The 56,212-nt window shown below is 55.8% G+C and carries 58 protein-coding genes and 1 other RNA gene (2 of these 59 running past the window's edge); 36 read left to right on the top strand and 23 right to left on the bottom strand.

Going from position 1 to position 56,212, the window contains the following annotated elements; genetic code table 11:
- Together GOV87_RS09205 and coaD are read left to right on the top strand one after the other, a co-directional pair.
- Window positions 1-150, top strand: partial view of a CBS domain-containing protein gene (locus GOV87_RS09205; protein WP_171121331.1) — the end only. Its footprint begins 288 nt before the window's first position; only the last 150 of its 438 coding nucleotides appear in the window; its start codon lies off the left edge, out of view; it ends in the stop codon at window positions 148-150.
- 84 nt (window positions 151-234) lie between these two features.
- Window positions 235-726, top strand: a complete 492-nt coding sequence (gene coaD, locus GOV87_RS09200; protein ID WP_171125207.1) for a pantetheine-phosphate adenylyltransferase — start codon at window positions 235-237, stop codon at window positions 724-726.
- Here the strand turns inward: coaD and gap (GOV87_RS09195) are convergent.
- The 3 genes from gap (GOV87_RS09195) to gap (GOV87_RS09185) all read right to left on the bottom strand — a co-directional run bounded on the left by gap (GOV87_RS09195) (window position 718) and on the right by gap (GOV87_RS09185) (window position 3,021).
- Window positions 718-1,722 carry a type I glyceraldehyde-3-phosphate dehydrogenase gene (gene gap, locus GOV87_RS09195; protein WP_171211554.1) on the bottom strand — a complete coding sequence of 335 codons (1,005 nt, stop codon included), beginning with the start codon at window positions 1,720-1,722 and terminating at the stop codon, window positions 718-720. The two genes, coaD and gap (GOV87_RS09195), sit on opposite strands and share 9 nt — an antisense overlap.
- Window positions 1,723-1,804: 82 nt before the next feature.
- Window positions 1,805-1,948, bottom strand: a complete 144-nt coding sequence (locus tag GOV87_RS09190; protein WP_171125203.1) for a hypothetical protein — start codon at window positions 1,946-1,948, stop codon at window positions 1,805-1,807.
- 71 nt (window positions 1,949-2,019) lie between these two features.
- Window positions 2,020-3,021: a type I glyceraldehyde-3-phosphate dehydrogenase gene (gene gap, locus GOV87_RS09185; RefSeq protein WP_171211553.1), complete on the bottom strand. Its 1,002-nt coding sequence runs from the start codon at window positions 3,019-3,021 to the stop codon at window positions 2,020-2,022.
- Window positions 3,022-3,203: 182 nt separating this feature from the next.
- Between gap (GOV87_RS09185) and GOV87_RS09180 the strand changes: the two genes are divergently transcribed.
- Both GOV87_RS09180 and GOV87_RS09175 read left to right on the top strand, forming a co-directional pair.
- A complete protein-coding gene (locus tag GOV87_RS09180) occupies window positions 3,204-4,175 on the top strand; it encodes a DUF808 domain-containing protein (RefSeq protein ID WP_171125199.1) in 972 nt (323 codons plus the stop codon).
- Window positions 4,176-4,260: 85 nt separating this feature from the next.
- Window positions 4,261-5,061, top strand: coding sequence for a thioesterase family protein (locus GOV87_RS09175; protein WP_171211552.1), 801 nt, complete (start codon window positions 4,261-4,263; stop codon window positions 5,059-5,061).
- Window positions 5,062-5,111: 50 nt separating this feature from the next.
- Here the strand turns inward: GOV87_RS09175 and tkt are convergent, their stop codons facing one another.
- Window positions 5,112-7,133 carry a transketolase gene (tkt, locus tag GOV87_RS09170; RefSeq protein ID WP_171211551.1) on the bottom strand — a complete coding sequence of 674 codons (2,022 nt, stop codon included), beginning with the start codon at window positions 7,131-7,133 and terminating at the stop codon, window positions 5,112-5,114.
- A gap of 234 nt (window positions 7,134-7,367) precedes the next feature.
- Here tkt and GOV87_RS09165 point away from each other — a divergent pair, with 234 nt between their 5' ends.
- From GOV87_RS09165 to GOV87_RS09155, 3 genes are read left to right on the top strand one after another with little or no spacing between them, the layout of a single operon-like run.
- The gene (locus GOV87_RS09165) at window positions 7,368-8,165 is read left to right on the top strand and encodes a hypothetical protein (RefSeq protein WP_171211550.1); all 798 of its coding nucleotides are present in this window, start codon (window positions 7,368-7,370) and stop codon (window positions 8,163-8,165) included.
- Complete coding sequence (locus tag GOV87_RS09160; protein ID WP_171121340.1) at window positions 8,165-8,560, top strand: cell division protein ZapA; 396 nt, start codon at window positions 8,165-8,167, stop codon at window positions 8,558-8,560. Before GOV87_RS09165 ends, GOV87_RS09160 begins: the two co-directional genes overlap by 1 nt.
- 3 nt (window positions 8,561-8,563) lie before the next feature.
- Window positions 8,564-8,908, top strand: coding sequence for an MliC family protein (locus tag GOV87_RS09155; protein WP_171211549.1), 345 nt, complete (start codon window positions 8,564-8,566; stop codon window positions 8,906-8,908).
- Here GOV87_RS09155 and grxD read toward each other — a convergent pair whose 3' ends face one another.
- The 5 genes from grxD to GOV87_RS09130 form a co-directional block, all read right to left on the bottom strand.
- Window positions 8,909-9,271, bottom strand: a complete 363-nt coding sequence (gene grxD / locus GOV87_RS09150) for a Grx4 family monothiol glutaredoxin (protein ID WP_171121342.1) — start codon at window positions 9,269-9,271, stop codon at window positions 8,909-8,911.
- A gap of 172 nt (window positions 9,272-9,443) precedes the next feature.
- Window positions 9,444-9,680: a BolA/IbaG family iron-sulfur metabolism protein gene (locus GOV87_RS09145; RefSeq protein WP_171121343.1), complete on the bottom strand. Its 237-nt coding sequence runs from the start codon at window positions 9,678-9,680 to the stop codon at window positions 9,444-9,446.
- A 135-nt stretch (window positions 9,681-9,815) separates the two neighbouring features.
- Window positions 9,816-11,975: a phosphoribosylformylglycinamidine synthase subunit PurL gene (gene purL / locus GOV87_RS09140; RefSeq protein WP_171211548.1), complete on the bottom strand. Its 2,160-nt coding sequence runs from the start codon at window positions 11,973-11,975 to the stop codon at window positions 9,816-9,818.
- A 154-nt stretch (window positions 11,976-12,129) separates the two neighbouring features.
- Window positions 12,130-14,379, bottom strand: a complete 2,250-nt coding sequence (locus GOV87_RS09135) for a mechanosensitive ion channel family protein (RefSeq protein WP_171211547.1) — start codon at window positions 14,377-14,379, stop codon at window positions 12,130-12,132.
- A gap of 278 nt (window positions 14,380-14,657) precedes the next feature.
- On the bottom strand, window positions 14,658-15,563 hold the full coding sequence (locus GOV87_RS09130; RefSeq protein WP_171121346.1) for a LysR family transcriptional regulator: 906 nt from the start codon (window positions 15,561-15,563) through the stop codon (window positions 14,658-14,660).
- 169 nt (window positions 15,564-15,732) lie between these two features.
- Here GOV87_RS09130 and GOV87_RS09125 point away from each other — a divergent pair, with 169 nt between their 5' ends.
- The 10 genes from GOV87_RS09125 to GOV87_RS09080 all read left to right on the top strand — a co-directional run bounded on the left by GOV87_RS09125 (window position 15,733) and on the right by GOV87_RS09080 (window position 27,151).
- Window positions 15,733-19,152, top strand: a complete 3,420-nt coding sequence (locus tag GOV87_RS09125; RefSeq protein WP_171211546.1) for an indolepyruvate ferredoxin oxidoreductase family protein — start codon at window positions 15,733-15,735, stop codon at window positions 19,150-19,152.
- Between the two features lie 80 nt (window positions 19,153-19,232).
- On the top strand, window positions 19,233-20,111 hold the full coding sequence (locus tag GOV87_RS09120) for a lysophospholipid acyltransferase family protein (RefSeq protein ID WP_171121348.1): 879 nt from the start codon (window positions 19,233-19,235) through the stop codon (window positions 20,109-20,111).
- A gap of 8 nt (window positions 20,112-20,119) precedes the next feature.
- A complete protein-coding gene (locus tag GOV87_RS09115) occupies window positions 20,120-20,929 on the top strand; it encodes a glutamate racemase (RefSeq protein WP_171121349.1) in 810 nt (269 codons plus the stop codon).
- A gap of 94 nt (window positions 20,930-21,023) precedes the next feature.
- Entirely contained in the window at window positions 21,024-22,052 is a 1,029-nt protein-coding gene (gene argC / locus GOV87_RS09110) for an N-acetyl-gamma-glutamyl-phosphate reductase (RefSeq protein ID WP_171211545.1), read from the top strand.
- Between the two features lie 7 nt (window positions 22,053-22,059).
- Complete coding sequence (gene ccmE, locus GOV87_RS09105; RefSeq protein ID WP_171121351.1) at window positions 22,060-22,506, top strand: cytochrome c maturation protein CcmE; 447 nt, start codon at window positions 22,060-22,062, stop codon at window positions 22,504-22,506.
- A 120-nt stretch (window positions 22,507-22,626) separates the two neighbouring features.
- A complete protein-coding gene (locus tag GOV87_RS09100) occupies window positions 22,627-23,238 on the top strand; it encodes a holin-associated N-acetylmuramidase (RefSeq protein ID WP_171211544.1) in 612 nt (203 codons plus the stop codon).
- Window positions 23,229-23,807, top strand: a complete 579-nt coding sequence (locus GOV87_RS09095; protein WP_171211543.1) for a holin family protein — start codon at window positions 23,229-23,231, stop codon at window positions 23,805-23,807. Before GOV87_RS09100 ends, GOV87_RS09095 begins: the two co-directional genes overlap by 10 nt.
- Window positions 23,808-23,883: 76 nt before the next feature.
- Window positions 23,884-25,848 carry a heme lyase CcmF/NrfE family subunit gene (locus tag GOV87_RS09090; protein ID WP_171121354.1) on the top strand — a complete coding sequence of 655 codons (1,965 nt, stop codon included), beginning with the start codon at window positions 23,884-23,886 and terminating at the stop codon, window positions 25,846-25,848.
- A complete protein-coding gene (locus GOV87_RS09085) occupies window positions 25,845-26,300 on the top strand; it encodes a cytochrome c-type biogenesis protein (RefSeq protein WP_171211542.1) in 456 nt (151 codons plus the stop codon). Before GOV87_RS09090 ends, GOV87_RS09085 begins: the two co-directional genes overlap by 4 nt.
- Before the next feature lie 74 nt (window positions 26,301-26,374).
- Window positions 26,375-27,151 (top strand): enoyl-CoA hydratase-related protein, encoded by a 777-nt coding sequence (locus GOV87_RS09080; protein ID WP_171211541.1) that lies wholly within the window; start codon window positions 26,375-26,377, stop codon window positions 27,149-27,151.
- A 3-nt stretch (window positions 27,152-27,154) separates the two neighbouring features.
- Here the strand turns inward: GOV87_RS09080 and bmt are convergent, their stop codons facing one another.
- Together bmt and GOV87_RS09070 are read right to left on the bottom strand one after the other, a co-directional pair.
- Entirely contained in the window at window positions 27,155-28,168 is a 1,014-nt protein-coding gene (bmt, locus tag GOV87_RS09075) for a betaine--homocysteine S-methyltransferase (RefSeq protein ID WP_171211540.1), read from the bottom strand.
- Between the two features lie 123 nt (window positions 28,169-28,291).
- Window positions 28,292-28,609: a DUF1476 domain-containing protein gene (locus GOV87_RS09070; RefSeq protein ID WP_171121358.1), complete on the bottom strand. Its 318-nt coding sequence runs from the start codon at window positions 28,607-28,609 to the stop codon at window positions 28,292-28,294.
- Window positions 28,610-28,796: 187 nt separating this feature from the next.
- Here GOV87_RS09070 and purC point away from each other — a divergent pair, with 187 nt between their 5' ends.
- From purC to GOV87_RS09040, 6 genes are all read left to right on the top strand, one after another.
- Entirely contained in the window at window positions 28,797-29,552 is a 756-nt protein-coding gene (gene purC / locus GOV87_RS09065; protein ID WP_171121706.1) for a phosphoribosylaminoimidazolesuccinocarboxamide synthase, read from the top strand.
- A 173-nt stretch (window positions 29,553-29,725) separates the two neighbouring features.
- On the top strand, window positions 29,726-29,956 hold the full coding sequence (purS, locus tag GOV87_RS09060; protein WP_170683997.1) for a phosphoribosylformylglycinamidine synthase subunit PurS: 231 nt from the start codon (window positions 29,726-29,728) through the stop codon (window positions 29,954-29,956).
- 237 nt (window positions 29,957-30,193) lie between these two features.
- Window positions 30,194-30,862 carry a phosphoribosylformylglycinamidine synthase subunit PurQ gene (purQ, locus tag GOV87_RS09055; protein ID WP_171211539.1) on the top strand — a complete coding sequence of 223 codons (669 nt, stop codon included), beginning with the start codon at window positions 30,194-30,196 and terminating at the stop codon, window positions 30,860-30,862.
- Window positions 30,863-30,898: 36 nt separating this feature from the next.
- Complete coding sequence (locus GOV87_RS09050; protein ID WP_171211538.1) at window positions 30,899-32,677, top strand: ATP-binding protein; 1,779 nt, start codon at window positions 30,899-30,901, stop codon at window positions 32,675-32,677.
- A 12-nt stretch (window positions 32,678-32,689) separates the two neighbouring features.
- Entirely contained in the window at window positions 32,690-34,024 is a 1,335-nt protein-coding gene (locus GOV87_RS09045) for a sigma-54 dependent transcriptional regulator (protein WP_171125158.1), read from the top strand.
- Between the two features lie 512 nt (window positions 34,025-34,536).
- A complete protein-coding gene (locus tag GOV87_RS09040; protein ID WP_171211537.1) occupies window positions 34,537-37,293 on the top strand; it encodes an Rne/Rng family ribonuclease in 2,757 nt (918 codons plus the stop codon).
- Window positions 37,294-37,349: 56 nt separating this feature from the next.
- Here the strand turns inward: GOV87_RS09040 and GOV87_RS09035 are convergent, their stop codons facing one another.
- Window positions 37,350-37,583 (bottom strand): sulfurtransferase TusA family protein, encoded by a 234-nt coding sequence (locus tag GOV87_RS09035; protein WP_171125154.1) that lies wholly within the window; start codon window positions 37,581-37,583, stop codon window positions 37,350-37,352.
- Between the two features lie 105 nt (window positions 37,584-37,688).
- Here GOV87_RS09035 and GOV87_RS09030 point away from each other — a divergent pair, with 105 nt between their 5' ends.
- The 4 genes from GOV87_RS09030 (at window position 37,689) to GOV87_RS09015 (ending at window position 42,019) form a co-directional block, all read left to right on the top strand.
- On the top strand, window positions 37,689-38,441 hold the full coding sequence (locus GOV87_RS09030) for a cytochrome c biogenesis CcdA family protein (RefSeq protein WP_171211536.1): 753 nt from the start codon (window positions 37,689-37,691) through the stop codon (window positions 38,439-38,441).
- Window positions 38,442-38,504: 63 nt separating this feature from the next.
- Entirely contained in the window at window positions 38,505-39,719 is a 1,215-nt protein-coding gene (locus tag GOV87_RS09025; protein ID WP_171211535.1) for a hypothetical protein, read from the top strand.
- On the top strand, window positions 39,716-41,065 hold the full coding sequence (locus GOV87_RS09020) for a cytochrome P450 (protein WP_171211534.1): 1,350 nt from the start codon (window positions 39,716-39,718) through the stop codon (window positions 41,063-41,065). Before GOV87_RS09025 ends, GOV87_RS09020 begins: the two co-directional genes overlap by 4 nt.
- Window positions 41,066-41,137: 72 nt before the next feature.
- Complete coding sequence (locus tag GOV87_RS09015; RefSeq protein WP_171211533.1) at window positions 41,138-42,019, top strand: fructose bisphosphate aldolase; 882 nt, start codon at window positions 41,138-41,140, stop codon at window positions 42,017-42,019.
- A gap of 6 nt (window positions 42,020-42,025) precedes the next feature.
- Here the strand turns inward: GOV87_RS09015 and GOV87_RS09010 are convergent, their stop codons facing one another.
- From GOV87_RS09010 to fumC, 4 genes are all read right to left on the bottom strand, one after another.
- Window positions 42,026-42,631 carry a DNA-3-methyladenine glycosylase I gene (locus tag GOV87_RS09010; protein ID WP_171211532.1) on the bottom strand — a complete coding sequence of 202 codons (606 nt, stop codon included), beginning with the start codon at window positions 42,629-42,631 and terminating at the stop codon, window positions 42,026-42,028.
- A 67-nt stretch (window positions 42,632-42,698) separates the two neighbouring features.
- The gene (locus tag GOV87_RS09005; RefSeq protein ID WP_171121370.1) at window positions 42,699-42,914 is read right to left on the bottom strand and encodes a ribbon-helix-helix domain-containing protein; all 216 of its coding nucleotides are present in this window, start codon (window positions 42,912-42,914) and stop codon (window positions 42,699-42,701) included.
- The gene (locus GOV87_RS09000) at window positions 42,911-43,087 is read right to left on the bottom strand and encodes a DUF4169 family protein (RefSeq protein WP_171211531.1); all 177 of its coding nucleotides are present in this window, start codon (window positions 43,085-43,087) and stop codon (window positions 42,911-42,913) included. Before GOV87_RS09000 ends, GOV87_RS09005 begins: the two co-directional genes overlap by 4 nt.
- Window positions 43,087-44,481: a class II fumarate hydratase gene (fumC, locus tag GOV87_RS08995; RefSeq protein WP_171211530.1), complete on the bottom strand. Its 1,395-nt coding sequence runs from the start codon at window positions 44,479-44,481 to the stop codon at window positions 43,087-43,089. The genes GOV87_RS09000 and fumC overlap by 1 nt, the downstream gene beginning before the upstream one ends.
- 234 nt (window positions 44,482-44,715) lie before the next feature.
- Here fumC and GOV87_RS08990 point away from each other — a divergent pair, with 234 nt between their 5' ends.
- Complete coding sequence (locus tag GOV87_RS08990) at window positions 44,716-45,252, top strand: hypothetical protein (protein ID WP_254447346.1); 537 nt, start codon at window positions 44,716-44,718, stop codon at window positions 45,250-45,252.
- Between the two features lie 17 nt (window positions 45,253-45,269).
- Here the strand turns inward: GOV87_RS08990 and GOV87_RS08985 are convergent, their stop codons facing one another.
- From GOV87_RS08985 to GOV87_RS08955, 7 genes are all read right to left on the bottom strand, one after another.
- The gene (locus GOV87_RS08985; RefSeq protein ID WP_171211529.1) at window positions 45,270-45,728 is read right to left on the bottom strand and encodes an SspB family protein; all 459 of its coding nucleotides are present in this window, start codon (window positions 45,726-45,728) and stop codon (window positions 45,270-45,272) included.
- 76 nt (window positions 45,729-45,804) lie between these two features.
- Complete coding sequence (gene chrA / locus GOV87_RS08980) at window positions 45,805-47,058, bottom strand: chromate efflux transporter (protein WP_171211528.1); 1,254 nt, start codon at window positions 47,056-47,058, stop codon at window positions 45,805-45,807.
- Complete coding sequence (locus GOV87_RS08975) at window positions 47,055-47,870, bottom strand: sulfurtransferase/chromate resistance protein (protein ID WP_171211527.1); 816 nt, start codon at window positions 47,868-47,870, stop codon at window positions 47,055-47,057. The genes chrA and GOV87_RS08975 overlap by 4 nt, the downstream gene beginning before the upstream one ends.
- A 129-nt stretch (window positions 47,871-47,999) precedes the next feature.
- A complete protein-coding gene (locus GOV87_RS08970; RefSeq protein ID WP_171211526.1) occupies window positions 48,000-48,431 on the bottom strand; it encodes an ester cyclase in 432 nt (143 codons plus the stop codon).
- A 94-nt stretch (window positions 48,432-48,525) separates the two neighbouring features.
- Window positions 48,526-48,872: a transfer-messenger RNA gene (ssrA, locus tag GOV87_RS08965) on the bottom strand.
- A gap of 37 nt (window positions 48,873-48,909) precedes the next feature.
- On the bottom strand, window positions 48,910-49,272 hold the full coding sequence (locus GOV87_RS08960) for a DUF4345 family protein (protein ID WP_171211525.1): 363 nt from the start codon (window positions 49,270-49,272) through the stop codon (window positions 48,910-48,912).
- A 10-nt stretch (window positions 49,273-49,282) separates the two neighbouring features.
- Complete coding sequence (locus GOV87_RS08955) at window positions 49,283-50,014, bottom strand: FadR/GntR family transcriptional regulator (RefSeq protein WP_171211587.1); 732 nt, start codon at window positions 50,012-50,014, stop codon at window positions 49,283-49,285.
- 85 nt (window positions 50,015-50,099) lie between these two features.
- On the opposite strand from GOV87_RS08955, the gene GOV87_RS08950 reads away from it, so the two are divergent.
- The 8 genes from GOV87_RS08950 to dxr form a co-directional block, all read left to right on the top strand.
- Window positions 50,100-50,891 carry a DUF2182 domain-containing protein gene (locus GOV87_RS08950; protein ID WP_371813481.1) on the top strand — a complete coding sequence of 264 codons (792 nt, stop codon included), beginning with the start codon at window positions 50,100-50,102 and terminating at the stop codon, window positions 50,889-50,891.
- Window positions 50,892-50,895: 4 nt separating this feature from the next.
- Window positions 50,896-51,600, top strand: a complete 705-nt coding sequence (locus GOV87_RS08945; RefSeq protein WP_171121379.1) for a DUF1326 domain-containing protein — start codon at window positions 50,896-50,898, stop codon at window positions 51,598-51,600.
- A gap of 12 nt (window positions 51,601-51,612) precedes the next feature.
- Window positions 51,613-52,716, top strand: a complete 1,104-nt coding sequence (locus tag GOV87_RS08940; RefSeq protein WP_171211524.1) for a dimethylsulfoniopropionate demethylase — start codon at window positions 51,613-51,615, stop codon at window positions 52,714-52,716.
- 45 nt (window positions 52,717-52,761) lie between these two features.
- Complete coding sequence (gene acuI, locus GOV87_RS08935; protein ID WP_171121381.1) at window positions 52,762-53,757, top strand: acryloyl-CoA reductase; 996 nt, start codon at window positions 52,762-52,764, stop codon at window positions 53,755-53,757.
- Window positions 53,758-53,942: 185 nt separating this feature from the next.
- Complete coding sequence (frr, locus tag GOV87_RS08930; RefSeq protein ID WP_171211523.1) at window positions 53,943-54,506, top strand: ribosome recycling factor; 564 nt, start codon at window positions 53,943-53,945, stop codon at window positions 54,504-54,506.
- Between the two features lie 7 nt (window positions 54,507-54,513).
- A complete protein-coding gene (locus tag GOV87_RS08925; RefSeq protein ID WP_171121383.1) occupies window positions 54,514-55,245 on the top strand; it encodes an isoprenyl transferase in 732 nt (243 codons plus the stop codon).
- Entirely contained in the window at window positions 55,242-56,024 is a 783-nt protein-coding gene (locus tag GOV87_RS08920) for a phosphatidate cytidylyltransferase (protein WP_171125128.1), read from the top strand. The genes GOV87_RS08925 and GOV87_RS08920 overlap by 4 nt, the downstream gene beginning before the upstream one ends.
- Window positions 56,024-56,212, top strand: partial view of a 1-deoxy-D-xylulose-5-phosphate reductoisomerase gene (gene dxr, locus GOV87_RS08915; protein ID WP_171211522.1) — the 5' portion only. Its footprint extends 984 nt past the window's final position; the window shows 189 of its 1,173 coding nt (coding positions 1-189); it begins with the start codon at window positions 56,024-56,026; the stop codon falls past the right edge of the window. The genes GOV87_RS08920 and dxr overlap by 1 nt, the downstream gene beginning before the upstream one ends.

Raw genomic sequence — 56,212 nt, 5'->3', positions numbered from 1 at the left:
CGCATGACGACCGGCCGCTTTCGCCACATGCCGGTTGTGGAAGACGGACAGTTGATTGGAATTGTCACCCTGGGCGATGTCGTCAAAGCGCAATTGTCAGAACTTGCAATGGAAAAGGAAGCGCTGGAAACGATGATCATGGGGCATTAATCACCCCTCAAACCTTACTTCCTATTGCACCTGCGGCAGAGTTATGTTTGCTTGCGCAGAAATTTTGTTGCGCAGGAGGCCGCGATGAGGGTTGGATTGTATCCCGGAACTTTTGATCCGATCACTTTGGGTCATATCGACATCATTCGCCGCGCTTCCGCGCTTGTCGACAAGCTGGTGATTGGCGTCGCAATCAATCGGGACAAAGGCCCCTTGTTCACCCTGGAAGAACGCGTCGCCATGATCGAGGCGGAATGCGCACTTCTGACGGAGCAAACGGGTACTGAAATCATTGCACATCCCTTTGAAAACCTTCTGATCGACTGCGCCCGCGATGTCGGCGCGCAGATTATCGTGCGTGGTTTGCGCGCGGTTGCCGACTTTGAGTATGAATTTCAAATGGTTGGCATGAATCGTGCATTGGATAATTCGGTGGAAACCGTTTTCCTGATGGCCGAAGCACGTCACCAGGCGATCGCGTCGAAACTGGTTAAAGAAATCGCCCGGCTGGACGGGGACGTATCGAAATTCGTCACACCCCGCGTCAATACAGCATTGAAAGCGCGCTTAGGATAACGCACCCATCGCCGCTGCGGTATCCAGCATCCGGTTCGAGAATCCCCATTCATTGTCATACCAGGCCAACACCCGGACCAGAGTACCGTCGGTGACCTTTGTCTCGGGCAGGGACACGGTTGAGCTGTGGGAATCGTGGTTAAAATCGACCGAGATAAGCGGGCGTTGTTCGGCCGCCAATACGCCGGGGATTTTAGCCGCCGCTTCGACAAACAAGGCGTTGACCTCGTCTTCTGTGGTCGCACGCGAGACTTCGGCCACCAGATCAACGACCGAGACATTCGGCGTCGGCACACGGATGGCTTGACCGGTCAGTTTGCCTTGCAACTGCGGCAATACAAGACCAACTGCGGATGCAGCACCGGTTGTTGTCGGGATCATCGACAGAGCCGACGCGCGTGATAGATAGGGGTCCTTGCCCGCGGAATCGTGCACCGGCTGACTGGCGGTATAGGCATGAACCGTCGTCATGTTGCCATGGACAATGCCAAGGCCCGCATCCAAAGCGGCAGCGACTGGTGACAGGCAGTTTGTGGTGCACGAGGCGTTTGAAACGATGGTGTCCTGCGCCGTCAGTTCGTGGTCGTTTACGCCAAATACGACTGTTTTAACGCCACCGTCTCCACGTGCCGGGGCCGAGATCAGAACCTTTTTCGACCCGTTCTCCAGATGGCGGGCGGCTGCCTCGCGCGTGCGGAACACGCCGGTACATTCCAGGACAACGTCCACATCGGGCCAGTCAAGAGTCTCAGGGTCCCGCTCGCCGGTCAGTCGGATAGGGCCTGCACCGACATCCATACCGGCATCCGACAGGGTTACGGGTTTGGAATAGCGGCCATGGACACTGTCAAACTCGAACAGATGCGCATTCATTTCCGGTTTTGCCAGATCGTTGATGGCGACGATTTCAACATCGGTCCGGCCATTTTCCATAACAGCCCGCAACACGTTGCGTCCGATGCGTCCAAATCCATTGATTGCCAGTTTGAGTGTCATGGTTTGCTCCGTCCGTGTATCGGCCATGTTCTAGTTAGCGCTAACAACGTCAGAACGACGAAAAAGTCAAGCAAAACCTCTGTCATCGCCAGAAGGCGATCCAATCCAGAAAGGCATAGAATTTCTTGCCGAGGAACACGAAATGTTCGGGTCCAAACAGGGCAAAGTCCAGAAAAGCGCCGCCCAGAAGCAATAGACCCAGCCAGATTGCGATTTGATTGGTCATTTGGGCCCCGAACGAAAACACCCGCCCAGATAACCTGAGCGGGTAAATATGTTCAAGATTTCAACGACGTCTTAGTTAAGACGCCCCATCGCAACAGCGACGTCGGCCATACGCACCGAGAAGGCCCATTCGTTGTCGTACCACGCCAGCACACGGACCATGCGGTCATTGACGACGCGAGTCTGTTCCGGCGCGAAGATCGAGCTTTCTTCGGTATGGTTGAAGTCGGTCGAAACCAGCGGCGCGGGCTCATAGCCCAGCACGCGCTGCATATGACCTTGCGAGGCTTCGCGGACGATGGCGTTCACTTCGTCCACGCTTACGTCACGCGCCGCGCGGAAGGTCAGGTCTACGGCAGAAACATTCGGCGTCGGAACACGGATGGCTGATCCATCCAGACGCCCCTTTAAGTTCGGCAGCACTTCACCCAGCGCCTTGGCCGCGCCGGTCGAGGTCGGGATCATCGACATAGCAGCGGCACGGGCGCGGTACAGGTCGCTGTGGCGACGGTCTAGTGTGGGCTGGTCGCCGGTATAGGCGTGGATCGTGGTCATAATGCCATGCTCGATCCCGATGCCTTCGTCCAGAACCTTGGCAAGCGGGGCAAGGCAGTTCGTGGTGCAAGAACCATTCGAGACCATCTTGTCTTCTGCGGCCAGGTTGTTGTGGTTCACGCCATACACGATGGTTTTGTCGACATTCTTGCCAGGCGCGGACAACAGAACCTTTTGCGCGCCGCGCTCAAGGTGAGTCTTTGCCTTCAGGCCGTCGTTGAACTTGCCGGTGCATTCAAGAACGACGTCGCAGCCTTCCCAGTCCAGTTCGTTCATATCGTAGGTCGAGAACATCTGCATCGGACCACGGCCCAAATCCATCGTATTGCCGTTGATGGCAACATCACGAGGGAACCGGCCATGGACGCTGTCGTACTTCAGCAGGTGCGCAGTGGTTTCCAGCGGGCCGGTCGCGTTGACCTTGATCACTTCGATGTCGTTGCGGGCCGATGCCGCGATATGCGACAGGGTGCAGCGGCCGATACGGCCAAAACCATTGATGCCGACCTTGATGGTCATCTGACGTCTCCAAAATGCGCTTGCGTTGCAGGCGATATAGCGGCCCGAACGCGTTCCCAAAAGAGTAAAAGTGACATATTCTGAACGTGTTAGCGCAAACCTCGACCGGTATCGCTAACGCTTGCGCTAGCCGTGGGATCGGGTAGGGTCGGATTGCGGCAGGTGACTGGAAAGGAAGCAGCATGAGCGGTCTTTTGGCATTGTTGGATGACGTGGCGGGGATCGCAAAGGTTGCGGCGGCGTCAGTTGACGATGTGGTTGCTGCAGCGGGCAAGGCCGGGGCAAAAACTGCAGGCGTGATAATCGACGACGCGGCAGTTACCCCCAAATACGTTCAGGGTTTTGCTCCGGCCCGAGAGCTGCCGATTATATGGCGCATTGCGCGCGGTTCGGTGTTCAACAAGGTTGTTTTGTTGTTGCCCGTCGCCTTGTTGCTAGCGAATTTCGCGCCTTGGATGATCACGCCCTTGTTGATGTTGGGGGGGTCTTATTTGTGTTTTGAAGGGGCGGAGAAGATTTTCCACGTCCTTTTTCCGCACGGCAGCCATGTCATCAAAGAGGATATGGCCATCCGCGAACCGGGCCAGCTGGAAGAGCAAAAGGTCAAAGGGGCGATAAAGACAGACTTTATCCTGTCCGCCGAGATCATGACCATTGCGTTAGCCGCAGTTGAGGCCCCGAACCTTTGGATGCAGGCGGCCACTCTGGCCGTTGTGGGTGTCGGTGTCACGGTTGCGGTATATGGCTCGGTGGCGCTGATCGTAAAGATGGATGATATCGGGCTGTACATGGCACAGAACGCGTTCACCCCGATCGGGCGCGGGTTCGGTCGTGGGTTGGTCAAGGCGATGCCCATTGTCATGAAGGTTCTGTCCGTTGTCGGCACGGCTGCAATGTTGTGGGTCGGCGGGTCAATCCTCATTCATGGCATGGAAGAACTGGGCTTTGGCTGGTTGGGCCACCACATTCACGACTGGGCTTATGCGCTGGGGCATACCGTGTCCGAGCAATGGACCGGTGCGGTGGAGTGGATATCCAAGGCCGCGATGGATGGTGTGTTTGGTCTTGCCTACGGGCTAGTGCTGATTCCAATTGCAACCAAGATTATCGCGCCATTGATGGCTATGTTTTCGGGGCCAGACAAACAGCATTGAATACTCTGTTTTGACGTCGGGTCGTTATAGCCGGAAGCTATACGGCAGTTAAGTTGTGGGCTGAATTGCAAGAATCGGAAACCAAATGTCGCCTCACCCCTTAGCCGAGGTTCTTGAGAGCCGTATGCCGGAAGGCGACGGTCTTAGCTATCCCGTTCCAACCAACTGGATGCAGGGGCGGACAACGTTCGGCGGCTTTTCCTCGGCGCTTATGTTGGATGCGGTTCGCACTAAGCATCAGGATTTACCGTCCTTGCGCTCGGCCCTGGTGAATTTCACCGCTCCTATTGGAACCTCGCCGACGATCGGCACCGAGGTTCTAAGGCAGGGACGGAATGTGACTATCATCAATGCCCGTGCTGAGATTGACGGGAAGGTCGCGGCGATGGCGGCTTTTTCCTTTGGTTATCCTCAGGATAGCCACGTAGCGTTCGAATGCCCGGCAAATTCAGCAGAGGAACCCGAAAACACGGGGTATTATTTTCCGCCAGATTTACCCAAGCCGCCCATACCGTTTCTGCAAAATTTTGATGTTAGGCTGATCGAAGGTGCTTTGCCTTTCTCAGGCGCTGAGAAAGGGTACATGCGCCTTTGGGCGCGGCATAAAGATCCGTGCATGTGGGACCGGATGGAAGGGTTGATCTCGGTTGCTGATCTGCCGCCGCCTGCAATCTATCCAACGCTCAAAAAGCCGGGTCCAAACTCATCGATGAACTGGATTTTCAATGTGTTGGCCGAAGAGATCAGGACGCGAGAAGGCTGGTGGTTACTGGAACATCAACTGACTGCGGGGCGAAACGGTTATAGCTCTCAAGTCATGCGGGTCTGGAACACCGACGGTGACCTTGTTGTAGACGGGATGCAGTCAGTTATCATCTTTGTTTAACAAAAAAGCCCCGGCGCAGGCCGGGGCTTTTGACTTTATTGCTGCCGGGATCAACCGAGCAGTTCTTTAACCTTCGCAACTGTAGCCTCAGCCGTGATGCCAAAATGCTTGTACAGTTCACCCGCTGGGGCCGAGGCACCAAAGCTCGACATGCCGATGAAACCGGCCTTGGCTTCGCGGCCGCGTTCACCCAGCAACCAGCGATCCCAGCCACCCGCGCGAACGGCGGCTTCGATGCCTACACGGACGGGACCAGCCGGAAGAACACGCTTACGATATGCTTCGTCCTGCTGTGCAAACAGTTCCATGCAGGGCATGGACACAACGCGGGTGCCTATGCCTTCGGCTTCAAGCATCGCTTTGGCTTCCATCGCCAGCGACACTTCGGAGCCGGTGGCAATCAGGATGGCCTGACGTTTGCCCTCGGCCTCGGCCAAAACATAAGCGCCCTGAGCGGTCAGGTTCTTGGTCTTGTGCTGGGTCCGAACGGTCGGCACGCCCTGACGGGTCAGCGACAGGACCGATGGGCTGCCCTTGAAGGTCAGCGCCAATTCCCAGGCTTCGGCCGTTTCAACCGTGTCAGCGGGGCGGAACACATAGGTGTTCGGCGTCGCGCGTGAAATTGCCAGATGTTCGACCGGCTGATGAGTCGGGCCGTCTTCGCCCAGACCGATGGAATCGTGTGTCATCACGAAGACCGACGGCACTTTCATCAACGCGGCCAGACGCATCGACGGGCGGGCATAATCGGTGAAGGCCATAAATGTCCCGCCATAGGGGCGGATACCGCCATGCAGCGCCATACCGTTCATAGCAGCGGCCATGCCGTGTTCACGGATACCGTAATGGATGTAACGGCCCTTGCGGTTTTCCGGCAGAAACACACCCATATCAGCCGACTTAGTGTTGTTCGACCCAGTCAGGTCGGCCGAACCGCCCACGGTTTCGGTCATGATCGGGTTGACGACGTTCAGAACCTTTTCCGACGAAGCGCGGGTGGCCAGTTTTGGCTGGTCTTCCGACATCTGTTTTTTGAATGAACGGATGGCACCGGCCAGTTTCTTGGGTGCTTCGAACGCATAGGCGCGGTTGAACTCGGCCTGCTTACGCTCGGATAGCGCAGCAAAGCGGGCCTCCCACGCGGTGCGCTCGGCACTCCCACGCGCGCCGATTGCTTCCCATGCGGTCTTCACGTTGGCGGGGATTTCGAACGCGTCATGCGGCCAGCCATAGCCTTCCTTGGCGGCCTTCAGTTGATCTTGATCCGTCAGCGCCCCGTGACCTTTCGAGGTATCCTGCGCTGCGTGACCCAAAGCGATGTGGCTTTCGCAGGCGATCATGGTCGGCTTGTTCGATTTTTTCGCATCCACGATTGCGGCGTCGATGGCCTGCGGGTCGTGACCGTCAATCTCAATCACATGCCAGCCCGAGGCCGCAAAACGGCGCACCTGATCGGTGCGATCAGCGATGTCCACGGTGCCGTCAATGGTGATGTTGTTGTTGTCCCAGAAGACGATCAGCTTGCTCAGTTCATGACAACCGGCAAGGGTGATCGCCTCTTGGCTGACGCCTTCCATCAGGCACCCATCGCCCGCGATCACGTAAGTGTAGTGATCGACGACTTTCTTGCCGTAATGTGCACGTTGGATTTCTTCGGCCATGGCAAAGCCCACGGCGTTCGAAATACCCTGACCCAGCGGGCCAGTTGTGGTTTCAATCCCGTCGACAAGGAAGTTTTCCGGGTGGCCCGCGGTTTTCGCGCCCAGTTGGCGGAAGTTCTTGATCTCCTCCAGCGTAACGTCTGCATGGCCTGTGAGATAGAGCAGCGAATAGACCAGCATCGAGCCGTGTCCGGCAGACAGGATAAACCGGTCGCGGTCTGGCCAGTTCGGGGCAGAGGCGTCAAATTTCAGGTGCTTTTCGAACAGCACGGTCGCAACATCGGCCATGCCCATGGGCATGCCGGAATGGCCGGAATTGGCGGCCGCGACGGCGTCGAGGGTCAGTGTGCGGATGGCCGCAGCTTTGTCCCAGTGTTCGGGGTTTGCATTGCGCAGCGCAGTCAGGTCCACGGGCGTTGTTCCTTTGGATTACAGGCAGATGGGCCGCTCAATACCACTCAGCCCTCAAAGTGCAAGCATAACTGGGGGTTGCGTCATATTCATGGATCAAGAACGCAGTCCAAGTTGTTGAAAGCAAAGAGTGGGTATTTTCTGCGCCGTTGGGTTAGACTAGAGCAAGACGCGGATTATGTTGATTCGGATGAACCGCGACACAAGGAACCTTGATAAAGAGGTGGCAGGGGCATGAGCCAGATCGAAGAATTACACCGCCGTATCGTCTCTGCGATGGAGAGAATTGGAACTGGGGTCGATGCCTTACAGAACGCAGCTCCGACCGGGGCAGTCCAAGACGATAGCTTGCGCGCGGCACTGGATGATGAACGTGTCGCCAATGCGCAGTTGGAAGAACGCCTGAAGACACTGAAACAGCGGCACGAAAAAGAAGTCGACGCAATGCGTGCTGACATGGAAAGCCTGCGTTCAGCACCTTCCGACCACCCCGAAAACGGCGCATTGCGAGAGCAGTTGGCCGAAGCGACTGCGAAGCTAGAGGCGGTTGAAGCCGCTCGCGCGGAACTGGCGGACGCAAAGGCCGCCTTGGAAAATCAGGATGAGGTCGACACGCTTCGCGCAGAGAATGAGCAACTGAGGGCCGCGGCAACAAAATCTCAGGAACTGGAAGCCGAGAACGCCCGATTGAAATCCGAATTGGCCGATAGTGAGCGCGTAGCCGAACTTAGTTCGGAACTTGAGATGTTGCGCGCGGAGCGCAGCAGCCATGGTGCCGCAATGTCCAGATTGGATGATGATCTGCAACGTATGCGCAAAGCCAATGAGCAATTGCGCAAGTCTGTTGATGAGCTTCGGGCAGCGTCGCAGAACGGTCTGCCCGATGCGGAACTGTTGAACCGGGCCACAGTGGCGGAACTGGAAGCAACCCGCGCGGCGCAGGCAACAGATGCTGCCGAAGCCCATGCAGTTCTGGCGCGTTTGGAACCGCTGTTGTCGCGGGCGAAACTGGCTGATGGAGAGGTGGAGTAATGCCCGAAGTAACCATTCAAATAGGTGGCCGTGGCTTTGATGTCTCTTGTCAGGAGGGGGAGGAAGTATTCCTGCAAGCCGCTGCAAAAATGCTGGATGACGAGGCGCAGGTATTGTCAGACCAGATTGGGCGTATGCCCGAGTCGCGAATGCTTCTTATGGCCGGGTTGATGCTTGCGGATAAGACCGCAGCGAATGATGACAAGATCAAGATGCTTGAACGTAAGTTGTCCGAGGTGGAAGCAGAGGTCAAAACCCTTCGTGAGATGCCAAAGCCAGAGCCCGAAAGGGTGGAAGTCGCAGTTGTGCCACCGTCGGTGACGGATACGCTGGCGGAACTGGCTGCAAGGGCTGAGGCCCTGGCCTCGGTTATCGAAGACAAAACAGCAGGATAACGCATGTTCAGGATTGGCATTTTTGCCGCTGCGATGCTTGCGTCAAGCGGATCGGCGCAGGCTGAGATCGACATCCTGCCTGTGACATTCACCTGTGAGAACAACGTCTCGCTTCAAGTGACGTATTTCAACGCGACTGACGGATCCAGCGCGGCGGCGATGTTGGTTGATGACACCCTGATCTCACTTAAGCAAGCACCCAGCGCCTCGGGTATCCGCTATGAATCTACGGGTGAGGACGGCACTTATATTCTGCGGTCCAAAGCCTGGGATGCCATGGTCAGCTTTCTGGCGACGGGCGACGCCGCCAGTGAGCAGGACATTCTAAAGGATTGCTCCAGCCGTTAATCAGGCGTTCGCTTCGCGGATTTTGTCCGCAGCATCTTTGTCGTAGCCAACACCGTTGTCATCAAAAAGCGTGTCCAATTCACCCGACAGGGTCATCTCGGTGATGATATCGCACCCGCCGACGAATTCGCCTTTGACATACAGTTGCGGAACGGTCGGCCAGTCGGAGTAATCCTTGATACCCTGACGGACCTCTTCGTCGGACAGAACGTTTACGTCGGTATAGTCGACCCCCATGTAATTCAGCACACCAGCCACGCGGGACGAGAACCCACACTGAGGCATTTCCTTGGTGCCTTTCATATACAACACCACGTCGTTGGCTTTGACGGTTTCGTCGATCTGGGTCTTAACGTCGCTCATCCTGCGTTTCCTTGTCGATAGCGCTCATGAGCGCCAGTTTCGTGTTCAATTCGTTCGTTTTCCACCCGCACCTTAGTCATATTGGCAATCTTCAGCCTCAAAGGTGGTTCTTCGTCGTGACAAGGGTTTTCCGGCCAAATTGAAAAAGCCAGAAGTTCCCAAGCCACTCGCGTTATTCGGGCGCCTTAGTCGTTAACGCCAGCGCGTGTAGTTCTCCATCTGGGCCGTCCATTTTGCCTTTCAAGGCTGCATAGACCGCACGCTGCTGTTGAACCCTGTTTTTTCCGCGAAAACTCTCATCCACAACCATGGCGGACATGTGTACACCATCGTTGCCGCCGACTTGAATTTCCGCATCCGGAAAAGCTTCGCGCAGCAGGTGTTCGATTTCGTGGGCGCTCATCGGCATGTAGGTAACTCCTGAAGGTCTTTCCCAAGATGTAGAGTGCCCGGGCGGGGCGTGCAAGGGTGTGGTGTCGGGCTAAAACGCACAAAACCTGCGCTTGAAACAGCGCAGGTTTCGCATTGCAAATCCCTGTTAAGATCAGGCGACAGCGGCGGCAAAGCTGCTGCGGAACGTCCCGGTCAATTCCTCTAGCGGGGCTTCCGAGCTTCCGATGCGAACCGCGTCTTTGGTGAAACGGCCAACCGAGGCCACTGGTACACCCGCCTGGGCTGCAGCAATCATCAACGCCTCGGCCTGATCAAAGTTGCACGCGACCAGATAACGGGCCTGATCTTCACCAAACAGAAACTCGGTCGAAGCTTCGTCGAGGCAAACGCCCACACCAGCCGCCTCGGCCAATTCAAACGCGGCCAGCGCAAGGCCGCCATCGGCCAGGTCGGTGCAGGCTTTGATCATCTCGCGGTTGGCGCGGATAAAATCGCCATTGCGCTTTTCTGCGTCCAGATCGACATGGGGCGCATCGCCGTCTTCGCGGTTGAACACCTCGGCCAGCAGGGCAGATTGGCCCAGATGGCCAGTCGTTTCGCCGATAACCAGCGCCACATGTCCCTCACGTACTTCGTTGCCGATGATGTCATCTGTTTGGGCCAGTAAACCAACCGCGCCGATGGTCGGGGTCGGCAGGATCGCCTGACCGTCGGTTTCGTTATAAAGCGAGACGTTGCCCGACACGATGGGCATATCCAGCGCGGCGACGGCTTCGCCAATGCCTTTGATCGCGCCAACGAACTGGCCCATGATTTCGGGCTTTTCGGGGTTGCCGAAATTCAGGTTGTCGGTGGTCGCCAGCGGAGTGGCCCCAACAGCGGTCAGGTTTCGATAGGCTTCGGCCACCGCCTGCTTGCCGCCTTCAACGGGGTTGGCGCGCACATAGCGGGGCGTCACGTCGCTGGTGAAGGCCAGAGCCTTGTCGGTCCCATGCACGCGGACCATACCAGCGCCCAGACCCGGCGTGCGGGCGGTGTCGGCCATGACCATGGTGTCGTACTGTTCATAGACCCATTGCTTGCCCGCATAGTTGGGCGAGGAGAGCAGGGCGCGCAGACCATCGATCGGATCAATCTGCGGAACTTCGGCCAATTCTTCGGCTTCCGGCGTCGCGACCCATGGGCGGTCATATTCAGGCGCGGTCGAGGAGAGTTTCGACAGAACCAGATCAGCTTTGACCTCACCATTGTGGACGATAAGGAAGCGGTCTTCGGCAATGGTTTCGCCAACGATGGCGAAATCCAGATCCCATTTTTCGAACACGGCGCGGGCTTCGGCTTCAAGCTCGGGCTTGAGGACCATCAGCATCCGTTCCTGAGATTCCGAAAGCATCATCTCATAGGCGGTCATGTTCTCTTCACGCTGGGGGACGTTTTCCAGATCCAGACGCACGCCAAGGCCGCCCTTGTCGCCCATTTCAACCGCAGAGCAGGTCAGGCCCGCAGCCCCCATGTCCTGAATCGAGATCACGGCACCGGTCTGCATCAACTCCAGCGTTGCTTCCATCAGGCGCTTTTCGGTGAAGGGGTCGCCGACCTGAACGGTGGGGCGCTTTTCCTCGATCGTGTCGTCGAATTCGGCCGAGGCCATGGTTGCGCCACCCACGCCGTCGCGGCCTGTCTTAGCGCCCAGATACACGACTGGCATCCCGACGCCCGAGGCAGCCGAGTAGAATATCTTGTCACTGTCGGCCAGACCGGCGGCGAAGGCGTTTACAAGGCAGTTGCCGTTATAGGCAGAGTGAAATCGAACCTCACCGCCCACACAAGGAACGCCAAAGCAGTTGCCATAGCCGCCAATGCCTTCGACCACGCCATTCACAAGCTGACGGGTTTTGTGGTGGCCGGGTTCACCAAAGGAAAGCGCATTCATCGACGCGATGGGCCGCGCGCCCATAGTGAAGACGTCGCGCAGGATGCCGCCGACACCGGTCGCCGCGCCTTGATAAGGCTCGATGTACGAGGGGTGGTTGTGGCTTTCCATTTTGAACACCACGGCCTGACCATCGCCGATATCGACCACACCCGCATTTTCACCGGGTCCGCAGATCACCTGAGGGCCCGAGGTGGGCAGGGTGCGCAGCCATTTCTTGGACGACTTGTACGAACAATGTTCGTTCCACATGGCTGAGAAGATGCCCAGCTCTGTAAAGGTCGGCTCGCGCCCGATGATCTCGAGGATCATGTCATATTCGTCGGGCTTCAGCCCGTGTGCGGCAATCAGATCCGGGGTGATGGCGGGCTCTTGCATCGTCTGTCCTGTGTCCAAAGGGGCCGAGATTGCGCGCCTTGTAGGGCAAGGACGCGCCCGTGGGAAGGGTCAAGTCACCGCAGGGCGGTCTAGATGAACAAAATCGGGCCCCGCAATCGTGCAGGGCCCGTGTATTGAATAATAAAGAGCCGGGTCAGGCGGGTGCTTCGCCCTTGTTGACGGCATCCGCTGCGGCTGCTCCGACCGCCGCCTTTTGTTCTTCCGTCAGGTTCTCGGCTTCTTCCAAACCGGGGATCGCCACGCGCACTTCGCGGCGGGCAAAGTCGATGCCGTTTTCCTTGAAGGCCGCTTTCACGCGATTGAAGATTTCCTTGCGCAACGTGAACTGCTTGCCCGGTTTGGCCATGAACTTACCTCGGATGATCATGCCAACATCGTCGAAATCAAACACACCCTGAGATTTGAATGGCTGAAGGAACCCGTCTTTGTGGGTTTCGTCTGCCATCATCTCGGCCCCAATCTTCTTGAAGATCTTTTTGACTTTGTTTGGATCGGTATCGAATGGAACGGTGAATTTCAGCTTCATAATCACCCAGTCGCGGCTGAAATTTGTCAGTTTCTGAATTTCGCCGTAAGGGATCGTGTGAACCGGTCCGCGGTGGTGTCGCAGTTGCATGGAGCGGATCGAAATCTTCTCGACCGTTCCCATTGTGCCGCCAACATCGACATATTCACCGACGCGGAAGGCATCATCAATCAGGAAGAAGATGCCACCGACGATATCAGCCACCAACTTCTGTGCGCCAAAACCAATGGCCAGACCGAGAACACCAGCTCCGGCCAGCAGCGGGGTGATGTTGATACCCAGCGCCCCCAGCGCCAGCAGCACAAAGATTACCGCGATCGAGACTTGTGCCGTCACGCGCAGCAAGGGCAAAACCGTCGCCAGACGTGATCCGCCAGCACCGCCGCCTTCGCCAGCTTCCTCGTCGGGGCTTTGTTCCGCTGCGGTCTGTTCCTTGGCCAGCCGGCGGTTGATCCACAGAGATACCGCTTCGTTCAGAATGTAGCCGACTGCGATGATGATAAAGAACTGAATGACCTTGCTGCCAGATTCCGTGCCACCGCCCGCAATCTCTTGCAGATCCAGATCCCAGGCGTTCGCGATCATTAGAATGATCAGGATACCGGCCAGAACACGGCCAATGCGGATATAGCTGCGCTTGGTCGACTTGTAGGCGCGTTCTGCAACCGGTCCATCGCCCAGCATCGGAGGCTGAAGATGACGCACGAGCCCGCGGATCAGCGTATCCAACGCCGGAGCGATCAGAAGCCAGAACATGGTGGTGAAATGGGCACCATGCGCCAGCAACTCGAACACGGCCGGGTTGCGCTGTGCCGAAAGGTATTCAACAAGCAGCCATGTACCCGCCGAGACACCGATGGCCAGATAGGGATAAAGGCGCGCGACCTCTTCGTCGAAACGCGTGCGGTCAGGGTCAGACCCCCGCATCATGTCAGACAGCCCATCGCGCGCGCGCCATGCGATTACGCCAATATAGATATGAATCGCTGTATTGAGCCAGAATCCCAAGCGGGATTCACCCGGCATGACACCATTGAGCGCATTAAAGTCCAGAATGAACAGCGTGAAGCCGATCAGCAGGAACAGGCCAATCAGGTTTCGATGCAGGTACTTTGCCCAATGGTCGTCGACGTTCACAAGCCGCAGGTCGTGCTGTTTGGGCGCCAAAATAAACCGCGAGATAGCCGCGCCCAGACGCGGGAACCAGATCATGTAGAATACAAAGGGGGCCGCCTGAGCAATCTGCTGTTCGTTCAACAACTGCCGTCCGACAAAAACGAGGGTGTAATAAAAGACCAGCAGGCCCAGAAACTCAAACAGGAACCGTTTGAATAGAAAGGTCACGGCCCCACGAAGGTTCGATGATGCGTCGCCATCGACGACCTTGATCCAGCGGCGAGTCCACAGACCGACGACGTTTTCCGCCGCATACCCAATCGCCAGCGCCAGGAACGTAAATCCAAACAGTGACATGAGGCCACTTGAACCGAAGGTCGCTCCGAAATTCGAGAAAGCCTCGACCTGGGCGCTTACCAGCAGGGGTATCTTTCGGATCACATCCAGCCATGAGGCGGTCATGCTGGTGACGGTGTCAGAAATTGTTTGAATCAGGCCCTTTCTGGCCTGAGTGGTTTCGGCCTGTTGCGCCGCCACAGCATCGAGACGTTCCAGCAAAATGGCGCGAACCTGATCGTCGGACATGCGCGCAACAAGGTCGTCCACCTGCTCGGGTGTCAGATCCTCGGGAATTGAGATGGAGGCTGTCGAACCGGAAGTACCGCTTTCCTGCGCGGCCAGAGGCCCTGAAAGTAAAATAACTGACAGCATCGCCAAAAGCAGGCGAAATGGGTGAAACATCGAATCTGTCCTCGAACACATCTATTGGTATTTTTTTCGGATCATAGGTCTAAGTGCCCGGCATTCCCAGATGTTTCACCAACTCAGGGCCCGTTCTGATGCTTGAAGGCAAAAAAAAGGCCGAGCACTAAGCTCGGCCATAGTCCAACAGGGAGGTATGAAGATGATGAGCGTTTCAGCATCACCGCCTTCGAGTGCTCATTTAGGGATCAGTTTGTGAACGATCAAGATTTTTCAGACTGATGAGTGGGAATGTCCGCTATGCCTTTCGTGCATAGCTAAAGTTTTCCCATTTGCTTCAATTGCTTGCGTTGTTCAATAATTTCATCCTGAACAAAGTCCCTAAACGCCGCAACGCGCTTGGAATGGCGCAATTCCTCGGGGTAGGCGAGGTAAACCGGAACATCGGCTGCTTCGATATCGCTCAAAATCGGAACCAGATGCGGGAAATCCTGGGTCACATAGTCCGGCAAGACACCGATACCAAGATTGTGCAAAACGCCCTGCAAAACGCCGAAATAGTTGTTCACAGTCAGCAACGACCCGGGGTTATAGGTCATAAGATGGCGAACCATTGATGCACTTGCGCCTACTTGTGGGGCTGCCGGAGTTTGACAAATCAGCCGATGGGTCGAAATTTCCTCGAGTGACCCGGGCGTACCGTTTTCGGCAAGGTATTCCTTTGTCGCATAAAGCTGCATCTGCACGGTCATCAACCGTTTGCGAACAAGGTCGGCCTGGCTGGGTTCCTTCATACGGATGGCGACGTCGGCCTCGCGCATTGGCAGGTCCAGCACACGTTCTTCCAGCATCAGGTCGATATTCAAGTCAGGATATTGCTCATAAAGTTTCGGGAGGCGCGGCGCCAACCAAAGCGTTCCGAACCCGAAGGTCGTAGTGACGCGAAGAACACCAAAAACCTCTTCTTCACTGTCGCGGATGCGTGCTGCCGCAGCATCCAGTCGTTTGGACATGGCCGAGGTTGCGTCGAACAACAGCTCACCTTGTTCGGTCAGGATCAAGCCGCGGGCGTGACGGTGAAACAGGGTCGAATCAAGCGATTCTTCCAATGCCCGAATTTGGCGGCTTACGGCGGATTGCGACAGGTTCAGTCGATCGCCCGCATGGGTCAGACTGCCTGCATCGGCCACTGCATGAAATATCCTAAGCTTGTCCCAGTCCATCGCCGCAACTTTCGTTATCCTTCGGAATGCCTATATGAAATAGGTAACAACTTCCACATTCAAACGGTGAAATCCTTATGTTTCAGAGGATAAACCCTATACAGGTCAGGAATTGTGACCTAATATGTGTATAAATGAAGCACACTGATCTGACGAGGGGAGACGTCTGATGAGTCAGCCACTGATATCACTAAATGACCGGTTCGATCTGGAGAAGAACCCGGTTCTGCTGAACGGAACACAGGCTTTGGTGCGCCTGATGTTGATCCAGAAAGCACGGGACAAACAAGCGGGACTAGACACAGCGGGTTTGGTTACCGGGTATCGGGGATCACCGCTTGGGGCCGTTGATCAGCAGATGATCCGCGCTCAGAAGCAATTGGCCGAAAGCGATGTAGCTTTTCAGTACGGTTTGAACGAAGACCTCGCGGCCACCGCTCTGTGGGGCAGCCAACAGGCTGGTTTGCGTGGGGATGGAAAATACGACGGTGTCTTCGGCCTTTGGTACGGCAAAGGTCCCGGTGTTGACCGATCTGGTGACGTGATGCGCCATGCGAATATGGCTGGTACGGCCAAGCACGGCGGCGTTCTAATGGCGATGGGCGATGACCACACTGGCGAAAGCTCGACCGTATTGCATCAATCCGAGTGGTCACTGGTCGACACCTATATGCCCGTGGTCAGCCCGGCCGGGGTTCAGGAAATTCTGGATTACGGTGTCTATGGATTTGCACTCAGCCGGTTTGCCGGCGTCTGGGTTGGCCTGAAGACGATGAAGGACACGATCGAAGTGACGTCCGTCGTGGATGGCAGCGTTGACCGAACGAAGGTGATAACGCCGGACTTTGAGATGCCTGAAGGTGGCTTGAACATCCGGCTTGGCGACACACCGCATCTGCAAGAAGCGCGGATCATCGACTATAAGCGGTTCGCGGCGGAAACATTCTCGCGCGCCAACAAGATGGACAAGCGGGTTTGGGGTAAACCCGGTGCCAAGATCGGTTTTGTCGCTGCCGGGAAGAACTGGCTTGACCTTGTTCACGCCATGTCACTTTTGAATATCGACGAGGCCGAGGCCGAACGGCTTGGGATCACGACCTATAAAGTCGGGCAGACATTCCCGCTGGACATGGCCGGGTTCCACGAATGGGCCGAAGGGCTGGACCTGATCGTGATCGTCGAGGAAAAGCGCAAGCTGATTGAAGTACAGGTCAAAGAAGCCATTTTCGATGATCGCCGGGGGCGCCGGGTCTATGGATGGTACAAGGGCGGTGCAGGTACGCTGCACCGGGAAGAGCTTTTCCCGACACGTGGTGCACTTGACCCGATTATGATCGCCGAGAAATTAGGAGAAATCCTGATCGAGGAAGGTCGTGAAACCGACGGCATTCGCGGCGGCCTCGATTCGTTGTCCGCAGCCCGACGCGCTGACAACGCCGAAGAGATCGCAACACGCCTTCCGTATTTCTGTTCGGGCTGTCCGCATAACAGCTCGACCAAAGTGCCTGACGGAAGCCGCGCTTATGCCGGCATCGGGTGTCACTATATGGTTCAGTGGATGGACAGGAATACGTCCGGCTTTACCCAAATGGGCGGAGAGGGTGCGAACTGGATCGGTGAAGAGCCGTTCTCGACCACTCAGCACGTTTTCCAGAACCTTGGGGACGGCACCTATAACCACTCGGGTGTGCAAGCCGTCCGGGCGGCATTGTCTGCGGGAACGAACATCACCTTCAAGATCTTGTTCAATGACGCGGTTGCTATGACCGGCGGGCAGGGGAACGAGGGCGATCTGACCGCCGAGCGGATCGTAGCCGAAGTTAAGGCGATGGGCGTAAAGGACGTTGCTTTGGTCTATGACGAGAAAGAGGATGTGAACTTCAAGGCTCTGCCCGCCGGGGTCGAGACATTCGAACGCGCGGAACTCATGCAGGTTCAGGAGCGGTTCCGAAACATCGAAGGGGTTTCCGTCATCGTCTACGTACAGACTTGCGCTGCCGAAAAACGGCGGCGTCGCAAGCGCGGTACTTTCCCCGATCCGGACAAGCGGGTGTTCATCAATACCGATATCTGCGAGGGCTGCGGCGATTGCGGCATTCAGTCGAACTGTGTGTCGATCGTGCCCCAAGAGACGGAACTGGGGCGCAAGCGCGCGATTGATCAATCCAGTTGCAACAAGGATTTTTCCTGTTTGAAAGGGTTTTGCCCGTCTTTTGTAACCCTGGAAGGGGCGGAAATCCGTAAGGAAGCCACGACCGAGATTGACCTGCCCGACCTGCCTTTGCCCACTCTGCCGACGATCCACGGCACTCATAACGTGGTGATTACCGGTATTGGCGGCACGGGGGTTGTTACACTTGGCGCGGTTTTGGCGCAGGCCGCTCAGATCGACGGCAAAGGGGCCGGGATGATGGAGATGGCTGGACTGGCGCAAAAAGGTGGCGCGGTGCACATTCATTGTCGCCTAGCCGACCGGCCCGAAGACATCAGCGCCATTCGTGTCGCCACGGGTGAAGCCCACGCATTGATCGGCGGTGACCTTGTTGTGTCCGCCGGGTCCACGACGCTTGGTCTGACCCGCGCAGGGCAGACAGGAGCAGTGGTGAACAGCCACGAGACAGTCACGGGTGACTTCACCCGTGACACCAAGTTCCGCATTCCAGGAGACAGGTTGGAATTGGCATTGCAGGCGCGTTTGAAGGACGACGTTTCCCTGTTCGATGCCACCGAACTGGCGCGTGCCGTAATGGGCAATTCGATCTATTCCAACATGATGGTGTTTGGGGCCGCGTGGCAGCGCGGGTTGCTACCAATCAGCCATGAAGCCGTTTTGACTGCGATCGAGCTGAATGGAACTGCGGTTGAGCGCAATAAACGGGCATTCGACATTGGACGCTGGGCCGTTTTGCACCCCGAAATGGTCGGTGAAATTCTGCGCCCCAAGGTCGCCGAACTGCCCAAAACTCTGGATCAACTGATCGAGTTCCGGGCAAGCCATCTATCCGAGTACCAAAGTGCCCGGCTGGCAAAGCGATATCGGAAACTGATTGACTCGTTCGAAGATACGGAAATCAAAGAGGCTGCAGCAAAAGGGTATCACAAGCTGTTGTCCTATAAGGATGAATACGAGGTTGCTCGCTTGCTGTTGTCCAGTCGCGAAAAGGCTGCTGCTGAATTCGATGGGGACTTCAAGATGACCTTCCACCTTGCCCCTCCATTGCTGGGCGGCACCGGACCGGACGGACGTCCACGCAAACGCGATTTTGGCGAATGGATGCTGGGTCCGCTTAAGATAATGAGCAAGTTCAAATTCCTGCGCGGTACACCGTTGGATATCTTCGGCTACAGCGCGGAACGGCGCATGGAGCGTGCTTTGATCAAGCAATTTGAGCGTGATTTCAAAGAGGTGTCTTCGCTGGTCACGCCGCAGACAAAAGACGCCGTTGTTGCGTTGGCCCAGTTGCCACTGGATATCCGGGGTTTCGGACCTGTTTTGAAGGAAAACGAGGCCAAAGCAGCCAAGCGTCGCGAAGAACTGCTGGCAACGATCCGAAGCGGAGGGCCCGATTTGCGCGCGGCAGCCGAGTAAATCGTCACAGCCCTGTCACGATATCTAGGCAAACTTGATGCCTGCACATAAATAGCAGGCAACAAACCCCGGAGTCGTCCATGCCCTCGCGCCGCCATGTCGCTCGTGACATTTCTTATGCTTATTCCGCCGAAACCAAAGGTGGACGCATGGTCATTAAGCTGATGGAGAATACAACCGGCCGGATGCGGCTGATCAAGCGGGCCGACGGGTACGAGAAAGAAGTCGCCAACGGGCGCGATTTCTGGTCGGTGATGGTGGATCGGTACGGGCTTTCGCTGGATGTGGTTGGCGGGTCACTAGCTAATATTCCCAAGACTGGGCCGCTGATCCTGATCGCCAATCATCCCTATGGCATTCTGGACGGGATGATGATGGGGCATATGCTATCCCAGACCCGTGGCGATTTCCGCATTCTGGCGAACAGAGTGTTCCGCAAGGCCGAGGACCTGAACCGCATCGTCCTGCCAATTTCGTTTGATGACACGAAAGAGGCGGTGAAGCTGAACCTGGAGACTCGGAAAACAGCTTTGAACTACCTGGGTGAGGGTGGCGCAATCGGCATTTTCCCCGGTGGCACTGTCAGCACGGGCGCAAAGCCGTTTTCCCACCCGATGGATCCGGGGTGGCGTGGATTCACCGCACGGATGGTCGCCAAGTCGAATGCTACTGTGGTTCCTGTCTTTTTCGACGGCCACACCTCGCGCCTGTTTCAGATCGCCAGCCATCTGCACAGCACCCTACGTATGGGTTTGTTGATAAAAGAGTTCAAAAAACGCGTAGATACACCTGTCAAAGTCGCCATCGGAGAGCCGATTGGCCGCGACGTTCTGAACCCTTTGGCGAAGGATACGCGCAAGATGATGGATTTCCTGCGCAAAGCCACGTATGAGCTGTCTCCAAAGCCGCTAAGGTCCTATGACTACGGCTATGAATTCGAGGAACGGCATCGCGCCTGAAGGGGCAAATGGCAGTAGGTATTTTTGATTCTGGTTTGGGCGGTTTAACCGTGCTGGACGCCGCGCAGCAACGTCTGCCGGACGTGGAGTTTCTGTACTTCGCAGACAGCGCGCACGCGCCTTATGGGGTGCGGGACGCCGAAAACATCTATGATCTGACGCGCAGCGCTGTGAACGATCTGTGGAACCGCGGCTGTGATCTGGTGATTCTGGCGTGCAACACGGCAAGCGCCGCCGCCCTGCGTCGGATGCAAGAAGAGGGCGTGCCGGAAGGCAAGCGGGTTCTGGGTGTGTTCGTTCCATTGATCGAAGCGCTGACTGAACGTCAATGGGGCGATAATAGCCCCCCGCGCGAAGTCGCCGTGAAGCATGTTGCCCTGTTTGCAACCCCGGCCACCGTCGCCAGCCGAGCGTTTCAACGCGAACTCGCTTTCCGGGCGATCGGTGTGGACGTCGAAGCTCAGGCCTGTGGCGGTGTGGTGGATGCGATCGAGGATGGCGATATGATCCTGGCCGAGGCGTTGGTGCGTAGCCATGTCGATGCGCTGAAACGCAAGATGCCGGAACCGCAGGCGGCCATTTTGGGGTGTACACATTACCCTTTGATGGCAGACACGTTCCAGCAGGCACTTGGCACCAATGTTGAGGTGTTCAGCCAGGGGGATCTGGTCGCGGAGAGTCTGGCGGATTACCTGCAGCGCCATCCCAAGATGCTTGGCGAAGGGAAAGGCGGTTTTCTGACAACCGGGAAGCCAGACGTTGTCAGTGATCGGGCGACACAGTTCCTCCGACGACAAATCACATTCGAGGCCGCCTGACTTAGGTCAAGGATTGTTCACGGCTGGCCCCTTAGTTCAAAGATCGTCACTTCGGCGATCGTAATGTGTGACACTCAGAAACAAGAGGTCTCAGATGACCCATAAAATCGCAATTCTGGGCGCTTCGGGATATACCGGCGCTGAACTTGTTCGGTTGATCTCCGAACATCCGAACATGGAAATCACCGCGCTTGCCGCCGAGCGCAAAGCGGGCCAGCCGATGGCGCAAGTCTTTCCTCATCTGCGCCATATGAACCTGCCGGATCTGTGCAAGATTTCCGAAATCGACTTTTCGCAAGTCGACCTGTGTTTTTGCGCGCTGCCGCATAAGACCAGTCAGGAAGTCATCCGCAATCTGCCTAAAGAGTTAAAGATCGTTGATCTGTCCGCAGACTTTAGATTGCGTGACCCCGACGAATACGAAAAGTGGTACGGCAACCCTCATGTGGCCTTGGAACAGCAAGACGAAGCCGTCTATGGCTTGACCGAGTTCTATCGCGACGACATTCGCCAAGCTCGACTTGTTGCGGGAACAGGTTGCAACGCCGCGACGGGGCAATATGTGCTGCGCCCGTTGATCTCGGCCGGGGTGATTGATCTGGACGATATCGTTCTGGACCTGAAATGCGCCGTTTCGGGGGCAGGGCGCTCACTCAAAGAAAACCTGCTGCACGCGGAACTCAGCGAAGGGTATAATGCTTACGCTGTTGGCGGCACGCATCGGCATCTCGGAGAGTTTGATCAGGAGTTTTCAGCCTTGGCCGGACGTCCTGTGCATGTTCAGTTTACGCCGCACTTGATACCGGCGAACCGGGGAATTCTGGCGACCACCTACGTCAAGGGCGATCCTGCCAGTGTCTATGAGGTATTGGCCAAGACCTATCAGGATGAGCCGTTCATCAAGATGTTGCCCTTTGGCGAAACGCCTTCGACGCACCATGTGAGGGGGGCTAATTTTTGCCATATCGGAGTGGTTGCAGACCGGATTGAACGCCGCGCGATTGTGATCGGTGCACTTGATAACCTGACAAAAGGTAGCAGTGGACAAGCCTTGCAGAATGCCAACCTGATGTTAGGTGAAGCTGAAACCACTGGTCTGATGATGGCCCCTCTGTTCCCGTGAGGATATCATGAAGTCACTCAAGAAACGTCGTCGCGTACAAATCATTCTGCTGGCCGTCGTGGCCTTGGTGTCCTCGACGGTGTTGATTGGTTGGGCATTGCAGGACGGTATCAACTTTTTCCGCTCGCCCAGTGAAGTGATCGCTGAACCACCCAAACCTACCGAAGTGTTTCGGATCGGTGGCCTTGTCGAAGAAGGCTCGATTGTTCGCGGTCAGGGTGAAACAGTGACATTTGTTGTGACGGATGGCGGAGAAAGCGTACCGGTCGCCTTTACGGGTGTTCTGCCAGACCTGTTTTCGGAAAATCAGGGCATGGTCGGCACCGGAAGTTACGTAAACGGTGTCTTTGAAGCTACTGAAATACTTGCAAAACATGATGAAACTTACATGCCGAAAGAGGTAGTGGATGCCCTCAAGGAACAAGGCGTATATCAACACGCCGACGAAGGCTGATCCGACGATTTTCCATTAGGTAAAAGGGCGTTGCGTAGGAAGACTATGCAACGCCCTTTCTTGTTTCCCGGACTTAACACTTTTGACTGACCGTTCCCTCACACTTTGAAGGAGGGTGCGGTGCAGACGGTTCGACAAATCGCCACACAGATTGTAGCCCGAGAGGGCGGGTTTGTAGATGACCCAGACGACCCGGGCGGCGCAACCAAGTATGGCGTAACAATCTACACAATGCGACGACTTGGTTTGGACCTTTCTGGTGACGGAAAGATAAACAGGGAAGATGTGAGGCTGCTCACCAAATCACAGGCGGTCGACATTTTTGTAACCCACTACTTCAAGGGTCCGCGTCTGGGGCTTTTGCCATTTGCTCTTCAGCCTTCGTTATTCGACATGCACGTCAACTCTGGCGCGCAAGCTGTTAAAATATTGCAGATATTACTGCGCGATATGGGGTTCTCACTGGCCGTGGATGGGGTCGTTGGACCGCAGACAGCAAACGCCGCACAAAAGGCATCGCGGCCAGAGCCTGTGGTTTTGAAAGACGCCTATGGCTTGGCTCGGAGGAACTATTATTTCCGATTAGCAGACCACCGACCCTCGGCCAGAAAATATGCACGGACGCGGGCAGGCGGCAAAGGTGGCTGGATACGCCGGGCTGAGGAGTTCATCTCGCCGGTCTACCATTTGAGTGATGCAGAGTTTCAGACAAGGGTTGCGGGATGGGACTAATATCCGAGGTTTTGACGTTTCTCTTTGGCGGCGGAAGGAACGTGGTGCGCGAAACAACTGAGGTTTTTCGCCAAAATGCTGAAAACGCGGCCGTTCGTGATCTGACCTTACAACAACAGGCAATGCTTCAATTCGGCACCGAATTCCGCGCGGCCAACAAAAGCAGGTACGATCGGGTTCTGGATGGTCTTAATCGTTTACCTAGACCGGCGCTGGCCCTTGGCGCACTTGGCTTGTTTGTCGCCGCAATGGTTGATCCGCTTTGGTTCGCAGCCCGGATGCAGGGGGTTTCTTTGGTCCCTGAGCCGTTGTGGTGGTTGTTGGGTGTGATCGTGTCCTTTTATTTTGGCACCCACCATCAGGCCAAGGCACAAGATTTGCAACGAGAGCTATCCGCGGCAATTAAGCGTGCGCCCCAAGTCATGGAAAATATTAGGCTAATTGAGGGATTGCGTACCGAGACCATAGGTTCCGCAGACCCCGGCACTGACGCCGAATTGGCGGAAAACGCGCTTCGGCCCGATGCGAACCGCGCGCTAGAGGATTGGCGGCATCAGCGATCCGGCTGAAGCCGCGACACTATGTGCGCCCCTACGGGGCGAAAGTTATTGGTTATCGCCCCGCATCAGGATTATATGCGGGGCCATGATTACTGAACTCGGTCACTTCACCCTGATACTCGCCTTTCTCGTCGCAATCGTTCAGACGGTTTTTCCACTTATTGGCGCGGGCTACCGCTGGACGGGTTGGATGAAGTTCGGTGAAACGGCTGCAATTGCGCAATTCGCGCTGGTCTCATTTTCTTTTGGCGCGCTGGTCTGGGCCTTTGCGACCTCTGACTTTTCGCTACGCATCGTGGTGGAAAACAGCCACTCTCTGAAGCCGATGCTGTACAAGATCAGCGGAACCTGGGGAAACCATGAGGGGTCGATGCTTCTGTGGGTTCTTATCGTTGCGCTGTTTGGTGCAATGGCTGCCTTCTTTGGTGCAGGTTTGCCACCCACACTCAAGGCCCGTGTACTGTCAGTGCAGGCCGCCATCGGTGTCGCGTTTTATGCGTTCATCTTGTTCACCTCTAATCCTTTCGACCGGCTCATCGTCGCTCCGTTCGACGGGCAGGACCTGAACCCATTGTTGCAGGATCCGGGCTTAGCGTTTCACCCGCCGTTTTTGTATCTGGGCTATGTGGGTCTGAGCATGGCGTTCAGCTTTGCCGTCGCCGCCTTGATCGAGGGGCGTATCGACGCCGCATGGGGCCGCTGGGTTCGGCCATGGACTTTGGCGGCATGGATTTTTCTGACGATTGGCATCGCTCTGGGATCGTGGTGGGCGTATTATGAACTGGGCTGGGGCGGTTTTTGGTTCTGGGACCCGGTTGAAAATGCCTCGTTCATGCCATGGCTTCTGGCTGCAGCCTTGTTGCATTCCGCCATCGTTGTCGAAAAACGTGAGGCTTTGAAAAGCTGGACGATCCTTCTGGCCATCATTGCCTTTGGCTTTTCGCTTATCGGGACGTTTATCGTTCGATCCGGCCTGCTGACATCCGTTCATGCCTTTGCGAATGACCCGGAACGCGGTGTGTTCATCCTGTTCATTCTTGTCATTTTTATTGGCGGCGCGCTTACCCTGTTTGCGGCCCGTGCTCAGGCGATGGAGGCAAAGGGCGTCTTTGGCATGGTAAGCCGGGAAAGTGCGCTGGTTCTCAATAACATCCTGCTGGCCGTAAGTTGCTTTGTCGTATTCTTCGGAACGATGTGGCCGATGGTGGCTGAAATGGCTTTTGACCGGAAACTTTCGGTTGGTCCGCCGTTCTTCAACGCGGCCTTCACGCCCTTCATGATCGCTTTGGGAATTGCCCTTCCTGTTGGGGCCATGCTTCCATGGAAACGGGGCAAGATTGCGAAAGCCGCCTATTCATTGCGCTTTGCCTTTGTTCTGGCGGTGGCTCTGGCGCTGTTGGTCTGGGCGATGCAGACGGGTCGCAGTTCATTGGGGCCTGCAGGTCTGTTTCTGGGTGCATGGATTACCTTTGGCGCAGCCGTGGATCTTTGGAGCCGCACCGGGCGCAAAGGCAACCTGTCGCGCCTGTTTCGCCTTCCTGGCGCGGATTGGGGCAAGGCCGTCGCACACACCGGGCTTGGCGTTACAATGTTTGCCATAGCGGGCCTTACCGCGTGGGAGGTTGAGGATATTCGTGTCGCCCAACCGGCAAAACCATTCGATGTGGGACAGTTTACATTCACATTGGAAGACGTCCGGCGGGTAGAGGGGCCGAACTACTTCTCAACCATGGCCGAGGTCCTGGTGGAAAAGGACGGACGACCCGTTGCAACCCTATACCCAGAGAAACGAGACTATCCGGTTGCCAGAATGCCCACTACCGAAGCGGCAATCGACTATCGTTTTCTACGCGACGTATATGTCGTGATCGGTGATCAACAGGCTGACGGTGGCTGGGTGATGCGGACCTATATCAAACCTCTGGCCAACTGGATTTGGGGTGGGTGTATTCTTATGGCCCTTGGTGGCTTCATAAGCTTGTCGGACCGCCGCTTCCGTGTTGCGGCAGGTGCGCGTAAGGCGCCTTCTGGTGGAGTTCCCGCAGAATGAAACGACTGCTTTTGATCCTCGCGTTTCTTGCATCGCCTGCGTGGGCGGTTCAACCGGACGAAGTTCTGGATGATCCGGTTCTGGAACAGCGCGCGCGCGACCTGAGCACGGGTCTGCGATGTCTTGTGTGCCGAAACGAGAGTATTGATGAAAGCAATGCCGACCTTGCACGTGACCTGCGCCTTTTGGTTAGGGAAAGACTGGTCGCAGGCGACACCGATGATGAGGCGATTGAATTCATCGTGGATCGCTACGGTGAATACGTTCTGTTGAAGCCTACCTCTTCTGGGGCAAACCTTGTGCTGTGGCTGGCCGGTCCAATCATGCTGCTGATTGCTGCGGGTCTGGGTTGGAACTTTGTGCGCAAGCGGTCAAACGCGCAACAATCCACAGGCGGTGAGGCCCTGACCGACGCTGAAAAAGAGCGGTTAGAACAAATTCTTAAGGACTAACGGGTCGTCGGGCTTTCCCTGTCAAGGTAATTGCGTCAGGGTCGCGAGAAATCCAGGACGAACGGGAGGAACGCATGGACTACGAAACGCTGTTATTGGACGTTGCTGACGATCTGGCAGTAGTTACCTTGAACCGGCCAGACAAAATGAATGCGATGACCGCGCAGATGCGGGCCGAAGTCACACATGCCATGAAACACGCAGCCCGCAATGCCCGCGCAGTCGTATTGACGGGCGCGGGCGGCGCATTCTGTTCAGGTCAGGATCTGGGAGATTCCTCAAGCACCGGCAAGATCGACCTTGAGCGTACTCTGCGGGATGAGTACGAGCCAATGCTTGAAACGATTTATAACTGTCCGGTTCCCACCATCGCTGCGGTGAACGGTGCTGCGGCCGGGGCAGGGGCCAACCTAGCGCTGTGTGCGGACGTTGTGATCGCGTCGGAAAGTGCGTATTTCCTGCAGGCTTTTGCGCGAATTGGATTGTTGCCCGACGCGGGCGGCACATGGTTCACACCGCGGCAAATGGGGTTCGCTAAAGCCATGGGTGCTGCCTTGTTCGCCGAAAAGATCAGCGCGCGGCAAGCTGATGATTGGGGTTTGATTTGGGAAGCCGTTCCCGATGACGAATTTGAGGCGCATTGGCGCAAGCGCGCATCCTATCTTGCCAAAGGTCCAACGGCCGGTTTCGGAGCCATCAAGCAAGCCATTCGGGGCACTTACAACAAAACGCTAAGTCAGCAGCTAGAAATCGAAGCCCATTTACAGGGCGAATGCGGACGAACCCGAGACTTTGCTGAAGGCGTGGTGGCTTTCCTGGAAAAACGCCCCCCGAAATTCGAGGGGCGCTGAACCTTATGCTCTGCGACGGCGGCGGGCCCTGCGTTCGGGCACGTCGGCCCCTTCGGTGCCGTCCGAGGCTGACGAAAACGGCCCGAGTGCTTCAGTAATCTGATCCAGTGTGGGGCGAGAGCCGCACGAAGTGGTATCAAGGGCTTCGCGCATCTTTCGAAGATGCGCTGGCATGGTGCCACAGCAGCCGCCAATGATCGTTGCGCCGGAGTCGCGAGCCATCGCTGCGTATTGCCCCATCAACTCGGGCGTACCGTCATAGTGGATATGGCCGTTGACGTATTTCGGGATGCCCGCGTTGCCTTTTGATATCACAGGGCGCTCGGTCCCTTGGGCCACAAAACCAAGAACAGTGCGCAGGATGTCAGATGCACCTGTGCCGCAATTCGCACCGAAGGCCACGGGCGGGTTCGGTAGGGTCTCGACCAATTGGGCCAAATCCGCCGAAGTGACGCCCATCATGGTCCGCCCGGCAGTATCAAAGCTCATCGTGCCACACCAGGGCATGTCGGCCAGTGCAAAAGCTTCGGCTGCGGCCCGGAACTCTTCCGGGGCGCTGATTGTCTCAAGCCAAAGAACATCCGCACCGCCAGCCTTCAACGCTTCGGCTTGTTCATGGAACATCTCGACAGCGCCAGCATGGGACAGGCTTCCGATGGGTTCCATAATCTCGCCTGTCGGACCGACCGAACCGGCGACGATTACGGGGCGTCCGGCTTTGTCAGCGACCTCGCGGCCCAATTCAGCGCCGACCCGGTTCAACTCGGCCACACGATTTTGAGCATCGTGCAGTTTCAACCGCGCCGAAGTTCCGCCAAACGTGTTTGTCAGAAACAGATCGCTGCCCGCATCGACCGAACCTTGATACAAAGCCTTGATTTTTTCGGGAGAATCCACGTTCCACAGCTCAGGCGCGTCACCAGATTGCAAACCCATATTGAACAAGTTTGTTCCGGTGGCACCATCAGCCAGAATCGTATCATTGGTTTCCAGAAATGTGTTGAGCGCGTTTGTCATTGAGGTTTCCAGATGTCGGCAAGGCCGAACAAGGCCGTATAAACTAAGATGCCCCGTCTCTCATGGACGGGGCATCAAATCAAATTCATAAAACTCATGAAGATCATGAGTTGGGCGTTGGCCTTACTGAGCTTCGCTCAGAATCTGCGCTTTGGCCTCAGGCAAAAGCTCGGCCATTTTCGCGCGGATTTCATCATCGGATGATAAAGAGCCAAGGTCGCCGGACACTTTGCGAACCACGTCCTCGTGGCCAGCTTCTTCCATATCGGCGATCACAACGGTTTTGGCATAATCTTCAGCCTCGGCACCGGACTTGCCCAGCTTTTCCGCGGCCCAAAGGCCCAAAAGCTTGTTGCAGCGTGCCTGTGCCTTGAACTGCATCTCTTCATCATGCGCAAACTTGGCTTCAAAGGCGTTTTCGCGTTCGTCAAACGTGGTCATTGATTGGGGACCCCTTGGATTACATCTTCTTAATTGATGATATGACTATAGCTGCGCCCGGACGCAAGGTATTTGCGCTGCGTCAAAGACCCTCGGGTCGTCGAACTTGCGGGAAAGTGGGGCTTGGACTATGAGAGCGCCAAGAAGCATGGGAAATCCCCGGCTCAACAGTCTGGAAGGGTCGCTTATGGCGCGTCGCAAGAAAATCTATGAAGGCAAAGCCAAGATTCTGTATGAAGGCCCCGAGCCGGGTACCATTGTGCAGTACTTCAAGGATGACGCCACCGCGTTCAACGCGGAAAAGAAGGATGTCATCGATGGCAAGGGCGTTCTGAACAACCGTCTGAGCGAATTCTTCATGAACGGCCTGAACCAGATCGGCGTGCCGACCCATTTCATTCGTCGCCTCAACATGCGCGAACAACTGGTTCGTAGCTGCGAGATCGTGCCCCTTGAAGTGATCGTGCGCAATTATGCGGCCGGAACCATGTCCAAGCGCCTTGGAATTGCTGAGGGAACGCAGTTGCCGCGTCCTATTGTTGAGTATTGCTACAAGGATGACGCTCTGGGTGACCCGCTGGTAACTGAAGAGCACATTGCAGCATTCGGTTGGGCTAGCCAGCAGGATATGGACGATATCCTTAGTCTTGCGTTGCGTGTGAATGATTTCATGAGCGGTATGATGCTGGCAGTGGGTATCCGTCTGGTCGACTTCAAGATCGAGATCGGCCGTGTTTTCGAAGGCGATTTCCAACGCCTGATCGTAGCCGACGAGATCAGCCCGGACAGTTGCCGCCTGTGGGATATTGAAACGGGCCAGAAATTGGACAAGGACGTGTTCCGCCGCGATTTGGGCAGCCTGACAGATGCCTATTCAGAGGTGGCGCGTCGTCTGGGCGTCCTTCCCAAAAGCAATGTGACCAAGCCCACACTCATCAATTGAGGCATGCCCTCATTCTGACTTTGAAACGCCGCATCTAATTGCGGCGTTTTTTATTTGCCGACGGACCTGCGGCAAACTGCGTGCGGACAAGGGTTGTCGAATGGCCAAAGGCGCGCTATCCCCCGCGCAACGGAACGGGCCGTGACCGAAGGCCCTTAGCTGGAGTTGCAGGAATGAAAGCACGGGTGCATGTGATGCTCAAGAACGGGGTTCTGGACCCGCAGGGTGAAGCGGTGCGTCATGCATTGGGCGCTATGGGCTTCGATCAGGTCGAAGGCGTGCGCCAGGGCAAAGTGATCGACCTGGAACTGGCCGAAGGCGCGACCGAGGCCGACGTGACCCAGATGTGCGAAAAGCTGTTGGCCAACACGGTCATCGAACGCTACGAAATCGAACTGGTCTGACGGGATGCGGGATGCGCTCTATTCCGGGCGGTTGGCCGTGTTTGGCACCCGTGGAATGCCAAGTTGGCGCCATCCTTCACTTATATCATTGATCGCTGGGGGCGGTGCTGATCTGAGCCCGCTGGCGTCACGTCAGAATTCACTGTCTCTGGTAAGTGAAAAACTTGCCGCTGTTGATCATCCGACGCCACTCGGCGTTGCCGTGGTCGCCGATTATTTGCATTAGGAGGCCCCGTAATGCGCGCAGCAGTCATCGTATTTCCCGGTTCGAACTGTGACCGGGATCTGGCCGTAGCCTTCGAACAGGCAGGCTTTCAGGTTGATATGGTCTGGCACAAGGACGCCGCCTTGCCCGAGGGGGTGGACATTGTCGGCGTACCCGGTGGTTTCTCGTACGGTGATTATCTGCGCTGCGGTGCGATCGCTGCACAGTCGCCGATCTGCAAGGCCGTCGTGGATCACACACAGCGGGGCGGCTACGCGCTGGGTATTTGCAACGGCTTTCAAATATTGACCGAAACCGGCATCCTTCCGGGTGCTTTGCTGCGAAATGCAGGCCTCAAGTACATCTGCCGTACGGTCGGTCTGAAGGTCCAGACCAGCGCCAGTGCATTTACCGAAGGATATAACGCAGGGGATGTGATCGGGATTCCAATCGCGCACCACGACGGCAATTATTTCGCCGATGACGACACGCTAGCTCAACTACGGGACCAGGATCGGGTGGCGTTCACCTATACCGAGAATCCGAACGGCTCGGTTGGCGACATCGCTGGTATCCTGTCTGAAAACCGCCGCGTTCTTGGAATGATGCCGCATCCCGAACGTGCGGCAGACGAAGGTCACGGTGGAACAGACGGAACGGCATTGTTCCGCGCATTGTCAGGCGTGCTTGCACTCGCATGACTTGAGGTCGCAGACAAGCCCGCGTAGTTTCTGGGTATGAGTTCCGACGATCGCTCAGGGTGGGCTTCACTGCAAAAACCTTTCCGCGGCGCGCCATTGGGTTGGCGCCTACGTGTTGCGGTTTCCATTCTGCTGATTGCAACCGTTGCAACGATCTGGGTGACCAATCGGTTGCTGACAGATCGGTTTACGGAATCCACGCGCAATCGGGCCGAATTGCGTCTGGCCCTGTATTCCGGCAACCTGCTGAGTGAACTGCGCAGGAACGCAATTGTTCCACAACTTTTAGCGCGGGATCCCACCCTGATTTCGGCGTTGCAATCCAGCGATTTTACGCTTTCAACTCAGCGCCTTATATCATTTGTTGAAGAAATTGGTGCGGCATCATTGATGTTGTTGGACAGTGACGGGCGCACCGTTGCTGCCACAGATCGCAGCAGGTTGGGTGAAGCGCACCGAAACTCTCCTTACTACGTGGAGGCTGTCCGCGCGAATTCGACGATTTTTACCGTTATCGAGAATGAAACCGGGTCGTACAGCTTTACCTATTCACGCCGAATGGACGCCGGTTCGGATATTCTTGGGGTAATCGTTGTCGAAGTTGACCTGCAAAAGTTTGAGCGTGCTTGGGCGGGTATCTCTGACGCGGTTATGGTGGCCGATAGTACCGGCACGATTATTCTTTCGACTGAACCGAAGTGGCGGGGACTGGAAGAAAGTGCAGCCCTGGTGCGTCAACCACCCGAAGGCGCGATTGAGCGTGCCATCCGTGCGACAACCGATTGGACGGCATTGCCACCGGACGCCTATCTGCAAGGCGAAGCCGTGATGAGACTAGACACGCGGATTCCTTTCAGAGGATGGCAAATGACGTCGTTCACGACCTATTCCTCAATTCGGGAAAAGGTGAACAGCGTCATCGCGCTGGAAATCATGGGTTTTGCGATTCTTCTGGCGCTTGCCTTCTATGCGCTCAGTCGCCGGGCAACGTTCCGCATGACCCTGTTCCAGCGCGAGTCGGCAGAGCTTCGCGCATTGAACACAAGGCTACAGCGGGAAATTGCTGAACGTGAGAGGGTCGAAAAGACGCTGGAAGTGGCAGAACAGACGCTTGCGCAAAGCTCAAAACTTGCGGCCCTTGGTGAGATGTCGGCGGCTGTCAGCCACGAGTTGAATCAACCATTGGCTGCAATGAAAACCTATTTGGCGGGCGCACGCCTGCTGCTGCGCCGAAACCGCCCAGAAGAGGCGTTGGCCAGCTTTGGCCGCATCGACGGTTTGATCGAGCGGATGGGAGCCATTACCCGACAGCTCAAGTCCTATGCGCGCAAGGGCGCGGATGCGTTTTCGCCTGTAAATCTTGGTGAAGCGCTGGCCTCGGCTCTGTCGATGATGGAACCGCAATTGCGGCAGCGCCATGTAAAGATTACCCAGATCCTGCCGGAAGAACCCGTGTTTGTGATGGGAGATCGGATGCGGATCGAACAGGTTATGGTGAACCTCTTGCGGAATGCACTGGATGCCACCAAATCTGTAACAGAGCCAGATGTCGAAATAATTCTGGCCGTGGGCGACATGGCGGTGTTGACTGTAAGGGATAACGGTCACGGGATCGAAGACATCGAAAACCTGTTCGAGCCCTTCTACACGACCAAACAACCCGGCGATGGCGTTGGGTTGGGGCTTGCCATCTCGTCCGGGATCGTAAACGACCATGGCGGACGGCTGACCGCGCGCAACAGCCCGAACGGAGGCGCGGTGTTCGAGATGCAACTGCCGACACTAGGAAGCGACGGCCTTGAGGCCGCGGAATAACGGGGAAAGACTATGGCTCAAGCCATGAAGATTGCCATCGTGGACGACGAACAGGACATGCGCCAGTCGATCAGTCAGTGGTTGGCGCTGTCGGGATATGACACGGAAACCTTTTCCAGTGCCGAAGATGCGCTCAAGGTTCTTGGGCCGGAATACCCGGGGATCGTCATCTCCGACATCAAGATGCCCGGCATGGATGGCATTCAATTGTTGAAAAAGCTGATGGGTGCCGACAGTACTCTGCCGGTTATCATGATCACCGGACATGGCGATGTTCCCATGGCGGTAGAGGCCATGCGGGTCGGGGCGTTCGATTTTCTTGAGAAGCCGTTCAACCCGGATCGGATGTCTGAACTGGCCAAGCGCGCCAGCAACGCGCGGCGACTGACGCTCGACAACCGTGCCCTGCGGCGGGAATTATCGGACGGCACGCAGATCATGAACAAGTTGATCGGTGCCAGCCCTGTGATGGACCGTCTGCGTGAAGACATTCTGGATCTGGGTCAGGCCGACGGCCACGTGCTGATCGACGGCGAAACAGGTACTGGCAAGACGCTGGTGGCTCATGCGTTGCACGCTGTTGGCAGCCGGGCAGGTAAGAAGTTTGTTCTGGTGTCTTGTGCAGCGCTTGAGGAAGAGGCCCTGTCAAAGCGCCTGTTCGGACCGATGATGCCCGAAGACGCACAACTGCCAGCGATCGAAGAGGCGCGCGGCGGGACTTTGGTCTTGGAAGATATCGAAGCCCTGAGCGATACGTTACAGGCGCGGCTGCTGAGTGTGATGAACGATCAGGGAACACCGGCCGAAACAAGGATCATCGCCATTTCGAACCTTCAGGAGGCAGGCAAGACAAGCGAGGATGTGCTGCGCCCTGATTTGTTCTACCGTTTGGCAGCGTTGCGGATCACTATGCCCCCGCTACGGCAGCGTGGTGAAGATATCCTGACGTTGTTCACCCGGCTGAGCGAACAATTTGCCGAGGAATACGGCTGTGACGCGCCTCAGGTCAGTGCACAGGAAGCAGCGCAGTTGTTGCAGGCCCCGTGGCCGGGCAACGTGCGTCAGCTGATCAATATTGCCGAGCGTGCCGTTCTGCAATCGCGTCGCGGCTCGGGCACCATTGCTTCGTTGCTGATGTCGGATCACGAAGAAATGCAACCGGTGATGACGACCGAAGGCAAACCCCTGAAAGAGTATGTCGAGGCATTCGAACGAATGTTGATCGACAATACGATGCGCCGCCACAAAGGCTCAATCGCGTCCGTGATGGAGGAACTGTGCCTTCCAAGGCGTACCTTGAACGAGAAAATGGCCAAGTACGGGCTTCAGCGTTCGGACTATCTGTAAAGGCGAGGAGGGGGCCAGCCCCCTCTTGAGCCTTTGGCTCAATTCACCCCCGAAGTATTTTTGAACAGAAGAAGGTGCAGATGCCTGCTTGGAGGCGCTGTCATGCAGTTTGCCCATTGTCTTTTCCACAGGACTGCTTTTATTGTAACCGAACGGGCCGGGCCTTTTTGCGCCCTCAAGTCCCGAATCTTTGAGTTTCGCTGCAATGCCGCAGGTGGTGACAATCTCCCACACAGGCTGCGCAGACCGATTGTGCCCCGTATCGGGGCAAGTGAACGCCTGAACCCGTCGATACGGGTGATAGGAATAAATGGGCAGGCAGCGTAGGACCGCGCCTGTCGGAGAAGAACCGCGATGACGCGCGCGCAACGATTGACCATACGGGCAGGGGGCCACAGCGCCGGACCCTGCTGCGCGCCGTCCGAAATCGCCCTGACAAGACACCACCCCAAAAGCGCCTGTCCACCCGGACGGGTCAGGACAACGCGTTTGGCGCGGTGCACCAAGGACACATGGCTAAGAAAATGCTTATCGATGCCACCCACGCGGAGGAAACCCGCGTTGTGGTGGTCGACGGAAACAAGGTCGAGGAGTTCGATTTTGAATCCGAGAACAAACGCCAGCTTGCTGGCAACATCTATCTTGCAAAAGTAACGCGGGTCGAACCATCCCTGCAGGCTGCGTTCGTTGACTACGGTGGCAATCGCCACGGGTTTCTTGCGTTTTCAGAGATCCATCCGGATTATTACCAGATTCCTGTCGCTGACCGTGAAGCGTTGATGGAAGAAGAACGGGCTTATGCGGAAGCATTGAAAGCACGTGATGAGGCGGAGGAATCCAAGCCGAAAAAACGCCGCTCGCGCTCTCGGACCAAAGCTGCTGACGTAAAAACCGAGGACGCGGTCGAAACGCTTGATGTTTCGAACGAGCCTACTGGTATGGAGACAATTGACCTCGGCGATGGGGAAGAAAATCCCGATCTAGAGGTGCCGGAGGGGACGTCCCCAGCTGATCGCGTTGCCGAAACACCTGTTGAGGAGCCTGTTGACGACGCACCGGAGGCATCCGAAGACGCGGCGGGCGAAGGCGTTGAAAGCGCGGCTGATGAGGCACCAGAAACCCAAGAAGCGGATGCAGCTGTCGAAACGCCGGCTGCTGAAGGCACCGCCGAGGACAGTTCGGACGGTGACTCCGGTGGGGAAGATGCGGGCGACGCTGCCCCCACCGCCGAAGCTGCTGAGCAGACGTCAGACGAAGGCGAAACCAAGGAAGATAGTGACGAGGCAGAGGCCCGTGCGGATGCGGCCGCCAAAGACGATTCAATCGAATCCGTTGCGGATGAGGATGACAGTGAGGACATTCGGCCTCCGCGTAAACCACGGCCGCGTCGTTACAAAATCCAAGAGGTTATCAAGGTTCGACAGGTCCTTTTGGTTCAGGTTGTCAAGGAAGAGCGTGGAAACAAGGGCGCTGCTCTGACGACGTACCTGTCTTTGGCCGGTCGTTATTGCGTTCTGATGCCCAACACGGCGCGCGGCGGCGGGATCAGCCGAAAAATCACGAATGCGCCTGACCGAAAGAAGCTGAAGGAAATCGCAGCCGAGATTGATGTGCCAACTGGCGCAGGACTGATTATTCGAACGGCTGGAGCCAAACGCACCAAGTCTGAAATCAAGCGCGACTATGAATATCTTCAGCGGATGTGGGAACAGATCCGCGAACTGACATTGAAGTCCATCGCGCCGGCGAAAATTTATGAAGAAGGCGATCTGATCAAGCGGTCGATCCGCGATCTTTATAACCGCGACATCGACGAAGTTCTGGTTGAAGGTGAAACCGGCTACCGGATCGCCAAGGACTTCATGAAAATGATCATGCCGTCCCACGCCAAGAACGTGAAACGGTATGAGGACGCGCTGCCTCTGTTCGCGCGCTATCAGGTTGAAAGCTATTTGGCGGGGATGTTCAACCCGACCGTTCAGTTGAAGTCCGGTGGCTATATCGTGATCGGCGTGACCGAGGCACTGGTTGCGATTGACGTGAACTCGGGCCGGGCGACCAAGGAAGGCTCGATCGAGGACACCGCACTTAAGACCAACCTTGAAGCGGCCGAAGAAGTGGCCCGGCAATTGCGCCTGCGTGACCTGGCCGGTCTGATCGTCATCGACTTTATCGACATGGACGAGCGCAAGAACAACACGGCCGTTGAAAAGCGCCTGAAAGACAAGCTGAAAACCGACCGAGCGCGCATTCAGGTTGGCCGGATTTCCGGCTTTGGCTTGCTTGAGATGAGCCGTCAGCGTCTGCGCCCCGGAATGCTGGAGGCAACGACGCAGCCTTGCCCGTCCTGCCATGGCACCGGCCTGATTCGCTCGGACGACAATATGGCGCTCACCATTTTGCGCCAAATCGAAGAAGAGGGCACACGCCGCCGGTCGCGTGAGGTTCTTGTTCGCTGCCCGGTGAGTATCGCCAACTTTTTGATGAACCAAAAGCGCGAGCACATTGCCCAAATCGAAGCCCGGTATGGTCTGTCCGTTCGGATTGAAGGGGACGTGCATCTGGTCAGCCCTGATTTCTCGTTGGAGAAGTTCAAGACAGCGAGCCGTATTGTACCCGAGGCGAGTGCCCCGGTTGTTTCCGTCGATGCCACATTGATGGACCTTGTGGATGCTTCTGACGAAGAGCAGGTTGAGGACGAAGCTCCTCAGGCGGAAGATGAGACAAAGCCCAAGCGCAAGCGTCGTCGTCGCCGTCGCAAGAAGAGCAGCAATTCGGGTGACGCGCCTGAGGTAAATGGAGAAGAGGGCGAAGAAGCACCGGCTGAACCTTCGGATGAGGCGGAAGCAGAAGCTGTTGCAGATGACGCGGCCGAAGAAGAAAAACCGGCTAAACCAAAACGTCGCCGTTCACCCCGCCGCAAGAAAAAAGATCCCGAAACGGCTGAAGCTTCTGAGGAAAGTCTGGCGTCGGACACCAGCAATGAAAAGCCTGATGAAACGGCGGACACCGAAACGACCGAACCTTTGGTCGCTGAGAGTGAACCTGTGACCGAGGCCGAAGCCGCTGTTGAACCGGAACCAGAATCAGAATCGGTTTCCGAAGAGATTGCCGAGCCAGTAGCGGAAGCACCGGAAGAGCCTGCTCAGGACCCAGAACCGGAAGAACCCGCCGCAGAGCCGGTGTTGGAAGTGGTTGCAGAAGAGCCTGAGGCACCAAGCGATCCTGCCAAACCCAAGCGACGGGGTTGGTGGTCTTTGGGACAATAACAAGATCAGGCGGGTTTCAAGACCCGCCTTTTTTCTTTGAAAGCTGTGGTTTTTTGTCAGCCCGCCTTTTGAATGACGTATATCTGGTGCCCGTCTGAATCCTCTTGCGAGATAAGCACGTGTCCGCTTTCGGCGCAGAAATGTGGAACGTCAACAACAGCAGCGGGGTCGTCGGCCAGAATGCGCAACAAGGACCCTTTCGGCATAGATTTCAACCGTTTGCGTGCTTTGAGCACGGGCAGGGGGCACAACAGCCCCAATGCGTCGAGTGTTTCCGGCGTGTCTGACATAAATATCAAATATTTCCAGTTTTATCGGGTGTCCAGCATGCAACCACGAGGATGTGACCGAATTGCCCCGTGACGTCGGCGGAGTCATAACTTATGTGCTGAGTCATGTTCGGAATTGACATCATAGACGCGGGCCTTTTGCCTGCCATGTTCATCGCGATGCTGGGTGGCCTGATCAGCTTTTTGTCACCCTGCGTTTTACCAATTGTACCACCGTATTTGGCGTATATGAGCGGCGTGTCCATCAACGACATGCAGGATCAGGCGCAGGCACGTCGAAAGGCGACCCTGACGGCCTTGTTCTTTGTTCTGGGTCTTTCAACGGTATTCCTGCTGTTGGGTTTTACAGCGTCTGCCTTTGGCGCGTTTGTGCTGCAGAATCAGGTTCTTTTCGCCAAACTGTCGGGCGCGGTTGTGATTGTCTTTGGTTTGCATTTCCTGAACGTGTTTCGAATTCCGTTTCTTGACCGAGAGGCCCGTATCGAAACCGGTGATTCAGGTGGCTCGGTCTTTGGCGCTTACATTCTGGGTCTTGCGTTTGCATTTGGATGGACGCCCTGCATAGGCCCCCAATTAGGCGCGATTCTGTCTCTTGCTGCATCCGAGGCGTCCTTGGCGCGTGGAACGCTGCTATTGGGGGTCTATGCGGCGGGGCTGGGAATACCCTTCCTTCTGGCGGCGATGTTCCTCAACCGCTCGATGACTGTGATGAACAAGATCAAACCGCACATGGAGACGATTGAAAAAGTCATGGGTGGCTTGCTGTTGTTTGTCGGCATCATGCTGATCACCGGCTTGTTTACCGAATTCAGTTGGTGGTTGCTGGAAACCTTCCCGGCACTGGCGAATTTCGGTTGATGACCTGATCTGTCTTACCTTGTCGGTAATGCTGCGGTAACTTGCGTGGCAGAAGGTAAGATCATGAGCAGCCAGGCCAAACAATCACGGGTTCGCAAACGCCGGGTGTTCTACATTCCCGGATACGACCCGATCCATCCACGCAGGTATCGTGAGCTGTACCGCAAGGAAAGTGCTGTTCAGGCCAAACTCTCGGGTTTCGAAATATCCGTATCCGCCAAGTCGGGCGAAGGGCCATATGGCTGGCATGTGCGCTCGGAACAGGATGGAGCACAAGTCCAAAGCGATGTCGAGGTTCTGGTCTGGTCCGACATCGTTCGGGAAAGCATGTCCAATTCGATCCTCGCGACCTACTTGCAACTGGCACAAACAGCGTGGGTTTACATCTCTACCGGAACGCTTTGGCGGCTGATGCGTTTGCGAAAGGGCCCCGTGATTGCCGCGTTGTATCCCGTAGCGATGCTGCTGTTTCAACTGTTTCTGGCGTTCGGTGCAGCATGGGCTCTGACGGCTATTCTCATGCCAGTTGCATCTTGGTTCGCGATCCTGCCGGCGGCTCTGACCGGCTACGGTCTGTTGAGGTGGTTTCGAAAGGCAGACAACAAGTTGTTTGCCTACTACTTGATGCACGACTACGCCTATTCGGCATCAGAAAAAGGAGTGACGCCGGATGCCCTCGAAACTCGCATGTCAGAATTTAGTACGCTGATAGCGGAAGCCCTGAAAACAGATGCCGACGAAATTCTGGTCGTAGGACACAGTTCAGGGGCGCATCTCGGAGTTAGTGTGCTGGCGCAGGTCTTGCGATCAACAGATCGTCCGGCAAAAAGGCCAGAGCTTTCGTTTCTTACGTTGGGACAGGTTGTTCCCATGGTGTCGTTTTTACCGGACGCGCATAGCTTGCGTAGTGACCTTCGCTATCTGTCTCAGCGGGACGATCTGACATGGCTGGACGTTTCAGCGCCCGGAGATGGGTGTTCATTTGCACTTTGCGATCCGGTTGCGGTTTCGGGTGTTGGAACGGACAAGTCGAAATGGCCACTTGTTCTGTCGGCGGCTTTCACGCAAACGCTGTCCGCCGAGCGTTGGAAAGAGCTCCGCTGGCGTTTCTTTCGCTTGCACTTTCAGTACCTTTGCGCGTTCGACCGGGTGGGGACATATGACTATTTTCGGATTACCGCCGGCCCAATGACATTGGCGCAAAGATATGAAGGGCGTGCGCCTTCAAAGTCCCGGATAGACGCACCAGTGTCAAAATTCAGGTCGGTGCAAGCATGACCCCGCCAAAGCCAGCCTCGCGCCCCGACAAGGTCTCGCTTTGGCGCTACTTCAAACTCTTTCGAAAAGATATCCTGTCAGCACAACCGCATCGTCTGTACCGGGCGTGGATGGCAGAGTTTCGAACCCCGTTCTTCAGGTCATACCTGATCAACCAACCTGAACTTGTTGATAAAGTTTTGAAAAAGCACCCTGATCAGTTTCCAAAATCGGAACGGATCAGCGAAGGGCTTCGCCCATTGCTAGGAAATTCGGTGTTCCTGACCAATGGCGAAACTTGGAAACGCCAGAGGCGCATTATCGACCCGGCGTTTGATGGGGGCCGGTTGAAAGACACATATCCAGCAATGCTGGACGCGGCGAATGCTGCGGTCGAGCGGTTGCGGCCTCTTGCGGGCTCTGAATTGGAATGTGAACAGTTCACCAGTTACGCGGCGGCGGATGTCATCTTTAGGACGCTGTTCTCAGTCCCGATTGACCACAAGATCGCAGCCGAAGTGTTTGATAAATTTCACAGGTATCAGCGCGCGCAACCTCTGCTGAACCTTGCAGCCCTTTTTCCACTGCCAAAGTGGGCCCCGCGATTTCATTCGTCCGAAACCAAACGAAATGCCAAGGAGATCAGGTTTCTGATCAAACAGCTTACGGCTGACCGCGCGAAACAAATCGCCGCTGGTTGCGCCCCGAACGACCTGGCAACCAAGATCATGACCACGCCCGACCCGGCAACGGGGCAATGCTTTGGGCAAGATGAAATGGTGGATCAGGTCGCCATCTTTTTCCTCGCCGGTCATGAAACCAGTGCTTCTGCATTGGCCTGGACCCTCTATCTAATGGCCCTGTACCCAGATTGGCAGGAAAATGTCGCCAACGAAGCGCAAAGCCTTTTCGACCAAGGTTTCACGACCATTCCCCGGTTGAAACTCAGTCGGGACGTGTTTCGCGAAGCATTGCGATTGTATCCGCCGGTTCCGATGATGGTCCGCGAGAATACCTGCCCGGTAACGTTTCGGGACCGGGTGGTTTCAGAAGGATCGCAAATAGTTATCAGTCCTTGGCATCTTCACCGGCACGAGCGGTTGTGGGAAAAACCGGACGTGTTTGATCCGGCCCGATGGGAAACCGAAAACGGACGCTCATGTCAAAGGGATGCCTTTATTCCCTTCTCGGCTGGAGCGCGCGTCTGCCCGGGTGCCGGATTTGCGATGATCGAGGGGCCTTTGTTGTTGTCGATGCTTCTGAAATCCTTCCGCTTTGAGCTGATTGAGGGGCGCGAACCCGTACCCGTTGCCCATCTTACGGTCAGATCAAAAGATGGGATTTGGTTGCGCGTGCGTGAGCGCTAAACGCCTATCAACATCCGACGCCTTGCTGTATGCGGTTGAAAACAGCGGAATCATTTCGAACGGGAAAGTCTTATGTCCAAATCTGAACAGCGCGAACAAATGTCTAACGGAGCGGGCTTTATTGCCGCTTTGGATCAAAGTGGCGGTTCAACCCCCAAGGCACTGGCGCTTTATGGGGTCGAGGCATCGGACTATTCTTCGGATGAAGAGATGTTTGGTGAAATCCAGAAGATGCGCGCGCGGATTATTCTGGGTAATGATTTCACCAAGGATAAGGTGATTGGCGCAATCCTGTTTGAGCGCACTCTGTCCGAACAGATCGACGGGCGCCCCGTCGCCGACTACCTATGGTCGGTCAAGGGAATCGTTCCTTTTCTTAAGATCGACAAAGGGTTAGAGGACGAAGCGAACGGCGTTCAGATGATGAAACCTATCCCGGGGCTGGCCGAAACGCTGGCCAAGGCAGAGGGAGTGTTTGGCACCAAAGAACGCTCGGTCATTCACGAAGCAAACGCCGAAGGCATTGCGGCCGTTGTCGTCCAACAGTTCGACGTCGCCCGTGAGGTTGTCGCCGCCGGTATGGTTCCGATTGTTGAGCCAGAAGTAAATATTAACTCTGCGACCAAAGCTGAAGCCGAGGACATCCTGAAAGCCGAAATCCTGAAGAATCTGGATCAGTTGCAGGATGGGCAGGATGTGATGCTTAAACTGACTATCCCCAGCCAAGCCAACTTGTACGATGAAGTGGCCGATCATCCACGCGTCGTCCGTGTAGTGGCCTTGTCAGGTGGGTACTCAACCGAGCAAGCCTGTGATCTGCTGGATCAAAATGAAAAGATGATCGCGTCTTTCTCACGCGCCTTGACCGAAGGCCTTTCAAAGCAACAGTCCGATGCAGAGTTCAACACCGCTTTGGGTGGGAACATCGACAAGATTTTCAAAGCCTCCGTCTAAAATCGGTTAGCTTACTGGTTTCGTGAAATCGCGGCGCAACTGCGCCGCTTTTTCGCGCATGATGCAACCAACAGCATGGTCGTTCACCAGACCCATCGCCTGCATAAAGGCGAATACCGTTGTTGGCCCTACAAATTTCCACCCCCGTTTCTTAAGGTCTTTCGACATCGCAATAGATTCTGGCGATGTTGAAGCTGTCTGCGGGTTTTCTGGCGTATCAGCCTCAAACCTCCAGACGTAGGCGGCAAGGGATCCTTCGGCTGCAACCAGTTCCTGAGCACGCCGGGCATTGTTGATAACAGCTTCGATCTTTCCACGATGGCGAACAATCCCTTCGTCCTGAAGCAGACGGTTAACATCTGCCTCATCAAACTCAGCCACCTGTTTGACATCAAAGTGTTTAAACGCTTTTCTAAAGTTCTCGCGTTTAGACAAGATCGTACGCCAACTTAGGCCAGACTGAAAACTCTCGAGGCACAGTTTTTCGAATAGCCGCTGGTCGTCCGCGACGGGATAACCCCATTCCTGATCGTGGTAGTCAAAAAACTCTGGCGCGGAGTTACACCATGCACAGCGTGGTTCACCGTCTGGTCCGGCTACTGTCTTGCTCATTGCGCGTACCCTTTTTGTTCTCAGGTAACACTAATAAGTTTTGTGCGAAAAACTCAACCGCTTTCCGTCAGGCCCGGTACCAATTCAGAATGAAAACGCGGATGGCCGATGCAAGCCCCACATCTGGGTCCCGCTGCACATCAATTTCCGCAGCTAACGCATTGATTGGAGTATTCTTTGACTTGGCGATATCCCGAAACGCCAGCCAAAACTCATCCTCCAACGACACGGATGTCCTGTGCCCTTTGAGCGTCAAAGATCGTTTGACAGGGCGGCCGCTCATTTATCCAACTCGTGCTTGTCGAGGTCTGAGCGTTGCTTTTCCTGTTGTTTTTGCAGGACTTCTTTTTCAGCCTTGCTGCGCCCGAATGCGACAGAGTTCTGATCCGCGCGGGCTTTTTTCTCAGCCCGCGCTTTTTCTTTTCGATACCGGTTGAGGTTAACCGGCTTTCCCATCAGCTTTTGGGTCCGATCATGTGTTCCGGACGGACCACTGCGTCAAAGGTTTCTTCGTCAACAAACCCAAGGGCGATCGCCTCTTCCTTGAGGGTTGTCCCATTCTTGTGGGCCGTTTTCGCGACGGTCGTGGCATTATCATACCCGATCGTGGGGGCCAGAGCGGTCACCAGCATCAGAGATTCTTTCATCAACTTTTCGATCCGAGGCTCGTTAGCCTGAATGCCCATCAGCATGCGCTCGGTAAAGCTGTCGGCAGCGTCGCCCAACAACTGAATGGATTGCAGCAGGTTGTAGGACATCATTGGGTTATAGACGTTCAGTTCAAAATGTCCCTGGCTGCCCGCGAATTTGATTGCGGCGTCATTGCCCATAACATGCGCGGCGACTTGGGTAATCGCCTCGGCCTGCGTTGGATTTACCTTGCCCGGCATGATAGACGATCCGGGCTCATTTTCAGGCAAGATCAGTTCACCCAGACCCGAGCGCGGACCAGAGCCCAACAGGCGAATGTCATTCGCAATTTTGTAGCAGCTTCCTGCAATGGTCGCCAAAGCACCAGACAGGAAGACCATCGCATCGTGCGACGCCAAAGCCTCAAACTTGTTGGGGGCAGTGACGAAGGGCAGATCAGTAATCTCGGCCATATTGGCGGCGACGGCTTCGCTCCAGCCGTCATGCGTGTTCAGGCCGGTTCCGACGGCTGTACCGCCTTGGGCCAGTTCATAAATTCCCGGCATCGCAGCCTTGACCCGTTCAATTCCCTGACGAATCTGATGCGCATATCCACTGAATTCCTGACCCAGTGTCAGAGGCGTGGCATCCTGTGTATGCGTGCGCCCGATCTTGATGATCTCGCTGAATTCCACGGATTTCTTCTCGAGCCCCGACGCCAGTTTTTCCAGTCCAGGCAGCAGAACATCGCGCACGCTCATGGCGGTGGCGATGTGCATCGCGGTCGGGAAGGTGTCGTTAGACGATTGCCCCATATTGCAGTGATCATTGGGATGAACCGGATCCTTCGAGCCGATCACGCCGCCCAAAATCTCGATCGCGCGGTTCGCAATCACCTCGTTCGAGTTCATGTTGGACTGCGTACCCGATCCGGTTTGCCAAACGACAAGCGGGAAGTTGTCGTCAAACTTGCCCTCGATCACCTCGCCAGCGGCCTGAATAACTGCGTCCGCGATCTTGGCGTCAAGCTTGCCGATCGCCTTGTTCTCCATCGCACAGGCTTTTTTGATCACACCAAGCGCGCGAACGATGGCGACGGGCTGCTTTTCCCATCCAATCGGGAAGTTCATGATTGAACGCTGAGTTTGCGCGCCCCAATATTTGTCAGAAGGAACTTCCAGCGGGCCAAAGCTATCGGATTCGGTGCGGGTCTGAGACATCGGTCACTCCGTCGTGTATACAGTCGTATGCCGTTTACCTGCAGCAGAGCCACCATGCAATCGGCCAGTTTCGCGCACCTTAAACTTAGGGAATGGAAAGGTATAGATAAGCGCGTGCCCGATTTTTCTTGAACCAATGACAATTCGCGCCATTGTCTGTGCCACCGGGTAGGCTAAGATAAACAGATCATAAATTTGGAGGCTAAGGTGGCCCAACTAACACGGCTTCACCCCCTGAAATTCTTCGCCTTTTTCACGGGCATCACTCTTTTCGTTTTCTTATTCAGCCTTCAGGCCCGCGCCGCAGACATTGAAGATTTTGTTGGCGATTACGTCGGTTCGGCGAATGTTGTGGATCAGGACGGCAGCGAAACACCGCGTGATATGAGCGTGTCAATCCAAGCCACCAAGGACGGCTTCAATGTCAGTTGGAAAACCACGACGTACAAAGCGGATGGCCGTGTGAAAGAGCAATCTTTTTCGATTGATTTCAAAGAATCCGAACGGTCGGACGTTTATTCTGCCGCAATGAGACGGAATGTCTTCGGTCACGAGGTCCCATTGGACCCGATGCAGGGCGAGCCCTTTGTTTGGGGCCGGATCGAAGGGGACACTATGACTGTGTTTTCGTTGTTTATTGACGAAAACGGCGGATACGAACTTCAGCAATTTGACCGGACGCTTGCCGACGGCGGACTAAACCTTTCATTTTCAAGGTTCCGAAATGGGATCAAATCCCGGTCGGTGGAGACCTTTCTAAAACGTCAGTAGAACAAGCTCGGGAGAAGTTACTTCCGAAAGCTGTCTAGTGACACAACATCCGCATCATGTTGATCCTGAGGTTCTTCTACCTCGATCGTTTCCTCGGCGACGTGCGGCATTTCTTCGTCATCTTCCGGGCTTTCAAAGCGAAGGCCGAATTCGACTGACGGGTCCACAAATGTCTTAATCGACGCGTAGGGAATATAAAGGGGTTCTGGCGCATCCCCGAAGTTCAGCGTAATTGCGAATCCGTTATCACCCACCTCGAGGTTTTCGAACCAATGCTGCATGACGATAGTCATTTCATCGGGGTAACGCTCGCGCAGCCAATCCGCCAGCTCGACGCCCTCGTGGCCTGTGTCAAAAGTGATAAAGAAATGATGCGCACCGGGTAGGCCGCGTTCGGAAACTTCTGTCAAAACAGTCTTGATAAGGCCGCGCATGGCGGTGTGCATCAAGTTGCCATAATCAATGTCCTGCGACATGTGCCATCCTCAAAAGTAATTACCCCAAGCATAAGGGATTCCAACGGAAACGAAAGGCCGCGTATTCACAGATTGTTCAAAGAAAATGAAATCCGATACCAGCCGCAGCCATGACAGCCAGCGTCAGCCCCATGCCAAATTTTAGTTTGAATATCAACACCCCAGCCAACATTGTCAGCACTACCGCCGACGGATTTAGGCTGGCGGGATCAGGCCACGGAACCGAGGCAATGCCCAGTTGTTTCTGCGAAATATCGCCAAACAGAACATTAAGACCAAACCAAACGGACAGATTGAGAATCACACCCACTACGGCTGCCGTTATCTCATGCAACGCAGCGGACAGTCGTGGGCGCGCGGCCAAGTGTTCCAGATACGGCGCGGCAAGAAATATCCAGAGGAAACACGGTACGAATGTCGCCCAAAGCGCGACTACACCTGCTGCGATCGCCAACGACACACCGCCTTCGATCTGGCCCGTCAGCATGGCGACAAACTGTGTTACCAGAATTAGAGGTCCCGGGGTCGTCTCGGCAAGCCCAAGGGCGTCAATCATCTGGTCTGTGTTGATCCACTGATACTTGTCCACAACTGTCTGTGTCATATACGCAAGGACTGCGTAAGCGCCCCCAAAGGTGACAACTGCAAGGCGGGCAAAGAACCACCCCAGATCACTCAGCAGTTTTTGTCCTGCTAGTCCCAACAGAAACAAAGGGGTCAGCCATAGACTCGACCAAATTACGCAGGTTCGAACCGGATGCGTCGCCGGTACGGGCGGTGAGGAGCTCACCTGAGCACCTGTATTTTTGTACCGTGCGTATCCCCAAACGGCGGCCGCCAGGATGATCAGAGGAAAGGGCAGGTTCAACGCAAAAATTGCCAGAAACCCCAACCCGGCGATAATGCGATGTTCGGTGTCCGACAAAGCCTTGCGTGACAGTTTATGCAAAGCCTGCAGCACGATCACAATCACAGTCGCCTTAATGCCAAGAAAGCCGGCCTGAACCAAAGGCAGAGTGCCAAACGCAGCGTAGAGCCCAACCAGAACCGATATGACAAGGGCCCCGGGCAGAACGAAAAGACCACCTGCGATCAGACCGCCTGACACCCCACGAAGACGCCATCCAGCGAATGTGGCCAACTGCATAGCTTCTGGCCCGGGCAGCAACATGCACAGGGACAACGCCCTAAGATACGTCTGCTCATCCAGCCACGGACGCTTTTCCACCAATTCCTGATGCATCAACGAAATCTGCGCGGCGGGCCCGCCGAAAGACAACAGCCCAATCCGTCCGAAAACCCTGATCAAGTCGGCAATAGTCGGCGTCATGATTTCTTGTCCGTTGGCCAGTCGTGACGTTCTTCGAAACCGTCGCGTGCCCAGCGATACAGCGCATCATATAGCTGCAGTCCGGCCACAAGATTCTGGTGATCATCGCGGTATTGCCGGGACAGGCCTACAGAGATCGCCAGCAATCCCGCGGCTTCGGGGGATAGGTCATGACGGTTTGTATCCGCCGCGCGAATAACGGTTGCCATCCGATCCAATGCTGGGGTGCGCAGGGCAAATTCATCCAGCATCGTATCAAAGGTGCACTGGTCGTTACGGTGGCTCCAGAACACGTTTTCGACGTCAAAGGGGGTGGCTTCAAAAACGTCTGCAACACTCTGAACCTCATTCGGGGCTACGAACAGAAACCGCGCTTTGGGGTCCACAAACCGTCGGATCAACCAGGGGCAGGCTATACGGTCAATCTTTGGCCGATGGCGCGTGACCCAAAGAGTATTCTCACCCCCCAATCCCGAGAGAGTTGATGCGGGGATCCGTGGCGCATCTTGTGTTTCCCGCCACGCATGCATCCCGCCGTCCAGATACTCGGCATCTACCCCCTCACTTCGCAACCAGGAAACAACACCTTGGCTAAGTTTTTTGCCCTTTTGGCAGATGATCAAAGCAGGGCGGTCGCCAACGGCCTCTTTCAAGCTGTCAAAATCAAGGGCGGAACGGCGGAACGATCCCGGAATCAGGAAAGGGTCCTTTTGAAAGTCTTCATGGACGCAAATGTCGACCAACACCGGGGCTTGAGGTGTTCCGATCAATCGTAACAGCTGCTTGGGGGTCATCGAATTGGGCGCGGGCATAGCATGTTTCCTGTGTTAGTCGGATACATGCGAAACTTGGGCAGGCGCCTCACGGGGCGTTCGCAATCTTACCCCATGCCCCTTGCTACAGCGCTTGGGACAGGGGGGTCAAGATTTCTTGCCGGACTCTCAGGCCCAATCCAGCCTTTGACCTGTCATGCAGACGGGCAGGGTGTCTTGTGGAAATTGGCCGAGCTGCTCGAACAGTGAAATAAAGTCAAACTGGTTGTACGCCTCAACGACGCGCCCGTTTTTGATACGCCCGATCATGCTTCCGGTTGCCTGCAGCGGGGCACCGTTGTCGGCCCGGGATGTGCTGACATGCAGAATCGCCGAAACCCAATCCCCATCCTCGATAATCTTGGGAATGTTGACCTGTATGTCGCCCAGAATATGCCGAAATGCCATGACCAAGTCGCGAAATTCGTCCGCGCCGACCTGCATTTCCGGGATCAGCCCCTCAGCCATGGCTTCCGGGGCAAAGTATTGGTCGATTGCGTCGGTATTGCCGTTTTCCCAAACCTCAGAATACCACTCTCTGAGCACTTCTGCATGCGACATCTCAGTTCTCCTGTCTTTATGAACAGAGCATCACTGCAATCAGTGAATAAACTCTGAACATAAGAGCAGAAGACTTCCGGAGTGACTTTGGGAAAATGCAGGTTTCTGTTGCCAGGTACCTGCGAACCCCGCCTTACGCGGCTAGGCGCAAGGGCTTAAGTTTCGGTCTTGTTACTGCTTACGCAGCAACTGCAACCGGAGCACGATTGTCGTTTGCAATTGTACTATTTTCGCCGGTAACGGTGGCAGACAGCCGAGACAAAGCTAACCCCTTTAGACGTTCGTCGATCCTATTTCGGCCCCATGATCCCCAAACGAGAGATATTGGTGGAGCCGCCGGGTACCGCCCCCGGGTCCGATCCGCTTATTACGAGCGCGTTTATGTCCATAGTCCCGAAGGACTCTCTCTATATAAGTGAGCATACGCCCGGATGCAAACGCGGAAACGTATGCAGTCTTTCTTATAAATTTTAGATAATTAGGTGGTCTTGTTGAAGTTCGCGAGGATCAGCCACAACGCCAGGACCAATTCGATTCCACCGAAGGTCAGTGCCTTGACCAGTGGTGGATTGTCCAGCACGACCGATACGAACCGCCCCAGTGCGGCACCCGCATAGACGACACCCAGCATCACATAACCCATTGGATTATTCAGCAGCAAAACAACTGCACCGGTCACGACAAACAGCCCTCCGACCGAAGCGCGCATTTCGCTCAGCCCCATATTGCTGTCGGTTGGTGCCAAATCCAGCGAGGCTGCGGTGAAGGCAGGCGCAAGGAATCCAAACAAGCCGAAACCGATGGTCAGGATCGCGGCAACTACATTAAGTCCTGTGGTCATCACGCCCTCATTAAACAGCTTTTTTGCGTCGGTCGGCGACATCCTGCGCCAGCTTTCGGGTATAGTTTTCCAGCCTTACGAGCGTTTCATCAACAATGTCGGGCTCTCTTTCTTGCAGAGCATCCACGATCCGGCTGTGCAGCGAGATGATCTCTTCGCGTGATCTTTCCGTAAAGGTAATCATGTTCATCAAGGGCTGCATCGCCTCAACCGCGCCTGCCAATTGGTAGGACAGAACCGGATTTCCTGCACCGTCGACCAACGCGCGATGAAAGGCCACGTCTGAGGCACAAAATGCCTCATCCGTAAGGCCGGGTTGTTCTTGTCTGAAAATTTCAGCCCGCATCGTTGCCAATTGATCCGCTGTTCGACGCTGCGCCGACAAAGGCGCGCAGGCGCGTTCCAGCGCATACCGCGCCTCACACGCAGTATCGAAGTCTACGGCGTTCATAGATAGCAAAAGGGTCGATGTCGTGATTTGCTGCGAATACGCGTCTTCAAAGCTTAGACGATTGACAAAGGCCCCACCGGTCGCGCCCCGCTGCGTACGGATCAGAGACTGTGCAGCAAGACGTTTCAGGGCTTCGCGGACGGTCGGGCGCGAAACCTGAAATTGATCGGCAAGTTCCGCTTCGGACGGCAACCGCTCATCAACGATCAACTGCCCTGAGATGATCGCGTCGCGGATAGCCTGAGCGATCTGCGCGGACAGATCTACAGGTTTTTGAGGGTCGATTTTCATAATCTTAGACATTTTTCTAATTTTTATTTGTCTGACATTTAAAAGTCTGACATTTGAAAAGCAAGGATTGAGTCGGGAGACACAAGTGAGTCGCGCAGTTCTACGTAACGGCTTTTGGCTGGGCTTCTATGCTTTGATCCTTTGGGCGTGGTGGATGATGTTCGCCATGAGCCGTGACATGGACCTTGACTGGATTGGCCGCCCGGGCCCGATGGGTCAGGCGATGGCAGCCATGGACCCGCGCATGGATATGTACATGCCCATGGCCGAGTTCGGCCCTTTGTTCTGGATGTGGGCGATTATGATGGTGGCCATGATGCTGCCCACGCTGGTTCCAACCTTGCGCAGTTATGATGACCTGATCCGCAGTGCTGATGGTACGCGTGCTGGATGGCTTGGCGTTCTTAGCGGCTATTTTCTGGTTTGGGTCGGCTTTGCCGCGCTCATCACCGGCGTGCAGCTTGTTCTTCTGTATGGCGGCGTGGTGGATATGCTGGGCGTTTCCAAGTCCAACATACTTGCTGCCGGGCTACTTATCGCCGTTGGAGCGTTCCAATTCACCCGCGCAAAAGAAGTCTGCCATGGTGTGTGCCACGCCCCGATGACCTATTTTCTGGGCCATTGGAAAACAGGGTTTTCCGGCGGGCTGCGCATGGGGCTGGGCCTGGGCGCGTTTTGCGTGGGATGTTGTTGGGGCTTCATGGCGCTTGGGTTTGTCGGCGGAGTGATGAGCCTGTTGTGGATGGGTCTGGCGACCCTGTTCATGGTTTTCGAAAAACTACCTCAGATCGGGCACGCCGTGACGCGGCCGCTGGGGTTTGCTCTGATAGCGGGCGGACTTGTTCTGCTCGTTTACCCTTTTGCTTACGGAGGATAAGTATATGGCTAAAAACAGAAAACAAGACGCTGACCGTTTACCGATCAGCCAGCGCATCGACAGCCGTATGCCCAATCCAAAGCGGCGCGAAATGAGCCCGACAGATTGGGCGATCAAGGGTGAGCTGATACTTAACTGTTCCTGCGATGTGTTCTGCCCATGTGTCGTATCCTTGGGGGCGCACCCTCCGACGGAAGGGCATTGCCATGCATGGATGGGCGTGATCATCGACGAAGGTCACTATGAAGGCGAAGACCTCTCGGGGCTGAATGTCGGGCTGTTGGTCGATATTCCGGGTCGAATGGGCGAGGGCCAGTGGAAAGTCGCCGCCTACGTGGACGAACGTTCCAGCGGAAAGGCTTATAACGGCTTGCTGCAAATCTTCAGCGGTCAGGCGGGCGGTACAACCGGTCTGTTCACCATGTTGGTAAGCGAAATAATTGGCGCCGAACGCGCCCCGGTGCAGATTGAGCGTGACGGGAACAAACGCCGCATCTCGATTGGCCGCAAAATTCAGGGCGAGATCGAAATGATGGCAGGCAAAGATGCCGACCATCCGGTCATGGTATCCAACTCCAAATACTGGATGGGGCCTGATATCATTGTCGCCCGTGGAACAAAGTCCAAGGTGCGCGATTATGGCAGGGTCTGGGACTTTGGTGGAAAGTCTGCGGAAATCTGCCCGATCGACTGGCACGGCCCCAAGTAGCGAGGATTTGCAATGGCACAGATTTCGCTTTCCCGTCGTTTGCGCCGTACCCCTTTTTCCGAAGGCGTTGAGGCTGCGGGTGTCAAGGCATACACGGTTTACAACCGCATGCTTTTGCCAACGGTTTTCGAATCCGTCGAAGACGATTACCGACATCTGAAAACCCATGTTCAGGTATGGGATGTCTCATGCGAGCGGCAGGTGGAATTGCGCGGGCCAGAGGCGACGCGCTTGATGCAGATGCTGACTCCGCGTGATCTGCGGGGCATGCTTCCGGGGCAGTGTTTCTATGTTCCCATCGTAGATGAAACCGGCGGGATGTTGAATGATCCCGTCGCAGTGAAACTGTCTGAAGACCGCTGGTGGATCTCGATTGCAGACAGCGATTTGCTGCTGTGGGTCAAGGGCATTGCGAACGGATACCGTCTAGACGTGCTCGTTGATGAGCCAGACGTGTCACCGCTTGCAGTGCAAGGCCCCAAGGCGGACGAATTGATGTCACGGGTCTTTGGTGATCGCGTTCGGGACGTCCGCTTTTTCAAGTTCGACATGTTCGACTTTCAAGGGCGCGATCTGGCCGTGGCCCGGTCAGGGTATTCCAAACAGGGCGGGTTCGAGATTTATGTCGAAGGGTCCGACATCGGGATGCCGCTGTGGAACGCCTTGTTCGAGGCAGGAAAGGACCTGAACGTTCGTGCGGGATGTCCGAACCTAATTGAACGCATCGAAGGCGGTTTACTGTCATACGGCAATGATATGACCGACGACAACACGCCGCATGAATGTGGCTTGGGCAAGTTCTGCAACACGCATACGGCCATCGGTTGCATCGGGCGGGACGCTTTGTTGCGCGTGGCCAAGGAGGGCCCGGTTCAGCAAATTCGGCCCCTGGCAATCGACGGAGACCCGGTACCTGCCTGTCGTGGCACGTGGCCGATTTTGGCCGGCGGTAAACGGGTAGGGCAGGTGACCTCGGCCGCATGGTCCCCTGACTTCAAGACAAACGTGTCGATTGGGATGCTCCGGCTGAGCCATTGGGACGCGGGAACTGAAGTCATGGTTGAAACACCGCAAGGAACACGCCGCGCCGTCGTTCAGGAAAAATTCTGGATTTGATCACGTCGCCAGACGTGCAGCACACAAGAAATGAAAGGAAATCATATGTTTAACGCGCTGGTTATGGATAAGGATGAAGAAAGCGGGCTTGCAAGCGCCTCGATAAAGCAGCTTTCGACTGATGACCTGCCTCACGGTGAAGTCACCGTGGCTGTCGAATATTCTACCGTGAACTACAAGGACGGCCTGTGCTTGTCTGCAAAGGGCGGCGGACTGGTCAGAAACTATCCTCACGTGCCCGGCGTCGATTACAGCGGTACAGTCGAATCTTCGACCGACGATCGCTACAAACCCGGTGACAAAGTGGTTTCAACCGGCTGGCGCGTCGGCGAAGCTCATTGGGGTGGATATGCGCAAAGAGCCAGCGCTTTGGCCGATTGGCTGGTGCCTTTGCCCGACGGACTGAACACACGGCAGGCGATGGCAGTTGGTACTGCGGGATTCACGGCCATGCTGGCCGTAATGGCGCTGGAAGACCACGGTCTGACACCTGGTAACGGACCTGTTTTGGTAACTGGCGCCGCTGGTGGTGTCGGATCTGTAGCGACCGCAATTCTTGCCAATCTCGGCTATGAGGTCGCAGCCGTCACCGGCCGCCCAGAAGCGGGCGAATACCTCAAATCACTGGGTGCGACCACCATCGTTCCGCGTGAGGACCTGAACGAGACTGTCAAACGCCCGTTGGAGAGCGAAACGTGGGCGGGATGCGTCGACGCGGTAGGCGGCGAGATGCTGGCGCGCGTTCTGGGTCAGATGAAGTATGGGGCATCCGTTGCAGCGGTTGGTCTGGCCGGAGGGGCAGGACTTCCGGCCTCGGTCATTCCGTTCTTGTTGCGTGGCGTGAATCTTTTGGGCATCGACAGCGTGATGCAGCCTTATGAAAACCGCGTGCGTGCGTGGCAAAGGGTGGCAACCGACCTGCCGATGGACAAACTTGATGCGATGATTCAGCCCGCCACGCTGAATGATTTGCCACAATTGGGGGGCGATATCCTTAAAGGGCAGGTTAAAGGGCGTGTTGTTGTAGACGTAAACGCCTGATCCCGAAGTCTTCCTGGGGACCGACCGGTCAGTGGACCGGTCGGTCTTTTTGCCCTCTGAAGAACTCGAAAATACCGGAAACAACTCTGGTCATTGACGCATTTCCCCATCATCATTGCTATACATCCCAACCGTGATGTCTTATGAGCCTAGCAAATAGCACCTGAAGACGGGGAGTGAGCAGCATGTCTGACGATTTCGAACTGGACACTGAAGATCTAAAGCGCCGCATGGATGGCGCCATGTCCAACCTCAGAACCGAGTTTGCGTCACTGCGGACTGGTCGCGCGTCAGCGTCGATGCTGGAACCAATAATGGTTGACGCCTATGGCTCCATGACCCCAATCAATCAGGTTGGCACGGTAAACGTTCCCGAACCCCGTATGGTTACGGTCAACGTGTGGGACAAAGGTCTTGTCGGCAAAGTCGAAAAGGCCATTCGTGAAAGCGGGTTGGGAATTAACCCTCAACTGAACGGCACGATCATTATGCTGCCGATCCCCGAATTGAACGAAGAACGCCGCCGCGAGCTTGGCAAGGTCGCGGGACAGTATGCAGAACATGCACGGGTTTCGATCCGCAATGTACGCCGTGACGGTATGGACCAGATCAAGAAAGCCAAGGCTGACGGAATGTCCGAAGACGACCAGAAGTTCTGGGAAAGCGAAGTTCAGGACCTGACCGACGAGATGATCAAGTCCGTCGACGCCGCGCTTGAAACGAAACAGTCTGAAATCATGCAGGTTTGACGCCACTATGCCTGACACCGCACATACTGCACCAGTGGATGGTCCTCGTCACGTTGCCATAATCATGGATGGCAACGGTCGCTGGGCTCAGGCACGGGGCAGGCCGCGCCTGTTCGGGCATCAGGCAGGCGCGCGCCGCGTGCGTGACGTGGTCGAGGCGTGCCCGGGCCTGGGAGTAAAATATCTGACCGTCTTTGCGTTCTCGACCGAAAACTGGAAACGCACACAGGCAGAAGTTGCCGGTCTGATGAGTTTGTTCCGGCGCTATATCATCAAGGAAACACGAAACCTGACCAACAATGGGGTGCGGGTTCGGTTCATCGGTGATCGCGTTCGCCTGGATCGAAAGCTTATCGACCTGATGGATACTCTGGAAGACGCTACCAAGAACAATGATCTGGTACACTTGACCATTGCCATCAACTATGGCGGTCGGGATGAGGTCGCACGGGCCACCAAACGTCTGGCAAAGGATGTCGCGGAAGGGCGTCTGAAACCAGAAGATGTGGATGAGGAAACCCTGCCCAAGTATCTGGACACACATGTTCTTCCGGATCCTGACCTTGTTATACGCACAAGCGGTGAAGCAAGAATTTCCAATTTTCTTCTGTGGCAATCCGCCTACTCGGAATATGAGTTTATCGACACGCTGTGGCCTGATTTCACCGCAGAGGAACTCGAACGTTTGTGCCGCAATTTCGGGACGCGAGAGCGTCGGTTCGGAGCAATTTCAGCATGAGCGAAGGCCGATGGTCTGACCTGACGGCGCGCGTCCTGTCGGCGGCAGTTCTTGTCGCGATTGGCTCGATCGAGGTTTGGCTGGGCGGTCTTTGGTTTGAAGCCTTCATCGCAATTGCTTGTGGCCTGATGACATGGGAACTGGTCCGGATGATCGACCCGGATCGAACTGCGGTGGCTGTGCAATTGTCTATCCTGACGGGTGTGGCCGTTGTTCTAAGCTACCACGTGCCGCCGCTTTATAAGTTGCCGTTCCTGCTGGCACCAGCCCTTGTCGGGGCGGGGCAGATCAGTCGCGCTAAGGGGACATATGCACTGTTTGCCGTGTGGATTGCCGCTGCGGGCCTTGGGTTCATCTCAATCCGCGAAAATATGGGCTTTGGCTGGATGGTCTGGTTGATTGCCGTCGTGGTCGCCACAGATGTTGCGGGTTATTTCGTCGGCAAGGCATTTGGCGGCCCGAAATTCTGGCCGAAAGTCAGCCCTAAGAAAACGTGGTCGGGCACCGCCGGCGGGTGGGTTGCCGCTGCGTTGGTCGGGACTATTTTTGCCGTCTATGCCGGATTTGGCGTCTTGTTCGTTCTGGTTTCGGTACTGGCGTCGATGGCAAGTCAGGCCGGAGACATCATAGAAAGCGCCACCAAACGTAAGTTCGGAGTAAAAGACAGTTCGAACCTTATTCCCGGCCATGGTGGCTTTCTGGATCGCTTCGATGGGATGATGGGGGCCGCGTTGTTCGTGTTGATTGCGGGTCTGATATACACTCCGGGTGCAATGTAATGCGCAAAGTTTCAATTTTTGGCGCGACGGGTTCCATCGGTCAAAACACGATAGACCTGATTGGCAGGGACCCGTCTGCATATGACGTCGTTGCACTTACTGGGGGCGCCAAGATTGAACAGCTTGCAAAGGACGCGCGTCGTTTGAACGCCAACTTGGCTGTGACAGCCCACGAGGACAGGCTGGGC

This window comes from Ruegeria sp. HKCCA5426 (assembly GCF_013034585.1).
GTDB lineage: Bacteria > Pseudomonadota > Alphaproteobacteria > Rhodobacterales > Rhodobacteraceae > Ruegeria.
This window is presented reverse-complemented; position numbering and strand designations above follow the sequence as displayed.

Bases quoted from the DNA above. Each gene is read 5' to 3' on its own strand.
- purL (WP_171211548.1), bottom strand. From the start codon at position 11,975: ATGCAAGAGCCCGCCATCACCCCGGATCTGATTGCCGCACACGGGCTG.
- GOV87_RS08970 (WP_171211526.1), bottom strand. From the start codon at position 48,431: ATGTCGCATGCAGAAGTGCTCAGAGAGTGGTATTCTGAGGTTTGGGAA.
- GOV87_RS09015 (WP_171211533.1), top strand. From the start codon at position 41,138: ATGTCCAAATCTGAACAGCGCGAACAAATGTCTAACGGAGCGGGCTTT.
- GOV87_RS08945 (WP_171121379.1), top strand. From the start codon at position 50,896: ATGGCTAAAAACAGAAAACAAGACGCTGACCGTTTACCGATCAGCCAG.
- GOV87_RS09020 (WP_171211534.1), top strand. From the start codon at position 39,716: ATGACCCCGCCAAAGCCAGCCTCGCGCCCCGACAAGGTCTCGCTTTGG.
- fumC (WP_171211530.1), bottom strand. From the start codon at position 44,481: ATGTCTCAGACCCGCACCGAATCCGATAGCTTTGGCCCGCTGGAAGTT.
- GOV87_RS08920 (WP_171125128.1), top strand. From the start codon at position 55,242: ATGAGCGAAGGCCGATGGTCTGACCTGACGGCGCGCGTCCTGTCGGCG.
- GOV87_RS09165 (WP_171211550.1), top strand. From the start codon at position 7,368: ATGAGCCAGATCGAAGAATTACACCGCCGTATCGTCTCTGCGATGGAG.
- GOV87_RS09130 (WP_171121346.1), bottom strand. From the start codon at position 15,563: ATGGACTGGGACAAGCTTAGGATATTTCATGCAGTGGCCGATGCAGGC.
- GOV87_RS09120 (WP_171121348.1), top strand. From the start codon at position 19,233: ATGCCCTCGCGCCGCCATGTCGCTCGTGACATTTCTTATGCTTATTCC.
- ccmE (WP_171121351.1), top strand. From the start codon at position 22,060: ATGAAGTCACTCAAGAAACGTCGTCGCGTACAAATCATTCTGCTGGCC.
- GOV87_RS09115 (WP_171121349.1), top strand. From the start codon at position 20,120: ATGGCAGTAGGTATTTTTGATTCTGGTTTGGGCGGTTTAACCGTGCTG.
- frr (WP_171211523.1), top strand. From the start codon at position 53,943: ATGTCTGACGATTTCGAACTGGACACTGAAGATCTAAAGCGCCGCATG.
- purQ (WP_171211539.1), top strand. From the start codon at position 30,194: ATGCGCGCAGCAGTCATCGTATTTCCCGGTTCGAACTGTGACCGGGAT.
- GOV87_RS08955 (WP_171211587.1), bottom strand. From the start codon at position 50,014: ATGAAAATCGACCCTCAAAAACCTGTAGATCTGTCCGCGCAGATCGCT.
- GOV87_RS09045 (WP_171125158.1), top strand. From the start codon at position 32,690: ATGGCTCAAGCCATGAAGATTGCCATCGTGGACGACGAACAGGACATG.
- GOV87_RS09030 (WP_171211536.1), top strand. From the start codon at position 37,689: ATGTTCGGAATTGACATCATAGACGCGGGCCTTTTGCCTGCCATGTTC.
- GOV87_RS09160 (WP_171121340.1), top strand. From the start codon at position 8,165: ATGCCCGAAGTAACCATTCAAATAGGTGGCCGTGGCTTTGATGTCTCT.
- GOV87_RS09025 (WP_171211535.1), top strand. From the start codon at position 38,505: ATGAGCAGCCAGGCCAAACAATCACGGGTTCGCAAACGCCGGGTGTTC.
- GOV87_RS09010 (WP_171211532.1), bottom strand. From the start codon at position 42,631: ATGAGCAAGACAGTAGCCGGACCAGACGGTGAACCACGCTGTGCATGG.
- GOV87_RS09085 (WP_171211542.1), top strand. From the start codon at position 25,845: ATGAAACGACTGCTTTTGATCCTCGCGTTTCTTGCATCGCCTGCGTGG.
- GOV87_RS08925 (WP_171121383.1), top strand. From the start codon at position 54,514: ATGCCTGACACCGCACATACTGCACCAGTGGATGGTCCTCGTCACGTT.
- purS (WP_170683997.1), top strand. From the start codon at position 29,726: ATGAAAGCACGGGTGCATGTGATGCTCAAGAACGGGGTTCTGGACCCG.
- argC (WP_171211545.1), top strand. From the start codon at position 21,024: ATGACCCATAAAATCGCAATTCTGGGCGCTTCGGGATATACCGGCGCT.
- grxD (WP_171121342.1), bottom strand. From the start codon at position 9,271: ATGAGCGACGTTAAGACCCAGATCGACGAAACCGTCAAAGCCAACGAC.
- GOV87_RS09145 (WP_171121343.1), bottom strand. From the start codon at position 9,680: ATGCCGATGAGCGCCCACGAAATCGAACACCTGCTGCGCGAAGCTTTT.
- GOV87_RS09005 (WP_171121370.1), bottom strand. From the start codon at position 42,914: ATGAGCGGCCGCCCTGTCAAACGATCTTTGACGCTCAAAGGGCACAGG.
- GOV87_RS09155 (WP_171211549.1), top strand. From the start codon at position 8,564: ATGTTCAGGATTGGCATTTTTGCCGCTGCGATGCTTGCGTCAAGCGGA.
- GOV87_RS08985 (WP_171211529.1), bottom strand. From the start codon at position 45,728: ATGTCGCAGGACATTGATTATGGCAACTTGATGCACACCGCCATGCGC.
- gap (WP_171211554.1), bottom strand. From the start codon at position 1,722: ATGACACTCAAACTGGCAATCAATGGATTTGGACGCATCGGACGCAAC.
- coaD (WP_171125207.1), top strand. From the start codon at position 235: ATGAGGGTTGGATTGTATCCCGGAACTTTTGATCCGATCACTTTGGGT.
- GOV87_RS09000 (WP_171211531.1), bottom strand. From the start codon at position 43,087: ATGGGAAAGCCGGTTAACCTCAACCGGTATCGAAAAGAAAAAGCGCGG.
- GOV87_RS09070 (WP_171121358.1), bottom strand. From the start codon at position 28,609: ATGACCACGTTTGACGAACGCGAAAACGCCTTTGAAGCCAAGTTTGCG.
- GOV87_RS09125 (WP_171211546.1), top strand. From the start codon at position 15,733: ATGAGTCAGCCACTGATATCACTAAATGACCGGTTCGATCTGGAGAAG.
- GOV87_RS09080 (WP_171211541.1), top strand. From the start codon at position 26,375: ATGGACTACGAAACGCTGTTATTGGACGTTGCTGACGATCTGGCAGTA.
- GOV87_RS08975 (WP_171211527.1), bottom strand. From the start codon at position 47,870: ATGCCCGCGCCCAATTCGATGACCCCCAAGCAGCTGTTACGATTGATC.
- purC (WP_171121706.1), top strand. From the start codon at position 28,797: ATGGCGCGTCGCAAGAAAATCTATGAAGGCAAAGCCAAGATTCTGTAT.
- GOV87_RS08960 (WP_171211525.1), bottom strand. From the start codon at position 49,272: ATGACCACAGGACTTAATGTAGTTGCCGCGATCCTGACCATCGGTTTC.
- GOV87_RS09180 (WP_171125199.1), top strand. From the start codon at position 3,204: ATGAGCGGTCTTTTGGCATTGTTGGATGACGTGGCGGGGATCGCAAAG.
- GOV87_RS09090 (WP_171121354.1), top strand. From the start codon at position 23,884: ATGATTACTGAACTCGGTCACTTCACCCTGATACTCGCCTTTCTCGTC.
- gap (WP_171211553.1), bottom strand. From the start codon at position 3,021: ATGACCATCAAGGTCGGCATCAATGGTTTTGGCCGTATCGGCCGCTGC.
- GOV87_RS09135 (WP_171211547.1), bottom strand. From the start codon at position 14,379: ATGTTTCACCCATTTCGCCTGCTTTTGGCGATGCTGTCAGTTATTTTA.
- GOV87_RS09050 (WP_171211538.1), top strand. From the start codon at position 30,899: ATGAGTTCCGACGATCGCTCAGGGTGGGCTTCACTGCAAAAACCTTTC.
- GOV87_RS09035 (WP_171125154.1), bottom strand. From the start codon at position 37,583: ATGTCAGACACGCCGGAAACACTCGACGCATTGGGGCTGTTGTGCCCC.
- GOV87_RS09190 (WP_171125203.1), bottom strand. From the start codon at position 1,948: ATGACCAATCAAATCGCAATCTGGCTGGGTCTATTGCTTCTGGGCGGC.
- GOV87_RS09175 (WP_171211552.1), top strand. From the start codon at position 4,261: ATGTCGCCTCACCCCTTAGCCGAGGTTCTTGAGAGCCGTATGCCGGAA.
- GOV87_RS09040 (WP_171211537.1), top strand. From the start codon at position 34,537: ATGGCTAAGAAAATGCTTATCGATGCCACCCACGCGGAGGAAACCCGC.
- acuI (WP_171121381.1), top strand. From the start codon at position 52,762: ATGTTTAACGCGCTGGTTATGGATAAGGATGAAGAAAGCGGGCTTGCA.
- bmt (WP_171211540.1), bottom strand. From the start codon at position 28,168: ATGACAAACGCGCTCAACACATTTCTGGAAACCAATGATACGATTCTG.
- GOV87_RS09095 (WP_171211543.1), top strand. From the start codon at position 23,229: ATGGGACTAATATCCGAGGTTTTGACGTTTCTCTTTGGCGGCGGAAGG.
- GOV87_RS08940 (WP_171211524.1), top strand. From the start codon at position 51,613: ATGGCACAGATTTCGCTTTCCCGTCGTTTGCGCCGTACCCCTTTTTCC.
- chrA (WP_171211528.1), bottom strand. From the start codon at position 47,058: ATGACGCCGACTATTGCCGACTTGATCAGGGTTTTCGGACGGATTGGG.